At 57.0% G+C, this 56,928-nt stretch carries 56 protein-coding genes and 1 pseudogene (2 of these 57 cut by a window edge); 16 read left to right on the top strand and 41 right to left on the bottom strand.

Annotation, left to right across the window (positions count from 1 at the left end):
• Positions 1–503, bottom strand: the start of a protein-coding gene (locus CU081_RS17560; protein WP_014703524.1) for a ParB/RepB/Spo0J family partition protein. Its footprint begins 1,555 nt before the window's first position; only the first 503 of its 2,058 coding nucleotides appear in the window; the start codon lies at positions 501–503; its stop codon lies off the left edge, out of view.
• 74 nt (positions 504–577) lie between these two features.
• Positions 578–1,408 (bottom strand): DUF932 domain-containing protein, encoded by an 831-nt coding sequence (locus tag CU081_RS17555; RefSeq protein WP_023110659.1) that lies wholly within the window; start codon positions 1,406–1,408, stop codon positions 578–580.
• A gap of 453 nt (positions 1,409–1,861) precedes the next feature.
• Here CU081_RS17555 and CU081_RS17550 point away from each other — a divergent pair, with 453 nt between their 5' ends.
• Complete coding sequence (locus CU081_RS17550; protein WP_104142379.1) at positions 1,862–2,191, top strand: hypothetical protein; 330 nt, start codon at positions 1,862–1,864, stop codon at positions 2,189–2,191.
• A 5-nt stretch (positions 2,192–2,196) separates the two neighbouring features.
• Here CU081_RS17550 and CU081_RS17545 read toward each other — a convergent pair whose 3' ends face one another.
• The 6 genes and pseudogenes from CU081_RS17545 to CU081_RS17520 form a co-directional block, all read right to left on the bottom strand.
• Positions 2,197–2,586, bottom strand: coding sequence for a hypothetical protein (locus CU081_RS17545; protein WP_014703520.1), 390 nt, complete (start codon positions 2,584–2,586; stop codon positions 2,197–2,199).
• A 268-nt stretch (positions 2,587–2,854) separates the two neighbouring features.
• Positions 2,855–3,351 (bottom strand): annotated as a pseudogene (locus CU081_RS17540) (JAB domain-containing protein).
• Between the two features lie 401 nt (positions 3,352–3,752).
• The gene (locus CU081_RS17535) at positions 3,753–4,610 is read right to left on the bottom strand and encodes a DUF6685 family protein (protein WP_045285107.1); all 858 of its coding nucleotides are present in this window, start codon (positions 4,608–4,610) and stop codon (positions 3,753–3,755) included.
• Positions 4,611–4,961: 351 nt separating this feature from the next.
• Entirely contained in the window at positions 4,962–6,032 is a 1,071-nt protein-coding gene (locus CU081_RS17530) for a ComEC/Rec2 family competence protein (RefSeq protein WP_014703517.1), read from the bottom strand.
• A gap of 45 nt (positions 6,033–6,077) precedes the next feature.
• Complete coding sequence (locus CU081_RS17525; protein WP_014703516.1) at positions 6,078–8,333, bottom strand: ThiF family adenylyltransferase; 2,256 nt, start codon at positions 8,331–8,333, stop codon at positions 6,078–6,080.
• Complete coding sequence (locus CU081_RS17520; protein WP_023110661.1) at positions 8,330–9,523, bottom strand: hypothetical protein; 1,194 nt, start codon at positions 9,521–9,523, stop codon at positions 8,330–8,332. The genes CU081_RS17525 and CU081_RS17520 overlap by 4 nt, the downstream gene beginning before the upstream one ends.
• Positions 9,524–9,611: 88 nt before the next feature.
• Here CU081_RS17520 and CU081_RS17515 point away from each other — a divergent pair, with 88 nt between their 5' ends.
• Positions 9,612–10,514 carry a WYL domain-containing protein gene (locus CU081_RS17515; protein WP_014703513.1) on the top strand — a complete coding sequence of 301 codons (903 nt, stop codon included), beginning with the start codon at positions 9,612–9,614 and terminating at the stop codon, positions 10,512–10,514.
• Between the two features lie 6 nt (positions 10,515–10,520).
• Positions 10,521–11,309 (top strand): hypothetical protein, encoded by a 789-nt coding sequence (locus CU081_RS17510; RefSeq protein ID WP_014703512.1) that lies wholly within the window; start codon positions 10,521–10,523, stop codon positions 11,307–11,309.
• A gap of 77 nt (positions 11,310–11,386) precedes the next feature.
• Here the strand turns inward: CU081_RS17510 and CU081_RS17505 are convergent, their stop codons facing one another.
• The 11 genes from CU081_RS17505 to CU081_RS17455 all read right to left on the bottom strand — a co-directional run bounded on the left by CU081_RS17505 (position 11,387) and on the right by CU081_RS17455 (position 22,628).
• The gene (locus tag CU081_RS17505; RefSeq protein WP_014703511.1) at positions 11,387–12,670 is read right to left on the bottom strand and encodes a hypothetical protein; all 1,284 of its coding nucleotides are present in this window, start codon (positions 12,668–12,670) and stop codon (positions 11,387–11,389) included.
• Between the two features lie 13 nt (positions 12,671–12,683).
• Positions 12,684–13,502 (bottom strand): TIGR02391 family protein, encoded by an 819-nt coding sequence (locus tag CU081_RS17500; protein WP_014703510.1) that lies wholly within the window; start codon positions 13,500–13,502, stop codon positions 12,684–12,686.
• 22 nt (positions 13,503–13,524) lie between these two features.
• Positions 13,525–13,827: a helix-turn-helix domain-containing protein gene (locus tag CU081_RS17495; RefSeq protein ID WP_014703509.1), complete on the bottom strand. Its 303-nt coding sequence runs from the start codon at positions 13,825–13,827 to the stop codon at positions 13,525–13,527.
• Complete coding sequence (locus tag CU081_RS17490; protein ID WP_014703508.1) at positions 13,811–14,194, bottom strand: type II toxin-antitoxin system RelE/ParE family toxin; 384 nt, start codon at positions 14,192–14,194, stop codon at positions 13,811–13,813. The genes CU081_RS17495 and CU081_RS17490 overlap by 17 nt, the downstream gene beginning before the upstream one ends.
• A 138-nt stretch (positions 14,195–14,332) precedes the next feature.
• On the bottom strand, positions 14,333–15,535 hold the full coding sequence (locus CU081_RS17485; RefSeq protein WP_023110663.1) for a tyrosine-type recombinase/integrase: 1,203 nt from the start codon (positions 15,533–15,535) through the stop codon (positions 14,333–14,335).
• Positions 15,536–15,752: 217 nt separating this feature from the next.
• Positions 15,753–16,703, bottom strand: coding sequence for a universal stress protein UspE (gene uspE, locus CU081_RS17480; protein WP_003857535.1), 951 nt, complete (start codon positions 16,701–16,703; stop codon positions 15,753–15,755).
• A 137-nt stretch (positions 16,704–16,840) separates the two neighbouring features.
• Positions 16,841–17,593 (bottom strand): fumarate/nitrate reduction transcriptional regulator Fnr, encoded by a 753-nt coding sequence (gene fnr, locus CU081_RS17475; protein WP_000611906.1) that lies wholly within the window; start codon positions 17,591–17,593, stop codon positions 16,841–16,843.
• A gap of 183 nt (positions 17,594–17,776) precedes the next feature.
• Positions 17,777–18,292, bottom strand: a complete 516-nt coding sequence (gene ogt, locus CU081_RS17470; protein WP_003857532.1) for a methylated-DNA--[protein]-cysteine S-methyltransferase — start codon at positions 18,290–18,292, stop codon at positions 17,777–17,779.
• Between the two features lie 9 nt (positions 18,293–18,301).
• Positions 18,302–19,828 carry a p-aminobenzoyl-glutamate transporter gene (gene abgT, locus CU081_RS17465; RefSeq protein WP_022651040.1) on the bottom strand — a complete coding sequence of 509 codons (1,527 nt, stop codon included), beginning with the start codon at positions 19,826–19,828 and terminating at the stop codon, positions 18,302–18,304.
• 44 nt (positions 19,829–19,872) lie between these two features.
• The gene (locus tag CU081_RS17460; RefSeq protein WP_022651041.1) at positions 19,873–21,318 is read right to left on the bottom strand and encodes a M20 family metallopeptidase; all 1,446 of its coding nucleotides are present in this window, start codon (positions 21,316–21,318) and stop codon (positions 19,873–19,875) included.
• Complete coding sequence (locus tag CU081_RS17455; protein WP_003857525.1) at positions 21,318–22,628, bottom strand: M20 family metallo-hydrolase; 1,311 nt, start codon at positions 22,626–22,628, stop codon at positions 21,318–21,320. The genes CU081_RS17460 and CU081_RS17455 overlap by 1 nt, the downstream gene beginning before the upstream one ends.
• A gap of 175 nt (positions 22,629–22,803) precedes the next feature.
• Here CU081_RS17455 and CU081_RS17450 point away from each other — a divergent pair, with 175 nt between their 5' ends.
• Together CU081_RS17450 and smrA are read left to right on the top strand one after the other, a co-directional pair.
• Positions 22,804–23,709 (top strand): LysR family transcriptional regulator, encoded by a 906-nt coding sequence (locus tag CU081_RS17450; RefSeq protein ID WP_003857524.1) that lies wholly within the window; start codon positions 22,804–22,806, stop codon positions 23,707–23,709.
• A gap of 348 nt (positions 23,710–24,057) precedes the next feature.
• Positions 24,058–24,621, top strand: a complete 564-nt coding sequence (smrA, locus tag CU081_RS17445; protein WP_003857522.1) for a DNA endonuclease SmrA — start codon at positions 24,058–24,060, stop codon at positions 24,619–24,621.
• 32 nt (positions 24,622–24,653) lie between these two features.
• Here the strand turns inward: smrA and tcp are convergent, their stop codons facing one another.
• Positions 24,654–26,315, bottom strand: a complete 1,662-nt coding sequence (gene tcp / locus CU081_RS17440) for a methyl-accepting chemotaxis citrate transducer (protein WP_022651042.1) — start codon at positions 26,313–26,315, stop codon at positions 24,654–24,656.
• A gap of 145 nt (positions 26,316–26,460) precedes the next feature.
• Here tcp and CU081_RS17435 point away from each other — a divergent pair, with 145 nt between their 5' ends.
• Positions 26,461–27,327, top strand: coding sequence for an aldo/keto reductase family oxidoreductase (locus tag CU081_RS17435; RefSeq protein WP_022651043.1), 867 nt, complete (start codon positions 26,461–26,463; stop codon positions 27,325–27,327).
• Positions 27,328–27,373: 46 nt separating this feature from the next.
• Here the strand turns inward: CU081_RS17435 and CU081_RS17430 are convergent, their stop codons facing one another.
• Positions 27,374–27,574, bottom strand: coding sequence for a hypothetical protein (locus CU081_RS17430; RefSeq protein WP_003857516.1), 201 nt, complete (start codon positions 27,572–27,574; stop codon positions 27,374–27,376).
• Between the two features lie 333 nt (positions 27,575–27,907).
• Positions 27,908–29,128 (bottom strand): ISL3-like element ISKox3 family transposase, encoded by a 1,221-nt coding sequence (locus CU081_RS17425; protein ID WP_000343760.1) that lies wholly within the window; start codon positions 29,126–29,128, stop codon positions 27,908–27,910.
• Between the two features lie 95 nt (positions 29,129–29,223).
• Between CU081_RS17425 and CU081_RS17420 the strand changes: the two genes are divergently transcribed.
• Both CU081_RS17420 and CU081_RS17415 read left to right on the top strand, forming a co-directional pair.
• Complete coding sequence (locus CU081_RS17420; RefSeq protein ID WP_003857514.1) at positions 29,224–29,643, top strand: translesion error-prone DNA polymerase V autoproteolytic subunit; 420 nt, start codon at positions 29,224–29,226, stop codon at positions 29,641–29,643.
• Between the two features lie 347 nt (positions 29,644–29,990).
• Positions 29,991–32,420, top strand: coding sequence for a glucose/quinate/shikimate family membrane-bound PQQ-dependent dehydrogenase (locus CU081_RS17415; RefSeq protein ID WP_003857512.1), 2,430 nt, complete (start codon positions 29,991–29,993; stop codon positions 32,418–32,420).
• Between the two features lie 86 nt (positions 32,421–32,506).
• On the opposite strand, the gene pqqF is transcribed toward CU081_RS17415, so the two are convergent.
• The 9 genes from pqqF to yajD all read right to left on the bottom strand — a co-directional run bounded on the left by pqqF (position 32,507) and on the right by yajD (position 41,136).
• Positions 32,507–34,783 (bottom strand): pyrroloquinoline quinone biosynthesis protein PqqF, encoded by a 2,277-nt coding sequence (gene pqqF, locus CU081_RS17410; protein WP_022651045.1) that lies wholly within the window; start codon positions 34,781–34,783, stop codon positions 32,507–32,509.
• 5 nt (positions 34,784–34,788) lie between these two features.
• Entirely contained in the window at positions 34,789–35,931 is a 1,143-nt protein-coding gene (pqqE, locus tag CU081_RS17405; protein WP_022651046.1) for a pyrroloquinoline quinone biosynthesis protein PqqE, read from the bottom strand.
• A complete protein-coding gene (gene pqqD / locus CU081_RS17400; RefSeq protein WP_022651047.1) occupies positions 35,918–36,196 on the bottom strand; it encodes a pyrroloquinoline quinone biosynthesis peptide chaperone PqqD in 279 nt (92 codons plus the stop codon). Before pqqD ends, pqqE begins: the two co-directional genes overlap by 14 nt.
• A gap of 2 nt (positions 36,197–36,198) precedes the next feature.
• Positions 36,199–36,954, bottom strand: a complete 756-nt coding sequence (pqqC, locus tag CU081_RS17395) for a pyrroloquinoline-quinone synthase PqqC (RefSeq protein WP_003857506.1) — start codon at positions 36,952–36,954, stop codon at positions 36,199–36,201.
• Between the two features lie 2 nt (positions 36,955–36,956).
• Complete coding sequence (gene pqqB, locus CU081_RS17390; RefSeq protein ID WP_003857504.1) at positions 36,957–37,874, bottom strand: pyrroloquinoline quinone biosynthesis protein PqqB; 918 nt, start codon at positions 37,872–37,874, stop codon at positions 36,957–36,959.
• A gap of 55 nt (positions 37,875–37,929) precedes the next feature.
• Positions 37,930–38,001, bottom strand: a complete 72-nt coding sequence (pqqA, locus tag CU081_RS17385) for a pyrroloquinoline quinone precursor peptide PqqA (protein ID WP_002905689.1) — start codon at positions 37,999–38,001, stop codon at positions 37,930–37,932.
• Between the two features lie 138 nt (positions 38,002–38,139).
• Entirely contained in the window at positions 38,140–39,159 is a 1,020-nt protein-coding gene (locus tag CU081_RS17380; RefSeq protein ID WP_003857474.1) for a dipeptidase, read from the bottom strand.
• Between the two features lie 104 nt (positions 39,160–39,263).
• Positions 39,264–40,529: a Y-family DNA polymerase gene (locus CU081_RS17375; protein WP_003857473.1), complete on the bottom strand. Its 1,266-nt coding sequence runs from the start codon at positions 40,527–40,529 to the stop codon at positions 39,264–39,266.
• A gap of 259 nt (positions 40,530–40,788) precedes the next feature.
• Complete coding sequence (yajD, locus tag CU081_RS17370) at positions 40,789–41,136, bottom strand: HNH nuclease YajD (RefSeq protein WP_003857471.1); 348 nt, start codon at positions 41,134–41,136, stop codon at positions 40,789–40,791.
• 207 nt (positions 41,137–41,343) lie between these two features.
• Here yajD and CU081_RS17365 point away from each other — a divergent pair, with 207 nt between their 5' ends.
• Positions 41,344–42,378 (top strand): LLM class flavin-dependent oxidoreductase, encoded by a 1,035-nt coding sequence (locus CU081_RS17365; RefSeq protein ID WP_003857470.1) that lies wholly within the window; start codon positions 41,344–41,346, stop codon positions 42,376–42,378.
• Positions 42,371–43,318: a zinc-dependent alcohol dehydrogenase family protein gene (locus CU081_RS17360; RefSeq protein ID WP_032645599.1), complete on the top strand. Its 948-nt coding sequence runs from the start codon at positions 42,371–42,373 to the stop codon at positions 43,316–43,318. Before CU081_RS17365 ends, CU081_RS17360 begins: the two co-directional genes overlap by 8 nt.
• Here CU081_RS17360 and CU081_RS17355 read toward each other — a convergent pair.
• Positions 43,315–44,355, bottom strand: a complete 1,041-nt coding sequence (locus CU081_RS17355) for an AI-2E family transporter (protein WP_003857467.1) — start codon at positions 44,353–44,355, stop codon at positions 43,315–43,317. The two genes, CU081_RS17360 and CU081_RS17355, sit on opposite strands and share 4 nt — an antisense overlap.
• Positions 44,356–44,487: 132 nt before the next feature.
• Here CU081_RS17355 and CU081_RS26890 point away from each other — a divergent pair, with 132 nt between their 5' ends.
• The 3 genes from CU081_RS26890 to mdtI all read left to right on the top strand — a co-directional run bounded on the left by CU081_RS26890 (position 44,488) and on the right by mdtI (position 45,455).
• Positions 44,488–44,658: a protein YdgV gene (locus tag CU081_RS26890; protein WP_006808891.1), complete on the top strand. Its 171-nt coding sequence runs from the start codon at positions 44,488–44,490 to the stop codon at positions 44,656–44,658.
• 118 nt (positions 44,659–44,776) lie between these two features.
• Positions 44,777–45,139, top strand: coding sequence for a multidrug/spermidine efflux SMR transporter subunit MdtJ (gene mdtJ, locus CU081_RS17345; RefSeq protein ID WP_003857465.1), 363 nt, complete (start codon positions 44,777–44,779; stop codon positions 45,137–45,139).
• Positions 45,126–45,455, top strand: a complete 330-nt coding sequence (gene mdtI / locus CU081_RS17340) for a multidrug/spermidine efflux SMR transporter subunit MdtI (RefSeq protein ID WP_003857463.1) — start codon at positions 45,126–45,128, stop codon at positions 45,453–45,455. The genes mdtJ and mdtI overlap by 14 nt, the downstream gene beginning before the upstream one ends.
• 5 nt (positions 45,456–45,460) lie before the next feature.
• On the opposite strand, the gene CU081_RS17335 is transcribed toward mdtI, so the two are convergent.
• From CU081_RS17335 to CU081_RS17315, 5 genes are all read right to left on the bottom strand, one after another.
• Complete coding sequence (locus tag CU081_RS17335) at positions 45,461–46,282, bottom strand: trypsin-like serine peptidase (RefSeq protein WP_003857461.1); 822 nt, start codon at positions 46,280–46,282, stop codon at positions 45,461–45,463.
• A gap of 103 nt (positions 46,283–46,385) precedes the next feature.
• The gene (locus tag CU081_RS26885; RefSeq protein WP_057979992.1) at positions 46,386–46,469 is read right to left on the bottom strand and encodes a hypothetical protein; all 84 of its coding nucleotides are present in this window, start codon (positions 46,467–46,469) and stop codon (positions 46,386–46,388) included.
• Between the two features lie 91 nt (positions 46,470–46,560).
• Positions 46,561–46,866: an acid resistance repetitive basic protein Asr gene (asr, locus tag CU081_RS17325; RefSeq protein ID WP_003857459.1), complete on the bottom strand. Its 306-nt coding sequence runs from the start codon at positions 46,864–46,866 to the stop codon at positions 46,561–46,563.
• A 149-nt stretch (positions 46,867–47,015) separates the two neighbouring features.
• On the bottom strand, positions 47,016–48,500 hold the full coding sequence (locus CU081_RS17320; RefSeq protein WP_039268869.1) for a carboxypeptidase M32: 1,485 nt from the start codon (positions 48,498–48,500) through the stop codon (positions 47,016–47,018).
• A 74-nt stretch (positions 48,501–48,574) separates the two neighbouring features.
• A complete protein-coding gene (locus CU081_RS17315; RefSeq protein ID WP_003857455.1) occupies positions 48,575–49,828 on the bottom strand; it encodes an MFS transporter in 1,254 nt (417 codons plus the stop codon).
• Positions 49,829–49,949: 121 nt separating this feature from the next.
• Between CU081_RS17315 and CU081_RS17310 the strand changes: the two genes are divergently transcribed.
• From CU081_RS17310 to bioD, 3 genes are all read left to right on the top strand, one after another.
• Positions 49,950–50,855 (top strand): LysR family transcriptional regulator, encoded by a 906-nt coding sequence (locus tag CU081_RS17310; protein WP_003857454.1) that lies wholly within the window; start codon positions 49,950–49,952, stop codon positions 50,853–50,855.
• Between the two features lie 121 nt (positions 50,856–50,976).
• Positions 50,977–52,197, top strand: a complete 1,221-nt coding sequence (mlc, locus tag CU081_RS17305) for a sugar metabolism global transcriptional regulator Mlc (protein ID WP_003857451.1) — start codon at positions 50,977–50,979, stop codon at positions 52,195–52,197.
• A 129-nt stretch (positions 52,198–52,326) separates the two neighbouring features.
• The gene (gene bioD / locus CU081_RS17300; protein WP_022651051.1) at positions 52,327–53,022 is read left to right on the top strand and encodes a dethiobiotin synthase; all 696 of its coding nucleotides are present in this window, start codon (positions 52,327–52,329) and stop codon (positions 53,020–53,022) included.
• Here bioD and clcB read toward each other — a convergent pair.
• From clcB to osmX, 4 genes are all read right to left on the bottom strand, one after another.
• On the bottom strand, positions 52,957–54,267 hold the full coding sequence (gene clcB / locus CU081_RS17295) for a voltage-gated ClC-type chloride channel ClcB (protein WP_022651052.1): 1,311 nt from the start codon (positions 54,265–54,267) through the stop codon (positions 52,957–52,959). The two genes, bioD and clcB, sit on opposite strands and share 66 nt — an antisense overlap.
• Positions 54,268–54,372: 105 nt before the next feature.
• On the bottom strand, positions 54,373–55,521 hold the full coding sequence (osmV, locus tag CU081_RS17290) for an osmoprotectant ABC transporter ATP-binding protein OsmV (protein ID WP_003857446.1): 1,149 nt from the start codon (positions 55,519–55,521) through the stop codon (positions 54,373–54,375).
• Positions 55,521–56,168: an osmoprotectant ABC transporter permease OsmW gene (osmW, locus tag CU081_RS17285; RefSeq protein WP_006808875.1), complete on the bottom strand. Its 648-nt coding sequence runs from the start codon at positions 56,166–56,168 to the stop codon at positions 55,521–55,523. Before osmW ends, osmV begins: the two co-directional genes overlap by 1 nt.
• Before the next feature lie 8 nt (positions 56,169–56,176).
• Positions 56,177–56,928, bottom strand: partial view of an osmoprotectant ABC transporter substrate-binding protein OsmX gene (gene osmX / locus CU081_RS17280; RefSeq protein WP_003857443.1) — the 3' portion only. It continues 148 nt past the right edge of the window; the window shows 752 of its 900 coding nt (coding positions 149–900); its start codon lies beyond the right edge, outside the window; its stop codon occupies positions 56,177–56,179.

The raw sequence follows: 56,928 nt of genomic DNA, 5'->3' as shown, positions 1-56,928 counted from the left end.
AGCTTCAAGCGGCGTTGCACCACCAGCGGCGTGACGCTGAAATCCGCCGCAATGTCCTCGATGGGCCGGCCTTCGGCCACCAGCGCGGCGAATGCCTCGAACTGGTCGGCGGGGTGCATGGCTTCGCGCTGTACGTTCTCGGTGAGGCTGGCCGTGCGGGCGGTGCCATCGGCTACCAGCAGGCAAGGAACCTCCCATTCCTTGCTGATGCGGTGCTTTTTCGCCAGCAGCTTCAACGCGGCGAGGCGACGGCCACCGGCGACGACTTCGTAATGCTCGCCATCGGCGGATGCAATCACGATCAGGTTTTGCAGCAGGCCGACACGCTGGATGGATGCGGCGAGTTCGGGGATGGACATGCGCGGGGTCTTGCGCACGTTGCGGCCCGTGGGGCGCAACACCAGCCGCGACAGCGGAACCAGAATCAGGTTCTTGGTCGGGTCGGCAGCTTCCAGCGCGGGGGCTTGGATGGCGCGGGCTTCGGTAGTGGTAACGGCGTTCATGGTGTATCTCCAATCAAGTGAAACAAGGGAATGGAGGGGAACCGCCCCTCCGGCGGGTAAAAGATCGGAAGGGTTCAGGCTTTCAACTGGCGCAGGCCATCGGCCAGCATCCAGAGGGCGCGATTGAGGCGCACATCGGAATCAATGCCTTGCACCGGGCGGGTCTGCTGGCGGCGCCCGTTGGCGCTGCGGCCATGCAATCCGCCTTTGGTCAGGTTTTCTTGGGTGCGGTTGAACACGCTCCACAAGTCCGGGCGGCGGTCGTCGAACCGGCGCGGCATCAGGATTTGCGATTCGGTGATGGGCGCTGGCTTGTTGTCGGTGGGGTCGTACTTGAGGGCCAGCGCGGAACGGGCGAACACTTCGGCCTCGCCTTCGTCCAGCGTGATCGCGCGCATGGCATCGCGGGATTCCTTCACCCGCTCGAAGCCGCTCAACACCTCGAAAGCGCCTTCGATGACGGAGCCGGCTACGTCGCCTTTGTGGGGCACGCGCACGTCCGCCACGGTGTCGCCGCAGACAAGACCATTGCTGCACACGAACCGGAACATGCCGGCCAGCATCTGATAGCTGCTGGTGCCGTCATGCGAGTTCAGCAGCACGATTTCGTTAGCCTCCGCGCCGTTGATCTGGCTGGCGTGGCGCAGGCGAATCATGTGTTTCGTGTGCTCGCGCTTGCCTTCATCGCGCACGCGGGTCTGCGTCACCATGAAGGGCTGGAAGCCTTCTTTCCGAAGCTCGGTCAGCACGGCGGCGGTGGGGATGTAGGCGTACCGCTGCGAACGGCTCTCATGCGGGGCGTCCGCGAAGATGGACGGCGCGACACGGTGAATCTGGTCATCGGTCAGCGGGTATTCGCTGCGCAGTGCCGGGGAACGGGAAGCGAAACGGGATGCGAGTTGCATGGTCTTTCTCCTGACAAAAAGAGGTTTGCTGTTCACACCGCACACCGGATTCCTAGATTCGGAGCCCAGCCTTTCAGCTGTTCGGTGCGGTCGGCACGAGGAACCCGGTTAGCCCTGTTGCCACCGTCTTTCCTGAGTTCATCGCCCGCGACGGTCAGGAGCGCGCGAACGGGTGCCGTCAAGGAGGCAAGCGCAGGGTTGGTGCGGCCCGCAGGCGCAGCCGAGGACACGGCCCTGCGTGCCTTGACGGCACACGGGCGCGGGCTACAGTCGCAGACAAGGTGATGAGGTCAGGGAAGACGGCTGGACATGGCAACGGCCATCCCTATGTGCCGAACCGCACGGCAAGCGAAGCGCGCAGGCCCGGATCTAGAAGCCGGGCCGGAGGCGTCAGCCGAGCGGAGCGAGGGAACGATGGAAGCCCGTCAGGGGCGAGACGCCGCAGGCGGCTCGATGCGCAACGCGCACGACAGCGCGACCGGCCATGTCTTCTTGGCCGGGGACGCCCTGACTTCGATGCTCGATGAACATCACGCCCAGGACAGCCCTCATGCACAAGGCATCGAGAAATTGCTTCTGCTGCTGGGACTGCGATTGGCTTCTGGCCGATCCGGCGCAGCCGGTTCGGCGGTCTTCCAGGGGCGCCAAGCATCGCGCGGCGGGGATAGCCCGCAGGGCTTTCCCCTGGAGGCAAGCGAAGCGCCGCGGGCGCGAAGGCATCGGCATCGGGCGCAGCAAAAAGAATGGCGCGTCGCCCGAAAGGACGACGCGCCGGGTTGTTAGCGCGATCAGCTCGTCGCCGGCGACACCATCGCTTCAAGCTGCTCTATGACGCCCGGCTTAACGAAGACGCAAGGCTGGTTGGCCTCGATCGGCACGTTGAACACCTTGGCGAACACATGATGCTTCAGGTGCGCCAGCCGGCCCGTGCGATAAGCCTGCTCGGGCTTCAGGCGGCCACCCGGCGAGCCGCTGCGCTGCGGGTCGCATTCGACTAGCGCGACGAAACCATCGTCGGCCAGCTTCTGGTGCTCGGGGCATAGGCCCCAGCCCGTCTTCGTATGGTGCTCCATGCTTGCACGCAGGCGCTTGTCGAGCAGGATGGTGCCGGTATCGAACGCTTTGCCGCAGACCAGGCAAACGTGCTGTTCGAGGGAAACATGTGATTTATCGTTCATGACGATCTCCGGTTACACAGGCGGAATTGCCCGGAACCGTCACCAGCACGGCGCAGCGCAAGCGGTCAGGGGTCAAGGACGGCCGGGAGGCCGCAAGCGTGCTTGCACGCGCAGCCCTTGACGGCGAGAACGCCGTGATACGGTGAAGGGAACAGCAAGACCGCCTCACACCACCACCTACGCACACCTGTCTTCAGCAAGCGCAGGCCCGCGAGGGCCGTAGCTGCGCCACCGGGCGCAGCAAAAAAGGGGCCGCAGCCCCCCTGTGTCAGATCAGGCCACGCTCAGCGAATGACGTAGTGGCCTCGCCGCCGACGACGATGTGATCCAGCGTGCCAGCGCCAGGGCTTCCTTGAGGCGTTGGGTCAGCAGCTTGTCCGCCTGGCTCGGCTCGGAATTGCCGCTCGGATGATTGTGCGAAAAGATCACGGCCGCTGCGTTGTGTTGCAGTGCCGTTTTCACGACTTCGCGCGGATACACCGATGCCTGGTCGATGGTGCCGCGAAACATCTCCACGTATTCGATCAGACGGTTCTGGCTGTCGAGGAACAGCGTAGCGAAAACCTCATGCTCGAAGTTGGCCAGCTTGGTGCGCAGGTAGTCCTTGACCAGCGCCGGCGAAGTGAACAGCGTCCCGCGCGGAGTTTTCTGGTCGATAACGTACCGCGCAGCTTCCAGAATTTGGTCGGCAGTCGCCGGCAGATAGCGCCCCTGGTCGTCACGCACCAGCAGCGAGGAATCGAGAGACAGAGAAAGTTGCGACATGATCATGCTCCGGTTGCTCGGGCGGAATTGCCCGGAACCGGCCTCAGCACGGCGCAGCGCAAGCGGTCAGGGGTCAGCGACGGCCGCCAGGACGCAAGCGCGCAAGGCGCGCGCAGCCCTTGACGGCGAGAACGCCGTGATACGGTGAAGGGAACAGCAAGACCGCCCACACCCCGCCCGCAGAGACGACGGATGGGCAAGCGCAGCGCGCAGGCCCACAGGGCCGGAGGCGTCAGGGATCAAAGCCGGATGGCCATGACTCGGTACGAGGCATGGGGCGTAGCCCGCGAGCCCGACGGCGGAACGCCGGGACGCTCTTTTGTCGCTAAGTTCCTATGAAATGTGGAGCTTCAACTCGCGATCTATAGGTAACGACGTGACCACACGCATTTAGAGCATCGTCAGCAGGTTGGAGATGAAAATTGCTTTGTCCATAGAGCCGTCGATTCAGTCAAGAACCGCTGTTGCGCAGTCAGCGCTTCCCTCAAATCATTGCCCAAATCGTGGTGCCCCTGACTCAATAGTTCTGCCATCACGGACTCGGCGATTTGCGAACCCCGGGGGAATGCCAAAAGCGTGCCTTCGGCCAGTACAGGCGGGAACTCCATGTTCGAACCAGAACCTACCAAGCTCTTCACAGTCCATAGCATCTGTCCGGCCAAATCCTTGGGGAGCAATACCAGATGAAATCCATCGAGCAGCCATTGCACAGTCAAATGGTTGAGCTGGTAGAGATAGAGTTTCGAGGCGAGGTGAATGCGCGCGCCAATGCGCTTAGCGACATGCACGGCGCCCGCAAGATGGTGAGATCCGCCACTGTTGTCAAGGAACAAACGGCCATCCCAAGCTCGCACGCTAAACGTGTCGGAGCCACGTCCGTGCAGTAGCCGAATTTCGCCATGAGAACAAAGCTCTTTTAAGCTCGCATCATCCAGTCCGAGCGGGGGCTTTCCTTTTCTGGCATATCGATTCTGCTCATCAATATAGTAGGCACCAAAGACATCCACACTTTCGTGTGGCATATCTGCCGACTTGCTTGCGGAGATGCCCTCTATATCGCTTGCGTCGCATTCAAAGTGAGGCACCATCGTCACTTGCACTAGCGATCCATGAGGACTTTGGAAAGCCTCCTTAGCGCCCGAGGCTAAGCCCGAAAATCGGCTCCGCAAAGTAAAGTTGCTGCGATTAAGATTGTCCAGGATGTCCCATCGACGGCGTGAGTCATCAAAAATCTTCGATTTTGCGGTGTTGAGGAGCACATTTTTTCCTGCCGACTCCTTGAGCCCCAATAGCTCACGCCAAGCTTCACACCGCTTCCGTACAAGCGCCGGCGGTCGATTCCAAAATCTTCGCCACCACGGCCATGTGTGGAGTTCAAGCACAGAAATTGGAAACTCAGAGAGCGACATCGCATGCATAGGTTGCAAGTACCTGGTAGTTAGGCAAGCGCAGGCCCGCAAGGCCGGAGGCGTCAGGAATCAAAGCCGGGTGGCCGCGACTCGGCATGAGGCGCGGGGCGCAGCCCGCGAGTCCGACGGCGGAACGCCGGGACGCTCATAACGTAGGCGGCAGAAAGCCAATGAACAGCACGTCACGCTCAAACTGCCCGCTCAACTCTCTTGCTCTTCGGGGTACTCTGCTTGAGGAATTGATACCCAGCCATCGCGGGTAATGCCCGCCCCAATGCGGAGATTCTTGCTTTCGGTTGCCGCCCAGTGCCCACCCCGGTGCAATACAGCGCGAATTACGGACTTCCGCGGGTGATCCTCATCGGCTTTGGCAGAACTGCAAATGGCATTCCAGGTATGCTTGTCCGGCATGCTGTCCAATCGTGGACCAACCAGTTGATCCAGAATTTCAGTCGAGACATTGTGTCGCCCGCCATGATGAGGCACCTGGAAATACCGAATGCCTGGCAACGCGAGTCCGGCAAAAGGCGCGTAGTCAATAACCTCTTGCAGCGCTTCACGCCCGGCATCGCCAGTAAGCATGACACGATGACCGTTCAGAACAGCCGACTGGACCACACTCATTTCATTTTCACGGCTGGTAGGCTCCGGCGGAAAATATTCCTCGCCCCACAGGGACTTGATGTAGGCGGTCGCGGCCTTCACCACCCGGAATATGCTGCTCAGCGCGCTATCCAAAGCACTTTCTTCAACAGCTTCCGGTGTCTTCGCGGAGTCCACGATCAGGTCGAAGTAGCGATCTAGTGTGGGTGCCATCACCATGAAGGGACCGATGTTCTGCCCCTGAAGAGGGGCATGGATTGGAATTCCCTTCTCAACCGCAAGATCCTCAAGAATTGCCGTGGCATCGTAGATGGAGCGCAATTTCCGTCTCAGTGCTTCAACTGATTCATAGGTCTCGAATCGATCAATCAACTGATCTGCATAGATCCACGGCCTGTTGATCCAGAGATTTTTGACTGTGCATTGCTCCAGGACTTTTCGCAGCCCATTGGCGTGATCGCGATCGGGGTGTGTGAGGATCACATGGTCGATGACTGTTGTTCCATAGTACGTCTTCAGGTGCTCGACGAGCTGATCTCCCGTATCCAGATACCCACCGTCAACGACGTGCACGCCCTCTGTGCCATTCACCGAATAGCGTAGCGTGATTGCATCCCCGCTTTTCGCTGTTTCGACGCCAAGAAAATCGATCTCGAAGTAGTCAGCCATACATCCCTTTCGTTTTATGCCAAGAAAGTGCCGGCGGCTTTGCCTTTACCAGCGATCCACCGCACACCTGAGTCCTGTCGGAGTCCATACCAACGACACGGCGGGAAGGCCGCCAGCATCCTCGGCGATGCCGCGCAACGTATTTCGGTCTATGCCCGAATGTGCGCCGCCTTTCGGGTGGCTATGCCAAGTGCCGATGAAGGCCAGATACCCCAAAGAGGTTCCATTCGCTGTGCGCAAATTTTGAACAAGCCCATTCGTCCCAAGGACGAAGCGGGCGGCCTCCCGAATGCTGTCAGGCGGCGCATCCACGAGGCCAGCAATGGTGATGGTTCGATTCTCAAACGAGATACGACCGACCAAGGCTCCACCTGTTTCCAGAGCGCCCCAGCGCAGCGCATCAGCATGGATCGCTTGCACGACAGGGTGCAGAATCCGAATGTTCCAGCCACCATCGTCTGCTACGTTGAGCACAGTGGTCGGGCCGAGGCTGGTGCTGGTCCATGCCATGCCGAGGCCTTCGGTATCCGAGACCCCGGCGCAAAGCGTCGCCTCCTTCGGGAGTCCGCCAACGAGCCAGCGTTCCAGTTGCAGGCCAGCTAATGAAGCAGAACGCGAAACAACGGCATCGGACATTGGCATCGTCAGTGAACGGCAGTTGTCGCCCACAAAAATACGCGTCGGCTCAGACGTATCGCCAGCAATCGACGCCCGCAGTTCCGGCACAAACCGACAGCACTCGAACAAGAATGCCGTAAGATCGTCAACCCGACCGGCGCGACCAGGCCCTTCAAGCAAAACCGCGACACAGCGCCCCTGGCCATACATGACGATCCGTGCCAACCGCGCAGGGGATTGGTTCAGCGCCGTTGATTGCGTTTCTGCGGCCAACACCTGAAGTGAGGCTGTCGCATCCACGATGAGGGCCGCATCCTGCGGAACGGTTGCAGCAAACTGCGCAGCATCGACCAAGAGAGTCACTGCGTCGGTGTCGAACGCTTGCGATTGAAGATGCGACAGCGACTCAAAGGCCGTCTTCATCAGCGCCGACTTCCGAGGTGGGACCAGCACCGATGCCCGCTCAATGAGTGCATGCCGGGCCGCGTTGTGAGGCGACATGGACTCGTTATCGACGAAGGTCATTGAGCCGAAACCCGCTCGCCCCAGTTGCATCGCGATTTTCGACCCCACGCTTCCGCAGCCGAGCAAGACCAGCGGCTGCGATGTGGCCGCAGATGGAATGCCGGACGTTCTTGCCAGCAGTTCGGGAGACAACGCATGTGCGTGAAAAGCCGGGTGAACCGTGGCGTTTCGCTCCAGGAGCGATTGAGCGTTGAGTTCATAGCGCACCACGTAGGGCAATACCTCGATACTTCTCCCCGGTGAGCCCACAAGCGACGCTGGCCTTTGAACAGTCAGAATCACAATCGCATACAAGCCATGCGTCCAGCCACGCGAGTCTTGCTGCATATCCAGAATCGAACGTCCATAGTAGCCGTCCAAGCCTTGAGCCAAAGCGTCACGATCGACGCCGAGTTCCGCTGCTCGATCAAGCAACGTCGCGAGATCGACAACCGTCTCGGGTTGATAGTGGCCGACCACATGCGGGTTGCCGTCGGTTATTGGAGCCCGCGCAATGAAGGCTGCGGTATGGCCATTTCCCCATTTACCCAACTTGTCGTTGTGAACCTCCTGATAGAACACAGGATCGACTTGAGCAGTCAGTTCGGCATTGACGATGGCGTATAGCCCGCCATCAATCGTCACGTAGCCTGCGGGAACCACCAAAATCGTGCCGTCAGCGGGAGCGGCGGCCGCGACATTCTCGGCACTGAATACAAGGGTCGAAGGACAACTGTCTCGACGAGTCGGCTCCCACCCCTGTTCAAGGTCCAGCAACGTCCCGGCTGCGGCCTTGTGCAACCAAACGATCAACTGATCGACGATGGCGTCCAGACCAAACCGATGCAGCAGCTCGTCCAACGATCCCTCGAACAGACAAGGCGAGACCAACTCGCCTTCGCGATGAGGATTGATGTGCGGCAAGTTGAGTGGGAAGTCCGCACGCAAGAAAGGCTTGGGTGCAGACATGGGCCAGTCACTGCCGAATACCAGAACGCATGTCTCGACCGAGCGCACTCCGGTCCCGGATACGCCATTGCGCCGAGACCTGCTCGGCAATTCAACAGCAACATCGACTTCAATCTGCGTCGATTCACCACTTTTCCTTGGCTCGCCAACGCGGACAAGGCCCCTGTGCCGCTGAAGTTGATGCAGTGCGTCCGCGATGGTGCCCGTCATGATGCCCCGTGTGGCATGGGCGCGCGCGCGGAGGTGATCACGGCGGCGGCCTTCGATCCGGCTTCCTTCTTCGAGGGAGGCTGCACACCCTGAGCGGTGACGGTGAAAACGAGGGGCTCCACGGATTTTTCGCTCGGATATTCGCCCGTGCAGTAAAAGTCGCCTTTTACTTCGTCCACGATTGCTACGTATTCACGCTTTGCGCGGATGCAGGGCGGATCGCTGTCGTCGTCTGCGATCGGCTTGCAACTGGCGACGATGACGGCACCGTTGCGGGTCTGCGAAAGCGCCTTGCGAGCGTCGGCATCAAGTTTGGCCTTTTCGCGGTAGTCCGACCAACTGTCATAGGACAGCGAATGCCAGGAACAGTGATGTGGCGCCTGCATGATGTCGTACTCAAGCACATCGGCTTCGGCCTTGTGGCGCTGCCACTGGCGGTTCCAGATAAATACTTCGGCATCGCCACCAGTAAGGAATTTTGCGCCATCCGGCGTCTGAGCATCAGCGGCCAATGTGAAGTTCAAGATCACGCTGGACTGGTTCTTGACCAGGCACTCTTCCTCTTCTTCGTCGTCCTGGGCGTCCAAGGGTGCCAGAAGAATCGCGGAGAAGAATGCGGAACTCTTGCCATTGATCGTCGAGAAGCGCGTGTCCACCTTCCGCACAATCGAGGTGAGATCATCGGTTTTTCCGTCGATGTCCTCGCCCATGATCTGAATGCGGTCGCCGTTCCCGACGACGAAATTCTTGTCGCGGTTCAGCTGTACGCGCCGACGCGCCTCCGTGTTGAATGCCTTGGCGTCGTCACTCAAGGTGTGCGTCTTGCTGGCGCGTCGAAACACGATCGGAGACGACCATATCTCGCGGATCACGATCTTCTTGTCCTTGTCGTCCTTCTTGTCATCCGGATACTTGTCCAGCGGCCCCAGGTGGAAGTGCCGCGTCAGGCCTCGGCAATGGTCCTGGTCCGGGTGGCTCAGCAGGAACGCATCGACATACGGCCTGCCGTTCTCATCTTTCTTCAGTCGGTCGCGCAGATCCTTGGCGACATCGCGCGCCTCACCGTCAGGGTCGTCGGCGTCTTGCCTGATGTTTACGTCGATCAGCAGGGTGGTTGCGTCGAGGTCGCCGAACTTGATGAGGGTCATGTCCCCGTTGTCGACGGGAAAAAACGTGATGGTTGTGGGCATTGGGGCTCCGGGTAGACGACCGAAGGATGATCGCGTATAGTTAATGTACGACTATTTTTTATATCCGTCTACTTTTTAGGCGCAACTGATGCAAGAGCCCTCTGTCACTGCCGCCAATCCTGCTGAGCCCAAAGGGCTAAGTTGGGGGTTGGAAAGCAGACTTCAATTCATCGATTTCCGTTTGCGCTGGGAACGGCACATTAATCGAATGGATCTCACTGAGCACTTCGGCATATCGGTTCCCCAGGCGTCACTGGACATTGCCAAGTACACGGAGTTGGCGCCGAGCAACCTAACTTACGACCGCAGTTCCAAGACCTACACGGCAGCGCCGAGTTTTCACCCGCTTTACCAACGAAGTTCGGCGCAACACTATCTAGCGGAGCTGCTGGCCACCAAGATGGGAGTCATCGAGCCTGCGGCCAGCTTTATCGGCTCAGCACTTGAGGCAGATTGGGCGCCGTCCCCCTGGCGCACGATCAATGAACAGACCGTCGAAGCAGTGGTCCGGGCAATTCGGCAGCAGGAAGCCATTTGGGTGAGCTACCAGTCCATGACGTCCATGGACGAATCGGTTCGTCTGCTGTCTCCCCACGCCCTTGGTAATGACGGTTTTCGCTGGCACATGCGCGCGTTTTGCCACAAACGCCAGCGCTTCAGTGATTTCGTCCTCGCCCGAATCCTGCGCATCGACGGCTTCGAAGCGAGCCAAGTGGACGCCAGCCAAGATTCGCACTGGCAAACTCTCTTGACGCTGGTGCTTGCACCGCACCCCGATTTGCCCGCTGCCAAGAAACGAGTCCTGGAGTTGGACTATGGAATGGAAGACGGACAGGTCAAACTTCCATGCCGCCAAGCGTTTTTGTATTACACGCTGAGGCGTTTGGGCTTGCATACCAAGGAAGCACCCGACCCTCTCGCGCAGCAGATCACTTTAAAGAACCGCGATGAAATTCAACCCTATATTGATGCCTTGTCGGCCCAAAGCTGAACGCCCATGACAACTATTTTTGAACTGGTCAAAGACCCCTATGAGCGCAAGGCGCGCGTAATCCCAGGACTTCTTGTAGCGTTACCGCTGCTCGTTCCTTTGTTGTGCGTCTACGGCGCAAAGCACCCGGTACTTACAGGCGTGATCGGCTTGCTTGGTGGCTGCGGTGCCATTTATGCGCTTGCGAGCGTAGCTCGCGGGCGCGGGAAGAAGCTTGAAGAGATCCTGGTTGCAAGGTGGGGCGGTATGCCGACAACCATCGCGTTACGCCATCGCGACAAGTTTCTCGATGGTGTCAGCAAGCAGCGCTACCACACGGCGATCACGGCCAAGCTGGGCATCGCCATGCCAACGGCAGAAGAAGAATCAGCAAGCCCTGACAAGGCAGACGACATCTACGTTGGCGCCACAAAGCGGCTTCGCGAACTCACGCGTTCCAACAAGCAGCTCTTGCTGAAAGAGAACATCGCCTACGGATTTCACCGCAATATGCTGGCAATGAAGCCTGCCGGCATCGTGTCGTGCCTCCTGGGCATCGTCTACGGATTGCTGATTGCAAAGATTCTGCAGGTAGTACCTCCTCATTTTAACCTAGAGCACCTTGCCGATCCGGGGCTTGCCGCAGGCTTGACACTGCTCATTTCGCTGGCATTACTTGCCGCTTGGCTGCTGTATTTCGATCAGGGCGCGGTCAGACGGATGGGGTTCGTCTATGCAGAACGCTTGTTTGAGTGCTTGCCGTCTTTGCCTTCTTCGGCCCCGCGGAAAAGAGCCTCAAAACCGACTACGGACTGAGATTCAATGCTCTTTGCAAATAGGCGCGTAACTCCGCAGGAATGCTTGCCTATCGGCTGACTTCCGACGGGGGATGGTCACGCCTCTTGGCTGGCAGCCGCGTGATTGCGATGCAGGTCCGAAACCACCGCGATCAATCTGTTGATCGGTTCAGCCAGCCGCTTCGGCAAGACGCGATGCTGGGTATGGGTTTTCAAGTCGGCGATCCAGCGATGCGCAACCCACACGTCTTCTTCAGGGTGGTGGTTGTCTACGCCGTTGCAATACTTGTAGCCAACGAGCGAATCAGTGTGCGACAGCAGGATGCGCGCCATCGTCATGTGGAAGCGATGGGCCTGGAGATCCGCCGGGCCTTTGGGACGCGGCAGGGTCAGTCGTAGGCATCGCTGGCCGTTGAACTCGCTCCAGTCGGGGCCAACGACTTGTCCCGCGCGTTCCAGCATCTTGCGCGACTGTTCGTTCTTGCCATTGACCAAGGCAACGGCGACCGTACCCTTCGGGTACTCCAGCTTTTCGGCGAGCAGGTTCATCCAGCGCACCAACTTGTTCAGGGTCTCATCGTCGGCAAACACAAGGAACTGATGGCGCTGCTCGTCGTCCAGAAACGCCGGCAATTGCGCGTAGAGGGGGTACAGCAGGTCGTGGAGATAGATGTAGGTCTGCCGGCGTCCTTGCTCGTGGCTCCGCGTGGTCGCAGTCAATACCTGCCGTGCCCACTCGGGCGTGAGTTCGTCCAGCGTCATCTCGGTGATGTCGATGGAGATGAGCGGGAATCCGAGCGACTTCCCGATAAGAGCCTTGCGCCCGTCGAAGGCGTGGCCGAGTTCGATTTCAACGCCGCCCAGCACCATCGGTTCAGCCTGGACCGGGGGGCCGAGCACGGCAACGTCGAGCCGGAATTTGCTGCCGAATGGCGTCTCCAGGGGATGCTCGGTTGCCACCTGGTCGGCGCCGAGCAACAAGTTGCCTTCCAGCGGATAGTCCGACGCATCCATATCCTTGAACGCCCACGGCATCGCAAGCCCGGCATTCAAACGTCGTGAGAGTTCGGCCGCGACAAGTTCTTTCGCCCGCCGGTGTTCAGGACTTTCCTGCACGGCGCGCCATCGGCTGGCTTCTTCATCGTCGAAGTGCGCTTTGGGGTTAAAGGTGTGCTGGGCAGGAAGTACGCGGAAATGGGATCGCCGACGCAGCTTCCCGCTTTCAAAGGAGGGGCTGACCCATGTCACCATCTGGCGCTCTGCGCCTGGAGACACCAAGGGCCACAGCTTGCGCGCATGTTCCCGGCTGCGAACGTCGCGCGCGGCAATCGTGGTCTGGAAAATCCCTTTTCGAGAGAAGACAACGATCGCCTCGTCCATTCCTGTCTCTCACTTACGGCGATACGGCCGCTAATTTCGTGGTGCCATCCAGCTTGCGGTGAATCAGCGATACCAGCGTCAGGATGTCCAGTGCGTCCTGTTCGGACATGGGCCAATTCGTCTTGGGCGCATGGGCCAGCGGATTGCGCACGGCGCCAAATAAGCCGATCAGCAGGTTGGCAAAGCCTTTCTGCTCGCTCTTTTCGGACTCGGTGGTGAGCGGTCCCAAGGCGAGAACGGGTTGCTGGCCTGCGAATGCCTTGTTCACCAAGTCCGCGCCGTCGCCGTTCAGGCCCGACAGCAGGCGAATCCGCTCCGCAACACCTTTCGTTGCCTCGAACACGGCATGGAAGTAGTTTTCCTCCAGCAACTCGGCGCGGCAGTAGTTCAGCACTTCCGCATGGACGACGCGGCTTTCCAGTGCGGCCTTGAGTCGTCCCGCGCGGGCGCGGGCGGCATCAAGCGTCGTGGCCTTATCGGCGTGAGCAACCTTGCCGTCATCGCGCACGTAGAAACCGGAGAAGGCAAGGACGACATTGAGTTCGTCGCGCCGCCAAGCGAACGTCGCGGGATCGCGGGCGTAGTTCACCGGGTTCATCGCGCGGTTGATGAACATGATGAGATGGTTGCCGATCTGGTGGTGGTTCTGCGCACCGGCCAGCGCATTGAACAACCGCTTCCACTTTGTCATGCCGGGCGACGTGTCGGCAACCTCGATTTCCTGCAGCAGCCGCTCGATCTGTGTACCGCTCAGACCGCGTTCGGTATCGGCGAGCACGCGGCAGGCGGCTTCAAGATGCTGTGAGTTGAAAGGGGTAATTCGCGTCGCCAATGCCTGTCTCCCTCGTCAGGCATCAGATGATGGCCTGCAGGCCCTTGTCGGCGATGACGTTGAGCAGTTTGAGCGCTGGCCCCGTGGGATGGGTTTCGCCTTGTTCCCACTTGCGCACGGTCGAGGCCGACGTGTGTAGATGAAGAGCGAACACCGGCTGGCTAAACTTCAAGGCTTCACGCAGCCGCTTGATATCGAAAGCACTGAACTCCCGCACCGGCGGCGGGCAGATTGCGTCGAACTCGCGCATCGTTACCTTGCCGATCGCTCCCGCTTCGTGGAGCGCGGCCAGATCGCCACGCAGGGATTCAATGATCTTGCTCACAATGCACCTCCAATAACACGCCTGACTGCAACGCCTTCGACAATGCTTCGGCGGACAGTTCCAGGAACACCTTGCCGGCGAATTGCAGTGCCTTCTTCTCGTCCTGCGTAATGTTCGCCTTGTCGCTCTTGGGGAACCCATGCAGGAACACATAGCGGCTGCCGATCCGGGCCGACAATAACGTGCGGTAGCCGCCACTCTTGCCACCACCAGGGCGGGCAACCCGTTTCTTGTAAAGGAAGCCGCCCAAGTCCGCGTCAATCAGACCGCTTTCCATCTCCTGAACCGCTTTGCACAAGGCGGCATCGGACAGCTTTTCGCCCGCCTGCCACCGCGCAAAATCCTTTCGTTTGAGGATGCGCGTCATCTTGACCTTCAAACTATACCCGAAACGGGCACACTTTTCCAGTGCTTAGTACGATACGCAGGCGGTGATGGCCACTGAGCCAATTGTCGTAGCGGTGATACGACAATTGGGGCGGCAAGGTGGATTGCTGGCCTCTGATCATGCGGTCACCTCTTTCGGTTCTTGATGCATGCTGACGACCGACTTGCGTCGATTCGCCACCAGTTCGGCGGCTTCCCGCACGGGCTTGTCCTCGGTGTGGACGTAGCGCATGAACATCACCACGGTCTTGTGCGCCGTCAGGGCCATGCCGACCTTGACCGGGATACCCGAATTGGCAATGTCGGTCGCCGAGCGGTGGCGGATGCCGTGCGTCCCCACATGCGTTGCCCCCGCCGCTTTGAGCGCACGGCTCCAGCCGCCGTAATACTCGCCCGTGGTCAGGTGTTGCCCTGGATGGCGCGGCGACGGCAGGACGTAAGGATTGCCTTCCTGCCTCGGCGCCGTCGAAAGCAGCCGGTAGGCTTCCTCGCTGATGGGCTTGGACATACCGCCGGTCTTGCTGTCAGGCCAGACGACGCGGCGGTTTTCCAGATCGATCCATTCCCATTCGAGCGAGACGATTTCGCCACGGCGGCCGGCAAACTCGAATTGCAGGCGGATCGCCAACGGGATGACGTAGTTCTCCAGCCCCTCGGCCTCGATCTTGTCGAGCTGCCGGAAAAGTTTTCCCATGTCCTCGTCGCTGATAAGGTGGGTGGACTTGCCGGCAGGGAACATTGGGACATGGCGGCAGGGATTGGTGCCGTCAGGCCGATAGCCCCACACCTCAGCCAAATTGAACATCTTGCGCAGGATGCTGAACGCCTTGTTCGCCTCGGTCTGCTTGTAGGAAAGCTTTTCCATCAGTCCGGCAATGTCAGGCCGCTTCACGTCGTGGACCTTCTTGCGGCCCAACAACGGGATGATGCAGCGGTCGATGACACCTTGATAGCCGACTCGGGTGCTGGGCTTGTTGCGCTTCTTGGAGTGGTCCTCCATGAACTTCTTGCACAACTCTTCGACGGTGGGCGCTTTGCGTGCTTCCGTCTTGGCTGCGCCGGGATCACCACCCCGGCGTACCTGGGCCAGCCATTCTTGCGCGAGCGAACGGGCCTGTTCGACGGTCAGTTCCCCGTACTGACCCAAGGCGGGCTTGCGGCGCTCGCCAGCGTTCGTCCGGTACTGGAGCATGAACACCTTGCGGCCCGACGGGGTAATCTTGCACAAGAAGCCGGGAACCAACGTATCCCGGAGTTCGACGGCCTGCGCCTGGGGGTGTGCCGCATCGACAGCGGACTTGGTGAGTTTGATTTTTGCCATGATGACTCCTTGGAAAGACCCGGTTCCCAGGAGCCTTCTAGGGGCCAGTAGAGGGAAAGTCAGGTCAAGTTTCGGAAAGCACCGGCATATGATGAACTCGCCTAAGTCATTGATAAACCTGCTGTATCAAGCCTTGGCGTAGTCCAGCGCAGTACCGGGCTGGAGTCATGGTGAAATAAAAAAAGCCCGCCGTTACCGGCGGGCTTTCATTTTGGGGTCAATCGTCTTCCTCATCGTCCAGCTCAACCGGCGTCTGATATTGATCCGGTTTGATGACCAGAAGGTCGCAGCGCAGATGGTCGATCACCTGCTCGGCGGTATTTCCCAGGAACGCGGCAGAAATACCGGTCCGGCCGATGGTGCCCAGCACCACAATCCCGGCCTGCAAATGCTCCGCCAGATCCGGAATAACCTCTTCCGGTAACCCTTTTTCTACGTGGGTCATGTTCTCATCGATACTGAATTTCTGGCGCAGCGCTTTCATGGCCAGCAGATGCTGACCGCGAATCGCGTCGTTATACACGCTCGGGTCAAATTCAGGCAGCTCGATGGCGATATTGATTGGCGTAACCGGATAGGCGCCCACCAGATGGACTTCAGTATGGTTAACCTGGTCGGCAAGCTGAAGCGTCTCCTTCACCAGTTTCTCGTTCAGCGAATTGTGATAATCCTCTTCGCTGGCCAGATTGACCGCCACGACGGCTTTCCCGCCCTCAGGCCACGGCTGATCTTTCACCATCCATACCGGACAAGGGCATTTGCGCAGCAGGTGCCAGTCTGTTGGAGTGAAAATCACGGATTCCAGTTTGTCATGCTGGTGCGCCATTTTCAGCAGCAGGTCATGCCCACCGGCCACCACTTCCTGAATAATGGCTTCGAAGGGGCGGTTGTGCCAGACTACTTTAATATCAATCGGTACGCCCGCTTCCAGGTAATACTTCGCCTGCTCGCGGATCCACGCGGTACGCTGGCTGATCACTCCCTGACGCATAGCGGTGCGCTCGTCAGGCGACAGAAGGGTGGTCATCTCGTATGAGAAGTCATAAATCGGCAAAAAGGCTTTAATTTTGCCACCAATCCGTTGATGTAAATACACAGCACGTCGTAATGCCGGCTGATCGTCCTGATTAGGATCGATAGCCACCAGCATGTTTTGATACTTTGCCATACAGGTCTCCTTACTACTGTCACCACAGTCTGTAAGTAAAAGAGTAACCTATATATCTTGAATGAAACAGGGGGGAAGTTTTTGCCAGATCAATAATCATGAAAATTTATCGACCTGGCATAAGATATCCGGGAGAGTTATGCCACGTTACGTGAGTGACCCGCCAGAATGGCCAGCGCTTCACCGTTTTCGATGGTGATATACTTACCTTTAACCGCCAGCATTCCGCTCTTCTGGAAGCGACCCAGCAGACGGCTGATGGTTTCCACGGTCAGGCCCAGATAGTTACCAATATCACCGCGCGTCATGGTCAGACGGAATTCACGCGGGGAGAAGCCACGTTCCGCGAAACGGCGGGAGAGGTTATAGATAAAGGCGGCCAGACGCTCTTCGGCATTCTTCTTAGAAAGCAGCAGGATCATATCCTGATCGCCTTTGATCTCACCGCTCATCAGACGCATCATCTGCTGACGCAGGTTCGGCATCTTACCGGACAGATCGTCCAGCGTCTCAAACGGAATTTCGCAGACCATAGAGGTTTCCAGCGCCTGAGCAAAGCTCGGGTGATGGCCACTGCCGATGGCGTCAAAGCCGACTAAATCGCCTGCCAGATGGAAGCCGGTGATCTGCTCGTCGCCCTGTTCGGTAATGGTGTAGCTTTTGATGGTGCCAGAACGGATAGCATAGAGCGACTTCAGTTCGTCTCCCGCCTTAAACAGCGTCTGCCCTTTCTGAATAGGCTTTTTGCGCTCGATGATATTGTCAAGCTGATCGAGTTCGTGCTCATTCAGAGTAAACGGGATACAGAGCTGGCTGATGCTGCAATCCTGGCAATGGATAGCACAACCGCCAGACTGAATGCGTCGTATAATTCGCTTTTCCGGGATCATAGGTTTGCTCAAGCCTTAATTGATATTGGTCAATTTTAACATCTTTTTGGTAAGGACGTAAGTCTGGCAAACCCCCAATAAAGACAAGAGACGGCAGCGTGTTGCCATCTCCTTGAAATTCCACAGAATGATTAAGGATTATGAACCTAACAGGAAGAAAATTAAGCACAAAAAGCCTGGGAATTACAGCAGAAAATACCCTTCGTGACGCAGCAGCCACTCTTTGCGCTGTACGCCCCCGGCATAGCCGGTGAGGGTGCCGTTGCGCCCAATCACGCGATGGCAAGGCACCACAATGCTGACGGGGTTAGAGCCATTTGCCGCACCGACCGCGCGCGCCGCGCCGGCACGACCAAGCTGTTCTGCCAGCTGACCGTAGTGCATCACCTGCCCGCAGGGAATATTACGCAGCGCCTGCCACACCTCGCGCTGGAAAGGGGTGCCCGCCGTGGCGGTTGGCAGGGTATTAATAATGCTGAGATCGCCCTCGAAGTAGGCCGTCAGTTTATCGCTCAGCCCGCCAGGATTACGGGCAGTAACACGCTCGTATCCCTCGGCGCGATAATGGATGTTGAGCAGCTCAACCATCCGGTCGCTGTGCTCTTCCCATTCAACCGCGCGCAGATTGAACGCTTCATCCGCGATAACCCACAGCGGCCCCAGCGGCGTCGCAATCTTATCTTCGAGTAATCTCAGCATCAGTACTCCTTAGTTCAGCCTCGGGTAAACACCCGGTCCAATCGGCAGGCCGACAAGATACCACGCCACCAGCATCACCAGCCATACCCCTAAGAAGATAAGCGGATAGGGCAGAACCAGCGAATAGTAGGTACCCAGCTTAGCCTCCGGTCTGTAGCGTTGCAGGAAGCCTAAAAACAGCGGAACGAAGGGTGACACGGGCGCCAGCGGGATCACCGAGGAATCGGCGACACGGAACAGGATCTGGGCGAACGCCGGATGGAAGCCGAGCATCATAAACATGGGGACAAAGATGGGCGCCAGAATCGACCAGATGGCCGACCCGCTGGCAATAAACATGCACAGCAGGGACGACAGCAGCGCCAGGCCGACAAACGCCGGAACACCGCTCAACCCCGCCGCCTCCAGCGCGTCCGTCAGGCTCACGGCCATAAACTTGCCCATGTTGCTCCAGTTAAACATGGCGACAAACTGCGCCAGCGGGAACACCATCACGATAAAACCCGCCATCTCCTTCATCGGCTCGATCATCAGGTGCGGCAGATCTCCCTGACGGCGGATTTTGCCGGTGGCGATGCCGTACGCGAGCGAAACGACGAAGAAGAAGAGAATTATCAGCGGCACAATGCCCTGAATAAACGGCGAGGGCAGTACGGTGTGTTTGATCGGATCGCGCAGCACGCCATTTTCCGGTACCACCATCAGCGCCACCACCGCAATGAACGCCAGCGAGACGATCCCGGCTACGCGCAGGCCGAACTGCTGCTCTTTGCTCAGCGTCTCCAGCTTTTCATCGCTCCGGCCTTCCCATTTACCCAGGCGCGGCTCAATGATTTTATCGGTAATCAGACCCCCGACAATCGTCAGGACAATCACTGAACTGGCCATAAAGTACCAGTTGTCGATCACGCTGACGTGCATGGTCGCATCGATGGTGCTGGCTGCCTCTGTGCTGATGCCGGAGAGCAGCACATCGGTGGTCACGATAAGCAGGTTAGCGGTAAACCCACAGCCGACGCCCGCAATCGCCGACAGCAGGCCCGCAACAGGATGACGACCAACGGCGAGGAAAATCAGCGCCCCCATCGGCGGCATGATCACCAGTGCCGCGTCGGACGAGATATGGCTGAAGAAGGCAATAAACAGCACCATATAGCTGGCATAACGCGCGCTGACGTGCGAGGCCATTTTGACCATCAGCGCGGGCAGCAGACCCACGCGCTCGGCCAGTCCCGCGCCTAACACCAGCGCCAGGATGGCGCCCAGCGGCGCAAAACCGCTGAAGTTTTTAATCACGTTCGGCAAAAACCAGTGCAACCCTTCAACGCTGAGCAGGTTTTTCACTGCCACCATGCTGCCGTCGGCCGGGCTGCGCACGCTCACCTCAAAGGCGGACAGCACGGCCGTCGCGACCATCAGGATGACAATTAAATAGATAAAAAGCAGGAAAGGGTGCGGCACTTTATTGCCGATCCTTTCAACCCAGCCATAGAGCTTACCGGATGGGGAATGCGAAGGTATGGAAGACATACTCATGGGCGTTCCTCGGGACTGTTGTTGTGTTGTTGTGTTGTGTTTTTTTATTTTAAAGGTGACGGTGTCACGCCCTGCGGGATCGGACACTCGTACGGTTTTTCTGTTATGTGTTGTTCGAACTCTTCCCGGCATTTTCGCAACAGGTCGGCATCCTGAAGCAGATGCAGCGCGGTCGCGCCCATCACTTTTCCGGCCAGCAACATGCCTTTATGGGCAATAGAGGTACGCCCCTGCGTCACTAATTGCCAGGTATGCAGCGGGGTGCCCACGGTAAAACAAGGGCTAAAGCACTGTGCAACAGGCATCTTCCAGCTGACATCCCCCACATCGGTGGAGCCTGCCAGCACGTTATCGGTGATGGCATATGGGGCAACTTCATCCACCAGCAGCGTCTCCTGATGGCGTCGGGCAAACGCTTTTCCCTCTTCGGCCCCCGTTGCGGCAATGTTTTTCAGGCTGTTTTGCAGGTCGTTTGCCGTGAGCGTAGCGCGGATTTTACGGGCAAATTCGCGTTCCTCTTCCGTCCAGGCCGGCGTGCCGTAATGCTGCAATGCGCGGTACATCGCCGCTTCGAGCGTTCGATTCGACAGATAGCTGGAGCAGGCTTTATCAAAGCGGCACTCGACGGTGGTTTCGGTCATCATCGCCGCGCCCTGGGCGATTTTCTCGATGCGCGCGTAGATCTGCTGCGCATCGGCCATCTCCGGGGCGCGGATCAGGTACAGCACCTCGGCCTGGGCCTGCACCACGTTAGGCGAAATTCCGCCGGTATCGGTGATGGCGTAATGAACGCGCGCTTTTTCAATGATGTGTTCGTTGAGGAAGTTTGTGCCGGTGGTCATCAACGTCACGGCATCCAGCGCGCTGCGTCCCAGATGTGGGGAGTTAGCGGCATGGGCGGCGATCCCCTTAAACCGCCAGGCGGCCTGAATATTGGCCAGCGTGCTGACGTTAAACATCCCGGCAAAGGCTTCCGGGTGCCATGTCACGGCAGCGTCCACGTCGTCAAATAATCCTTCACGCACCATAAAGGTTTTACCGGAGCCGCCTTCCTCGCCGGGACAGCCGTAAAAACGCACCGTTCCGCTGCCGCCGTGCTGTTCCAGCCAGCTTTTCACCGCCACCGCCCCGGCAAAGGCAGCCGTGCCTAAGAGGTTATGCCCGCAGCCGTGGCCGTTCGCCCCCGGGGTGGCGGATTGCGCCGTCGCGCAGTGTGCCTGCTGGCTTAGCCCGGCCAGGGCATCGTATTCGCCCAGAAGGGCGATAACGGGCTTGCCGCTGCCGTAGCTGGCAATAAAGGCGTTGGGAATGCCTCCGGCTTCCCGCGTCAGGGTAAAGCCCTCGGCTTCCAGCGCGCTGGCGAGGCGTTCGGCGGACCAGAACTCTTCAAAGCGCGTTTCGGGATGATCCCAGATGTCGTCGGCAATATCGGTAAACGTCTGACATCGCGTGTCGATGGCATCAGCGATAAAAGCGTAGTTCTCCTGCATTACACACCTCGCGTCCACGGGAAATTAAGCGCAGTTCGCGCCAGCGTTTCGATGGCAACGTTCATCACCTGCTCATCAAAATCGAATTTTTCGTTGTGATGTCCGGCGCTCAGCTGGGTGCCGAAAACCATATACGAGGCCATGCCGCCGTTCTGCTGCACGCGGGCCATCATTAGCGTGGCGTCTTCGGAGCCCGCAGGCGCTTTGACCTTATTAATGGCATGAGTCACACCGGGCACCTGGCTTGCCTGCTCGCGCAGATAATCGACCCAGGCCGGGGAAGGGACGCTGGAGGTCGCCGCCCCCATCAGGTTTATCCCGGCTGTTACGCCATAGAGCGCCGCCGCGCCGGTAATTACCGCCTGCGCGCGCTCAAAGACATACTGATTAATGGCCTCGCTTTCGCCGCGGGTTTCAACCTTAAGTAACGCATCAGCCGGAACCACGTTGCGTCCGCTGCCCGCCTGCATGACCCCGACGTTAACCCGGGACGCGCCTTCGCTGTGTGGCGCGATGCCATGCAGCGCGATAGCGGCCTGGGCAGCAGCAAGCAGGGCGTTACGGCCCTCTTCCGGTTTACCGCCAGCGTGTGCGGCGACTCCGGTAAAGCGCACGTCAAATTTGGTGGTCGCCATGAAGTTATCGCTGCCGCAGATCACTGTCCCTTCCGGAACGCCGGTTCCGATATGAATGGCGGTAAAGTAGTCTACGCCGTCCAGCGCGCCTGCGGCGACCATAGCGCGCGCGCCGCGCGTACCCTCTTCGGCAGGCTGGAAGATCAGTTTGATGGTGCCGTTGAGCTGCGCTTCATGCTGCTTAAGCACCTGCGCGAGCCCCAGACCAATGGTGGTATGCCCGTCGTGGCCACAGGCGTGCATCATTCCCGGATTGCAGGAGGCAAACCCGTCGCGGAACGGGCGATGGCTGTCGTCGAGCGCTTCGCTTAAATCAAGGGCGTCCATGTCCACGCGAAACGCCAGGGTTGGGCCCGGGCGGCCGGTATTCAGGGTCGCGACAATGCCGGTGAACCCGCCCTCAAACGGCGCCAGCCATTTCTCCGGCGCGCCCTGCGCCCGGGCGCGGGCAAACTCTCGCGAAAGGGTGGCGTCATCGGGCAGTCCCATACGGCTTTCGGCGTCGACCACGTCGCGACCCATCGCCAGCTCGTAACCCAGTGAGGCGAGGATCTCCGCCACTTTTGCCGCAGTGCGAAACTCCACCCAACCGGATTCCGCGAAATGGTGGAAATCGCGACGCCATGCGCTCAGTTGTGGGGCTAATGTCTGGATGTACTGCGCCAGTGCGTTCATATCTTTTCCTGTCATCATTAAAATATGTGAACTGCTTCACGCTGTGATAGTTTTTACTTATCACTAATCGTTTTTTCACAGTTTTAACCGTTCAGGAATTACCCTCGCACATCCGTTTCCATTAAAGTAGATGACAGTTTCTTTACTCTGATAAACAACGGTTATCGGTCTCGTTATGTCATTTCAGATTAAATTTCATCAAATCAGGGCGTTTGTCGAGGTGGCGCGTCAGGGCAGCATTCGCGGCGCCAGCCGGACGCTTAATCTTTCGCAGCCCGCGCTGACCAAATCCATTAAAGAGCTGGAGGAGGGTATGGCGGCCCAGCTATTTGTGCGCCGGAGTAAAGGCGTCGCGCTGACCGAGTGCGGGGAAGGGTTTTATCACCGCGCTAATTTGATTCTGGAAGAGCTGCGTGCAGCGCAGGATGACATCCGCCAGCGACAGGGCGAGCTTGCCGGACAGATCAATATTGGGATGGGAGCCAGCATTTCACGCAGCCTGATGCCAGCCGTCATTACGCGTTTTCATGCGCAGCATCCTCAGGTCAACGTCCGGATTATGGAAGGCCAGCTGGTGTCGATGATTAATGAATTACGTCAGGGTGAGCTGGACTTTACCATCAATACCTATTATCAGGGGCCGTACGATCACGAATTTACGTTTGAAAAGCTGTTCGAAAAGCCTTTTGCCGTATTTTGTCGGGCAGGACATCCGGCGACAGGGGCGACCTCAATTAATGAGCTTCTGCAATATAACTGGACGATGCCTACGCCCCGGGGAAGTTATTATAAGCAGTTACAGGATACTTTTAACCATCGCTCTCAAATACCGCGAATTGGCGTTGTCTGTGAGACCTTTTCCTCCTGTATTAGCCTCGTCGCACAAAGCGATTTCATCAGCATTTTACCGCAAGAGCTGGGCTGCGATCCGCTTCTGGCGCACCGTCTGATAATGCTGCCGGTTGTCGAAACCCTGCCTAAAGCGGCATATTATTTAATTCAGCGTCGTGATTCTCGCCAGACACCGCTTGCCGAATCATTAATCACGCAGTTTCGAAGAGAGGCCAGGAAATTAATTTAATAAAAATAACAACAATAAAAAATAGAGTCTGCCCGACATCAGACAGACTCCACAGAACACACAGTCGTGCATCCTTTCGCGGATCCTACATGCATTATCCATTGGGCAGGTTTATTAAGTTATAACAGCTTTTTCTTAAAAGAGAAGGACGTTGAGTGATTGATTTCACGATTTTTTAACGTATTTATTTAATTAATTACGGCTGAAATTTAAGTTAAGGTTAGATTAAATTTATTGCGTCTGCGATTATCTGTTCCTTAAGCCATTATTTGTACCCGTGCCCGGGTGATTGAGACCCGCAACGGGCGCAGGTATAGTACATCACTCAGATGTAGCCGGAGGATTTCCATGAACCCTGACGACAAATCACTTTTTCTTGACGCCATGGAGGATGTCCAGCCGCTCAAACGCTGCGCGGATATTCACTGGCAGCAGAGCCGCAACACGCGGGCGCGTCAGGAAATAGATACTGAGCAGCTCGATAACTTTCTGACGCTGGGGTTTCTGGAACTGTTGCCCCTTGACGAGCCGCTGATGTTCCAGCGTGAAGGGGTACAGCAGGGGGTATTTGATAAGCTGCGTTCCGGCAAATATTCCCGTCAGGCCAGCTTAACGCTGTTACGCCAGCCTGCGGAGCAATGCCGCCAGCTGGTCTATTCCTTTATTCGCCAGGCCGGACGTGACGGGCTACGCAACCTGATCATCGTGCATGGTAAAGGGCGTGAACAGCAGTCGCACCCTAACGTAGTGCGCAGCTATCTTGCGCGCTGGTTGACCGAGTTCGACGAAGTACAGGCCTTTTGCGAAGCGCAGCCGCATCACGGCGGCAGCGGAGCATGCTATGTCTCGTTGCGTAAATCAGAGGATGCGAAGCGAGATAACTGGGAACGCCACGCCAAGCGCAGCCGCTAATCAGGCAGGCGGGCGATATGCCCGCCTGTCACTCAGAAGGTTTCCCAGTTCGCGTCAGCTGTATTCGCGCCTGCCGCTGACGGGCGCAGCAGTACGGGCGTTTTCACGTTTTTAGGGCGAGCCGCCGGCGATGCCTGAGCGTTCAGCCGGAATGCCGCCACGGCCTGACGCAGCTGTTCAGACTGATCTTCCAGCGCCGCCGCCGCCGTTGCCGACTCCTGTACCAGCGCGGCGTTTTGCTGCGTGACGCTGTCCATCTGCGAGACTGCCAGGCTGACCTGCTCTATACCGCGGCTCTGCTCGTCAGACGCCGAGGAAATCTCAGCCATAATATCGGTTACGCGCGTCACGGCCGCGACGATCTCTTTCATGGTCGCACCCGCCTCGCTCACCTGTTCCGAGCCGGTATTCACCCGGCTGACAGAGTTCTCGATAAGCCCTTTGATCTCTTTTGCCGCCTGCGCGCTGCGGCTGGCCAGCGTCCGTACTTCACCTGCCACGACCGCAAAGCCGCGACCTTGTTCCCCGGCACGGGCGGCTTCAACCGCCGCGTTGAGCGCGAGAATATTGGTCTGGAAGGCAATGCTATCGATAACGCCGGTGATATGCGCAATTTGCTGAGAACTGTCGGCAATGTCATTCATGGTACGCACCACGTTATCCACCACCTGACCGCCGCGTGCGGCGGTTTCAGACGCATTCTTCGCCAGCAGCGTCGCCTGGCGGGCGTTATCCGAGTTCTGTTTCACCGTGGCAGTCAGCTCTTCCATGCTGGCGGCGGTCTCTTCCAGCGAGGCTGCCTGCTGCTCGGTTCGGGCGGAAAGGTCGTTACTTCCGGCGGCAATTTCTCCTGCGCCCGTGTAGATAGAATCTGTGCTGCCGCGCACGGCGCTGACGGTGCTCACCAGCGACTGCTGCATCTCGTGCAGACCAGCAGCCAGCTGGCCCATCTCGTTGCGCCCGGCAATCGCGACATTTTGCGTCAGATCGCCGCTCGCGATGGTGCGAATATGGTTCATGATGGCGTTGAGCGGTTTCAGGAGCAGGTGCTGTAAACCCTGCCAGATCACCACCAGCACGGCGATCACGGTCAGGAAGATCGCCGCCAGCGTCCACTGCATCTGGGTAAAGCTGCTCTGGTTCTCTTCGGCGGCGGCTTTCAGCAGAACGTTGTTTTCAGCGCGCCAGCGGGTATAGACCGCCTCCATCTCATCCTGCGCCTGCTGGGCGTCCAGGTCGCCATAGGCCTGATAGTTATCTGCGCGCAGATACTCAATGGACAAGCGCATCACCTCGTGCATTTGCTTCCAGGCTTTCTGCATCTCTTCGGTGAGCGCGGCATTCTGGCCCTTCACCTGCGGAATAACCAGCCAGTTTTTGTAATAGTCTTCGGCTTTGGCCAGCGAACCGTTGGCGGTGCCCAGCAGCGTGTTGATCGCCGCGAGAGAGGCCGGATCGCGCTGGTTTTTCAGGTAGCGGATCGCCACGCGGGTAACGGTAACGCGCGTTTTCACCAGCGTGTTAACGCTGTCGCTCAGGCTTTCCTGTTGGGCATTGAGTAACCCGGAGTTCTGAAAGTTGTGACGATCGTTGTTAACGGCAGAGTAGAACAACCCTCCCGTGACAACTTGCAGCAGACAGAATATGGTGAGGGCAAAGATAATACCGGTAATCACGTGCAGATTTTTCAGCATGGCGGTCATCCGTAAGAGAAGAGGCAGGGTTACATCAATACTATCGTCGTAGCGAATTTAAACTTTAATTTTACTATTGCTTAACTAATGGTTTCGTTGCGGAACCTGTTGTAAATCCGGATCATTTTTTATGAGGAAGGTCAGCATGAGCAGCATAGATAAAAGCGGAACGTTCACGCTCGGAACGCGTACGGTTAAACGATTTGGCTATGGCGCGATGCAGCTTGCCGGGCCTGGCGTTTTTGGTCCGCCAAAAGATAAAAATGCGGCGCTGGCAGTGCTGCGTGAAGCGGTGGCGTTGGGTGTGAATCACATTGATACCAGCGATTTTTACGGACCTCATGTGACCAACCAGCTTATCTGCGAGGCGCTTCATCCGTACCGGGACGACCTTACGATTGTGACCAAGATCGGAGCCCGACGCGGCGAGGATGCCTCCTGGCTGCCGGCGTTTTCCGCGCAGGAGCTGACGCAGGCGGTGCATGATAACCTGCGTAACCTGAAGCGGGATGTGCTGGACGTGGTTAACCTGCGGATCATGTTTAGCGCCCACGGACCGGCGGAAGGCTCGATTGCCGCGCCGCTGAGCACCCTTGCGGAGCTGCAACAGCAGGGGCTGGTTCGTCATATTGGGCTGAGCAACGTCACCGCTTCGCAGGTTGCTGAAGCGCAGAAGATGGTTTCCGTGGTGTGCGTACAGAACATGTACAACGTTGTGAATCGCGGTGACGATGCGCTGGTTGATTCGCTGGCGCAGCAGGGGATTGCCTGGGTGCCGTTCTTCCCGCTGGGTGGTTTCACGCCACTGCAATCTTCCGGACTACAGGCGGTGGCGGATTCACTGGGCGCGACGCCGATGCAGGTGGCGCTGGCATGGCTGCTGCAACGCTCGCCAAATATCCTCTTGATCCCGGGAACCTCATCGGTGGCGCATCTGCGTGAAAACCTGGCGGCAGTCGATCTGGTATTGCCGCCTGAGGCGCTGGAGACGTTAAATTCTCTGGTGGGGTAATCCCGATACCAGCAAAAGCCCGGAGGATTTTTCGGGCTTTTGCTGTTTATGATCCAATCTGACTTCTTTGGCGGTGAAGCGCTAACGCTTCTGCCACGATTTCCTGCTTACTTTTCCGTGTTTCATACGCAGTAATGCGGATGTACTCCATCAGCGCAGGATCGATGCGCGCACTTAACATCCTGAGTTCGGCCTCCTTTGCGACACCGCGAGCAACACGCTTATCGGGATAATCACGGGCGGGCATAGAAAACGTCCTCCAAAAATTGTCTTGTTAATTTGTGCTGTAAAATATGCGCTAGTCTAAATATAAAGTCAACGTATAGTGTATGTGGAGTGATTTGTGGTTACTTTGTTTTGTTTTTATAGTCATGTGAAAGTCATTGCGTAGTGAAGTTTTATGACGCGTTACGCTTGTCTGTGCGTAAAAATTTACAAAACAAATAATCTTCATTGCTATAGGGGGTTATAAGCGAAGCGGTTAAGGCGTAGCCAGCCGCTTACGGTGACATGGCTTGATCGATACCTCAGTTAAAACTACTGTATATAAAAGGGTCTTCCCCGATCATGGTGGGAAGGCTCAGAACGCCATATTCAGCTTTCCGTAGTGGAACATCACCCCCAGTTTAAAGCGCTCCCGGTTTCGGTATCCCCTGGCTTTTATCCTCAGCAGCCTGATCTTGCTGTTAAGTGCCTCCGCATTTCCGTTTGAGACACTGTGTCGCATCGCATTCAGGATCCCGTACAGCCTTTTTCCTATCGTTTTCGCGGCATTTTTCATCATGGGAACGTCACTGTTAGCCGCCAGCGCCAACCATCTCTGCCAGTCACTCCGTCTTTCCTCGCTCCATGGCCTGTTCCAGATATCCTTTGCCAGCTCTTTCAGCGCCCAGCACTGGCTCGTCAGCTTCATCTGTGCACGCAGCCACATCAGCTTTTCCTGCCGGGATTCGGTCATCCACTTATCGCTGTACTGCCACAGGAAGCGGGTTCCTTTTGCCTGGTGTCGGCTTTCAACAGGGAGGTGCGGATGTTCATTCTGACGGGTTTTATCAACTACCTCGCCCAGTTGCTTCGCCACATGGAAGCGGTCAAAGGCGATTTTCTCAACCGCACTGGGTAAGTGGATACGCGCTGCTCTTATATAGCCCGCGTTCATGTCCATTGAGAGCGTTTTGATAGCCAGCAACTGCCCATCAGTGAGCGTGCGAAGATAGCCGGCAAGACTCTCTGTGCCGCGATCATCCGTTAAGGCCAGCGCCCGACCATCGCGATCGGAGATCACCGTTATGTAACGATGTCCTTTTTTAAAGGCGACCTCATCCACATTCATATGACGGGCGGATAATGGCTTTTTTATCCGGGCAAGACCTCGCTTAACTGCCCGGGTCATAATGCCGTCAACCGCATTCCAACTGAGCTTAAGTTGCTTCCTGACAGCATCAACGGTGCTGATTTTCAGCCATGAGAGAACGAACGATTCGAATAGCAACGTATACCGGCTTCCGGGGCCAGCCCACGGAACAGGCAACGTCAGGCAGCCATGCTCCGGACACATAATTCGTGGAACATCGGCTTCAACAATAGTGGTGAACTGGCAGGTATCAAGATGGCGCCATTTACGATGACGGTGATCGTGAACAGAACAGGATTTACCGCAGGTCGGACAGGCTAGCCGGGTGTTTTCAGCGATCTCAATAGTGACAGTAACAGAACCGGCATTTTCATCGAGAGAAAGGGACTTTACCTGCCACGGATCGGACAGGTTGAGAATATGAGCGTAGAGGGACTTTTCGTCCATGGCGGTGACCTCTGGCGATTAAATACACCATTATCATGCCTTCAGCCACCACAACAAGGGAAGACCCATATAAAAACAGTATGGAGGTGTTTATCATGATCTTTTTCAGACCCGCAGAGTTGCGTGAAATCGTTGCTATTCCACTTTTCAGCGACTTAGTACAGTGCGGCTTCCCCAGCCCGGCAGCGGATTATGTAGAGCGGCGTATCGATTTAAACGAGTTATTAGTCGCCCATCCCAGCTCCACTTACTTTGTCAAAGCCGCCGGTGACTCGATGATAGAAGGGGGGATCAATAACGGTGATTTGCTGGTGGTGGACAGTTCCCGCAAGCCTGAGCATGGCGATATCGTGATTGCGGCGGTAGAGGGCGAATTTACCGTGAAGCGCCTCCAGCTGCGTCCCAATATTCAACTCAACCCCATGAACAGCGCCTATTCACCGATTATTGTCGGCAGCGACGATACGCTCGATATCTTTGGTGTAGTGACGTATATCGTGAAATCCGCGAGCTGATCGTGTTTGTGAAGCTTAATTAATAGGCAATAAGTTAATTCTCATCATGCAAAAATCTTACGTCACCTGGGCTGTCTTGTCGGCAAACCTGATATTCATCGCATAAGCCGGAACTTGCTGGTCAAATATTCTGGTATTGGCGAATTACAGAGTGATATCCCATTTTTTTTATTTTGTTATGTTCCTGCACTTTAGTGAGTTTTCTTTTCTTCCGACAGAATACATTTTGTCTACATTATAATTTTAATTTATGATTCGCACACGAACAATTGATGTTACGCAGGGTTTTAGCATCGTGGCAGTCAATAAAACCCTGCTGTTATAAAGTAATCAGGAGATTCATTTTTATGTCAGACAATAATCCCCGCTCATCCGGCTGGTTAGGCCCGTGGTGCCTGCTGGTGGGTGTGATACTTCTTGTAACGGGGCTCTTTTTTGCTATCGGCGGTTTTAAACTGGTTTCCCTGGGGGGGAGTTGGTATTTTCTCATCGCCGGGGTTATCACTCTGCTCTCTGCGATTCAGTTCTTCCGCCGCAAGTCCTCTGCCGTGGGGCTGTTTGCCCTGGTGTTTCTTGGCACCCTGATTTGGGCATTTTTCGATGCCGGGCTCGACTTCTGGCCGCTGGTTTCCCGTTTAATGGTACCCGCCGGGCTGATGGTGCTGGCAGCTGCCACCTGGCCTGCATTGCGTAAACGTGAAGGAAAACCGTCCTGCGCAAAAGGGGCCCTGGGGGTCTGCGCGGTCCTTATTATCGCCATGGGCGTCACCTTTGTTCAGATGTTTCAACCCCATCCGACCGTGCCGTTTAGCGGTGAAAAACGTCCGCTGGTACCGGTAAAAGATGATGCGAAACAGCAGAACTGGGATCACTACGGTAATACGGCCGGCGGTAGTCGCTTTGTGGCGCTGGACCAGATAACCCGTGACAACGTGAAAAACCTGAAACCGGTCTGGACCTACCATACCGGTGACGTACCGGAAAGTCCGGACGGCAATGGCGCAGAAGATCAGCAAACGCCGCTACAGGTTGGCGATCGTGTCTTCCTCTGTACGCCGCATAACAACGTGATCGCCGTGGATGCCGATAGTGGGAAAGAGATCTGGAAAGCGGAAATCAACGCCAAATCTGCAATCTGGATGCGCTGCCGTGGCCTGGCATACTTTGATGCCACCAAACCGCTGGCACAGCCAACGGTAGCGGGCTCCACGCCGGTTCTGCCAGCGCAGGTCGCACCGGGCGCTGCATGCCAGCGCCGTATCCTGATGAATACTATTGACGGTAAGCTGATCGCGTTAGACGCCGATAACGGCAAATTCTGCCCGGACTTCGGTACTAACGGCAGCGTTAACCTGCATGAAGGGATGGGCGACGCGTCAGATCCCACCTACGTGCTGACGTCGGCCCCGACGCTGGCGGGTACGACGGTTGTCGTTGGTGGCCGCGTTGCGGATAACGTCAGCACCGATATGCCGGGAGGCGTTATACGTGGTTATGACGTGATCACCGGCCAGCTGCGCTGGGCGTTCGACCCGCGTAATCCGGATCCGAACTATGTTCTGAAGCCGGGCGAACACTACAAACGTAGCTCTGCAAACTCCTGGGCCCCTATGTCCTGGGATGCGTCGATGAATACCGTGTTTATCCCGATGGGGAGTTCCTCCGTCGACCTGTGGGGCGCTGACCGTATTCCGGAAGATCATAAATACGCCACCTCAATCCTCGCGCTGGATGCGACTACCGGGAAAGAGAAGTGGGTATACCAGACCGTGCATAACGACCTCTGGGATTTCGATATCCCGATGCAGCCGAGCCTGGTTGATTTCCCGACAAAAGAGGGCAACAAGCCCGCGGTGGTGGTGGGCACCAAAGCGGGGCAAATTTATGTTCTTGATCGCCTGACGGGTAAACCGCTCACTGAAGTGAAAGAGGTTCCGGTAAAACCAGCGGATATTCCACGTGAACAGTACCCGGCAACGCAGCCGCGCTCTGTGGGGATGCCGCAGATTGGCGCGGAAACCCTGAAAGAATCGGATATGTGGGGGGCGACGCCGTTTGACCAGCTGGCCTGTCGTATCAGCTTCAAATCAATGCGTTATGACGGTCTGTACACGATGCCGGGAACCGATATTTCCCTGAGCTTCCCGGGCTCGCTGGGGGGAATGAACTGGGGTAGTCTGTCCACGGATCCGAACAACCAGTACATCTTCGTCAACGACATGCGTCTGGGTCTGTGGGTCCAGCTGATTAAACAAGATCCGCAAAGCGCAGTGGCAAACACGGGCGGTGAAGCCGTGAACGCCGGTATGGGCGCTGTTCCGATGAAAGGAACGCCGTATTCGGTCAACAAAAACCGTTTCATGTCACCGCTGGGTATTCCGTGCCAGAAACCACCGTTTGGCTCTCTCTCTGCGATTGACCTGAAAACACAGAAAATCGTCTGGCAGGTGCCGGTCGGTACCGTTCAGGATACCGGTCCGTTTGGGGTAAAAATGCGTATGCAGATGCCTGTCGGTATGCCGACGCTGGGCGGTACGCTGGCCACGCAGGGCGGTCTGGTCTTCATTGCGGGAACCCAGGATTACTACCTGCGCGCCTTTGATTCCTCTACGGGGGAAGAAGTGTGGAAAGCGCGTCTCCCGGTGGGTAGCCAGGGCGGACCTATCAGCTATGTATCACCGAAAACCGGCAAACAGTACATTCTGATCTCTGCTGGCGGTGCACGCCAGTCGCCGGATCGTGGTGACTACGTGATTGCCTACGCGCTGGATAAATAACAGCGAAATAAACAGCCTGGCCCCGTCGTAGTACGGGGCTTTTTTTTGACTGAAAACCACGCACAGGAAGAAAGCTGCGGTTCCGGTCAGCCCGTGAAAAGCACCCGCCAGCGTCGGCGACGGCGAGTCATCTCGCGCCATAGCGCGACTATCTCGTCAGGTTGCAGGGCATCAATAGCCTGCGGCGTTAACACCGGCAAACCATAGCGCTGGCGCAGGGCGGCCACTGCCGTGGCGCTGGCATCCATCGGTGAGCGGATCTGCGTCGCCAGCTGCTGTCGCAATAGGCTGAACTCGGATTCATCGCACAGCGTCAGCTCTCGCAAAAATCGTTTGCAGCAACCCAACAGGTTCACGGGAGAACGATCAGGCGACTGTAACGCCAGCAGCAGGCCATCGCGATCGGCAATACGCTGATAACGACAGCTGACCACGTAGCCAATCTGCTGTTCCACGCGCAGGCGCTGGAAAAATCGCGGTTCGCAGCATAACGCCAGCAGCCGCAGCGCGGCGAGCGACGCACCCGGCGGCAGGGGAATAAACACCAGCAGCGCCGAATCCTCGCTGGCGTGCGGAATGTGTTCGACCCCGCCGGGACAATCGCTTAACGGCAACGGCTTAGCGTTAACCGGCGCCCGGAGCAGGCCAAGCTGCCGGGCTAACCCGTGCGCGTGTCCGGCGCTGCCGCCAGCTAACGCCGCCAGCCAGCCATTCCGTGACGGTTCCGATGCCAGTCGTTCAGGCAATTGCTTAAGCAACTGACGGATCGCAATGCCATCTGGCGCAGGCGTAATAGCCGGTGTGGGGCGGGAGAGGCGATCGATTATCGCCCCGATGATGGGTTCCGCCATCACCACGGCGTCAGGAAGCCGCAGGGTTAGCTGCCAGCTACCGTCAACCGTTTGCCACTCGCCGCTGCCGCCGATATGGCGCATTTCAGCCAGAAGAGGGCGTAATTGTTTGCCGATCGCCACCCCCTGTGACTCGCTTACGCGCGAATAAAAAGGCTTGCGGAGGATCAACGTCGGCGCTTGTGCCTGCGCCGGTAAATGCAGCAGCGGAACGGCTTCTGGCGTCAGGGCTGGGGCAGAATATTGGGCAGCCTGCGGGTAGAAGGAAAACGCGATGGGGCTCTCATCCGCAACCGGCTGGCGACGCCAGTGGCTAAGCGGCAGGGCAAATCCCTGGCTGGAAATTGTCCCGGCGGCTTCCATTTTTTTGCAGGCCAGATATGAGGTGGGCGCCGCCAGTAAGTCGGCACAGAAGGCGGAAAAATCAACCGGCGCCGCGCCGGGCGCAAAACCAAACGCCCGCTGGCGAAGCTGGTCAAGGGCCGACAGGGCGCTAAAGCGCTGCTGTGCCAGCCGATAATAATGCCGCTGTTGCTCTTGCGTCGTTTGCTGTAGGGCCCGCAGCCAGCGCGTGATTTGCGCGTCTATGGCCTCGGGCCGTTCGCCGTCAAGCGTTAGCGCCAGCCAGCCGTAATCGTCATCCTGATAAAGCCAGTCCAGCGATACCTCTTCTGCCAGCCCGCGCGCCCGCAGCCCGTCAATCAGGCTTCCGGGGGCCTCGTCCAGCAAAAATTCCCGAAGCAAGGTGACGTTGTCACTTTTTCGGATCAACGGACAGCGCCACAGCGCGGGTCGCTCCGTCACTGCCAGCTGATAATCTGCTTCAGCGCTAAGGCGTAACGGGGGGGCGGCTTCAGGCACGCCACCTGAAGCAAAACCTGTCGCAAACGTATGGGCAAGCTCGGCTAACGCATCCAGCGTTTGCGGTCCCTGTAGCCACAATTGCAGGTGTCCGGCCACATAATAGCGGCGATGAAAGTCGCGCAACGCGGCGTGCAGCGATCCCGTGTCTTGCCCCAGAGAATCATGGCTACCCACCTGAAAACGGCGAAAAACCTCCGGTTGTTCCATCGCGTGGCGCGCCGCGGCTTCGCGCCGGGCGGCATCATGCTGCTGGATAAGCCGGTTTTCCGCATCAATGACCGCCACTTCGCGCTGGATGTCCAGCCGGGAAAGCAGCGGCGCCTGCAACATATCCCGCAGTCGCGCGACGCCGTCGGACAGGTTTTCGGCGGCAACCTCGAAGAAAAAAGCGCTGTGGCGAGCCAGCGTGGTGGCATTGACGTTGCCGCCCTGGCGCTGGACCCAGGCCATGAGTCGATCATCGCCCCGATAGCGCTCGCTACCGCGGAACAGCAGGTGCTCAAGCAAATGCGCAAGACCGGCGAAGCGTGGTGGCTCGTGATGGCTTCCGGCACTCACGCGCGCCAGCGCCGCCGCGCGTGTCGCCTGCGGCTGATGCACCAGCGTTGCGCGTAAACCGCCTGCCAGTTCCACGATGCGGATGGTCATTATCGTTACAGTTCCCGGGTTTTATAGATAAGCTGAGAACGGGTTCGGTTGCGAAACTGAAGCTGACCGATCTTCATATCACTACAGGCTGCTTCGCGTCGCGCCTCGAGGATTTTATGATGATGCGGCGATTTGCTGCACACCGGATCGGCGTTATCCGCATTCCCGGTGAGCATAAAGGCCTGGCAGCGGCAGCCGCCGAAGTCTTTCTCTTTTTCATCGCAGGAGCGGCACGGCTCCGGCATCCAGTCAAACCCGCGATAGCGGTTGAAGCCGAAAGAGTCATACCAGATGGATTCCAGACTCTGCTCAAGCACCGACGGGAAATCCACCGGCAGCTGGCGCGCGCTGTGGCAGGGCAGCGCCGTGCCTTCCGGGGTCACGCTGAGGAAAATCGACCCCCAGCCGCCCATACAGCCTTTTGGCCGCTCTTCGTAATAATCGGGGGTGACGAACAGCAGGTTGGTCAGATTGCCGCTGGCGGCCATTTTTTGCCGATATTCGGCAACCACGCGTTCCGCGCGGGCAATCTGTTCCCGCGTCGGCAGAAGCCCCTGACGATTAAGGAACGCCCAACCGTAGAACTGGCAGGTGGCAAGTTCGACGTCGTCGGCGTCCAGCTCGATGCACAGTTCGATGATTTTATCGATCTGATCGATATTATGCCGGTGCAGGACGAAATTCAGCACCATCGGGTAATCGCGCGCTTTAACCGCTTTGGCCATCGCCAGCTTCTGCTGGAAGGCTTTTTTATTCCCCGCCAGCGCAGCGTTGAGCACTTCATCGCTGGCCTGGAAGCTAATCTGGATATGGTCCAGACCGGCCTCGCTGAATGCGTCGAGCTTGCTTTCCGTCAGGCCAATTCCCGAGGTGATCAGGTTGGTATAAAAACCGAGATCGCGGGCGGCGCGGATCAGCTCCGGCAGATCTTTACGCGTCAACGGTTCGCCGCCGGAAAAACCTATCTGCACGCTGCCCATCGCCCGCGCCTGGCGGAAAACCTCAATCCACTGTTCAGTGGTCAGCTCCTGATCCTGCCGGGCGAAGTCCAGCGGGTTAGAGCAGTAAGGACACTGTAGCGGACAGCGATAGGTCAGCTCCGCCAGCAGCCACAGCGGTGGATTGACGGCAGGTTTATTCTGGCTCACGGAAAATAACCCACTTCTGTTGATAAGCGATTTGCAGGAATTCTACGACGTCGTCATCCACGCCGCCGGCTTCCGGGAACCGTTCGTTGAGTATGGCAATGATGGCCGCCGCGTCGCGTTGGCCATCGACCAGTTCGAGGATCGCGGCGGCGGTCTCATTGAGTTTAGCCATGCCTTCCGGATAGAGGATGACATGGCTGTCCTGAGCGGCTTCCCATTGCAGGCGATAGCCGCGACGAAAGGCGACGATGGAGTTTTTTTGCATGCTTATACCAGTCGGGTTGTGTGCCAGGCCGCTTTGTCGGTGACCGTGTGATAAGGCGGACGCTGTAGCGCGTAGGCCATGGTCATCGCGTCGAGCATCGACCACAGGATATCGAGTTTGAACTGAAGGATCTCCAGCATCCGATTCTGCTTTTCCGCGCTATCGCAATAACGCTTCGCCAGCTCCAGACCGTGTTCAACGTCACGGCTGGCCTGGCTGAGGCGGCTGCGGAAATAAAAATAGCCTTCCTCTTTGATCCACGGGTAGTGCTGTGGCCAGCTGTCGAGACGCGACTGATGGATTTGCGGGGCGAACAGTTCGGTGAGCGAACTGCATGCAGCCTCCTGCCAGTTGGCGCGGCGGGCGAAGTTAACGTAAGCGTCGACGGCGAAACGGACGCCGGGCAGCACGTGGCGTTCGCTGATTAAGTCCTCGCGGCTGAGCCCCACGGCTTCGCCCAGCTGTAGCCAGGCTTCGATACCGCCGTCATGACCGTTGCTGCCGTCGTGATCGAGGATCCGCTGCACCCATTTGCGACGCGTGTGCGGATCCGGGCAGTTCGCCATAATTGCCGCGTCTTTCAGTGGGATCGTCGTCTGGTAGTAAAACCGGTTCGCCACCCAGCCCTGGATCTGCTCGCGGCTGGCCTCGCCGTTATGCATCGCGATATGGTACGGATGGTGAATATGATAGTAGGCGCCTTTCGCCCGAAGGGCGTGCTCAAACTCTTGCGGCGAGAGCGTTTCGCGAATGTGCATAGTTAGTCCTGAAGCGTGATGTTCATCCCGTCCCAGCTCACTTCTATTCCCTGCTGCGCAAGGGCGTGACGCTGCGGCGACTGCTCGTTAAGGATCGGGTTGGTGTTATTAATGTGGATCAGAATCTTGCGCTTTGCCGGCAGCGAGGCCAGCAGCGCCATCATGCCGTGTTCATCGCCGAGCGCCAGATGGCCCATGTCGCGGCCGGTATTGCGCCCGACGCCGGTGGCCTGGAGTTCATCGTCCTGCCAGACGGTGCCGTCAATCAGCAGACAGTCCGCCTTTTTAAGCCACGGCAGGATAGCGTCATCGGGTTCACCGAGACCCGGTGCGTAGAACAGCGTCTGACCGTTGCGGCGGTTTTCGATAAACAGCGCCACGTTATGCCCCGGCAGCGGGCGGTCGCGCCACGGCGAATAGGGCGGTGCGTTACTGGCGATGGGGACAGCGGTAAACTGCAAATCAGGGCAGGCTTCCACGCTAAAGGCGGTGAGCGGCGCGATCGGGTGGTGAATCAGGCCACCGTTCCAGTGCCGGAGCATGGTAAAAATCGGGAATCCGCTGGAAAGATCTTCATGCACCTCCGGCGTACACCATACCTGATGTGGGCACCCCTCGCGCAGGCTGAGCAGCCCGGTGGTGTGGTCAATCTGGCTATCGGTGAGAATAATGCCGCCAATATGCGTGCCGCGCAGAACCTCTTTCTTATTCAGTTCTGGCGTATGGGCAATCTGCTGGCTGATATCGGGGGAGGCGTTACACAGCACCCACTCTTTGCCGTTATCGCTGACGATGATCGACGACTGGGTGCGAGGGGTCGCCTGAAGGGTACCGTCGCGCAAACCCTGACAGTTGGCGCAGTTACAGTTCCACTGGGGGAAACCACCGCCAGCGGCGGAACCGAGGACTTTTATAAACATGAAGATGGGCCAGGTAGTCAAACAAAAATGCCCGCACGGATGGCGGGCAGAGCGATTAGCGGTTGGAAATGTACAGGGTCACTTCCAGGCCAAGACGTAAATCAATAAAAGCAGGTTTCTTCCACATCGTTTTTTCCTCTTTAAAAATGCAGCACCAACGCCATTGTTTGTGCCAGTTTTGTGATGGTCATCAAATAATGCGTCACAGGAGGGCAAAGCTCAACCCGAAAGATGTAAGGAATTAACTTAATGTTTACAACGTAACCTATTGTTGCCAAACATTTTGCAATACCTTTTGCCAGTTACCCCACAGCAGCTTATTCAGCACAAATTGATCATAGCCGCTGTCACGCAACGCGCTGATTAGCCGTGGTAAACCACTCACATCGTGTAAATCATCAGGCAACGTAATGCCGTCAAAATCGGAGCCCAGCGCGACATGATCGTCACCCATGATGTTAATAAGATAGTCGATATGGCGAACAATCGTGCTCAGCGGGGTATCGCTATCGCGTTTACCGTCGGCGCGCAGAAACGCGTTGCCGAAATTGACGCCAGCCACGCCGCCGCTGTCGCGGATAGCCAGCAGCTGCCGATCGGTCAGATTGCGCGGTTGCGGGCACAGCGTATGGGCGTTGGAGTGGGTGGCGACCAGCGGTGATGAGGAATGACGAGCGGTATCCCAGAACGCCTTTTCATTCATATGCGAAACGTCAATCAGCATGTTCAGGGCGTTAGCGTGCTTAATGAGGGCGATACCCTCTGCGGTAAGCCCTGGGCCGCTGTCCGGGCTGCCGGGAAACGCCCCGTTAACGCCGGTGCCAAAACGGTTAGCAATGTTCCAGAAAGGCCCAATGCTACGCACCCCGGCGGCATAGAAAGCCTGTAGATCGCCTCCCTCGCCGTCAAAACCGCCCGCGCCCTCAATATGCGCTACCATCGCCAGCACCTTATCCTGACGGCAGCGTTCGATATCCGCCGCGCTCAGGCACAATCGCGCCCGGCCGTCGGAGTGGGCGACAAGCTGCTTAAGGATCGTCAGCTGCTGCCAGAGAATGTCGACCGGCTGCCACGGCTCGCAGGCGTATTGTGGCGCCATGCGGGCGATATACTCCTGCGGCGGCACGAACAGCGCGAACAGCCCGCCGGAAAATCCGCCTTGCTGCATGCGCGGATAATCGAGGTGTCCGTTTTCAATGCCGGAGAAGAAGGCCGTTACCGGATCCTGGCGATGGTGAAGCCATAAATTAAGCAACAGGTCATTGTGACCATCAAAAATCGCCATAGCGCATCCCACTGTCTTTTATTGCTGCGAAAGTTGCCTGGCACGATAACCGATTTGTCCGGTCCGGCAAGGGGAAAATTACAACTTAGCAGCAATTGTTAATATCACTTAACAGTGAGGAGATCCGCAAAGCGGGTGGTGTAGCGGGGTGAAAGCATTTCCCGTTTCATCTGCCACGGCTGCTGTATACCCTGTCCCGCGAAGTAAAGCGTGCCACGGCCATTTTCAGCATTCAGATGGTCTAATACATCCATTAACTTTTGGCTGTTTTTCCTGGGGGCGTTGTCGTCAAACAGATTAAGTTGCGCGACGCCCTGGCTATAAAAATCTCCCAGCATCACTCCGGCTTTCTGGTACCGATGGCCGTTCTTCCAGACCGCATCCAGACAACGAACTGATGCGCCGATAATATCCCGGCTATCCTGGGTTGGGGTGAGCAGTTTTACCGACGCGCTATTGCCATAATATGGCTCGTTAAGCGCGAAGGGCGAGGTTTTAACAAATACGGAGATAAAGCGGCAATGCTGATGCTCATTGCGAAGTTTTTCTGCTGCCCGGGCGGCATAACTACAGATGGCCTGGCGTACATCGTCATATTCGGTGATGCGTTCGCCAAACGAGCGCGAACAGACGATTTCTTGCTTTACCGGGGCAAACTCTTCCAGTTCAAGACACGGTTCGCCCCGTAATTCACGCACCGTTCTCTCCAGCACGACATTGAAATGTTTTCTTATGAACCGGATATCGGTGTCTGCCAGTTGCAGGACGGTCTTAATCCCCATCATCTCAAGCTTCTTCGCTATGCGACGTCCTACACCCCAAACGTCTTCGACGGGTAGCGCCGCCATCAGCTTTCTCTGACGATCCACATTGGATAAATCAACAACGCCTCCCGTCTGGCGCTGCCAGCGTTTTGCCGCGTGATTTGCCAGTTTCGCCAGCGTCTTTGTGGGTGCGATGCCCACCCCGACGGTCAGATGGGTGCGTTGCAGTACGGTCGCTCTCATTTCATGCCCAAAATCGGAAAGATCGCGACAATTACGCACCCCGGTAAGATCGCAAAAGATCTCATCAATGGAGTATATTTCGCTACGAGGCGACATCTCTTCAAGCGTGTTCATTACCCGGTTGGACATATCCGCGTAAAGTTCATAATTACTGCTGAAACAAACCACGCCATGATGCCTGAAGCGATCTTTCTGTTTGAAGTACGGTTCACCCATTTTCACAAAGGGTTTGGCTTCAGCGGAGCGAGAGATGACGCACCCATCGTTATTGGACAACACGACCACCGGTCGTCCCTTCAGGTCCGGGCGAAAAACCGTTTCACAGGAAGCATAGAAAGCGTTCACATCACACAGTGCAAACATGGTCAGCTCGCTCTGGTATCGCCAGGTGGGGTGAAAAACTGCATTATGATCACCGTTAATAAATACTGTATTTATATACAGTATTGTATATTGATAGCAAAGATCAAGGGGGAACGAGGAGTGACGTCGTACGGGTGCAGGAGGGCGAGGGTTATGTCCAGAATGGCGGCGAGGCAAATCTGGCGGAAAGGGTATTTAATGAAATGTTTAAGGAATATAAGTGCCCATACGGCAGGTATGGGCAGTGAAGCCGTCGATATTACTTCTTCTTGTCCATCATCGCCTTGAGATCGGCAAAGGGGTTAAACGTGGCGACACCCACGTCTTTTTGCGCATCCTCACCCGCGACAACGGTGGTGCCATACTGATCCGCTTCGGTGTACTTTGAGTGCTCGTGATCGTGACAAAACAGGCACAACAGCTCCCAGTTACTGCCATCTTCCGGGTTATTGGTGTGATCGTGGTCGATATGGTGAACCGTGAGTTCACGAAGATTTGAATAAACAAACTCACGCGAGCAGCGTCCACAAACCCAGGGGTAGATTTTTAGCGCTTTTTCACGGTAGCCGCTTTCCAGCCGTGCGTAGTTTTTGGGGATCAGAGCCATTGCTGATGTTACCTGTTAAAAAGAGAATAGTTCACACTATATCCCATTATGAGATGTCAGGAGAATGCCTCCTCTGCGGGAAGGCAGCCTGCGATTTGCGTATTTCTGTCAGTTTATTTGAAGCATTCCGTTAAATAATCACCATTTATTCTCATCCGTTAATGCGTAGAGTAGGGATAACGCAATGCTTTATCAGGATACTCCACTATGAAAAAGATTGGATTTTTGTCGTTTGGTCACTGGACGCCGTCACCCCAGTCCGGCACGCGAACCGCGGCTGACACGCTGCTACAGTCCATCGATCTGGCGGTCGCAGCCGAAGAGCTAGGCGCGGACGGGGCTTATTTCCGTGTGCACCACTTTGCCCGCCAGCTCAGTTCGCCATTCCCCTTGCTGGCGGCAATAGGTGCGAAAACAAAACGTATCGAAATCGGGACGGGCGTGATCGACATGCGGTATGAAAATCCGCTGTATATGGCGGAAGATGCTGGCGCGGCAGATCTCATCTCCGGCGGGCGATTACAGCTTGGTATCAGCCGGGGTTCCCCGGAGCAGGTGATTGATGGCTGGCGTTATTTTGGTTACGTGCCGCAGGAAGGGGAAACCGAATCTGATATGGCGCGCCGCCACACTGAGGTACTGCTTGATGTATTACGCGGTGAAGGGTTTGCGAAGCCTAACCCACAGCCGATGTTCCCAAACCCGCCGGGATTGTTGCGTCTGGAGCCGCATTCAGAAGGCTTACGCGATCGTATCTGGTGGGGGGCTGGCTCTAATGCAACGGCAGTATGGGCGGCAAAACTGGGGATGAACCTGCAAAGCTCAACGCTGAAAGATGATGAAACCGGCGAGCCGTTCCATATTCAGCAGGCAAAACAGATCCGTGCCTACCGACAGGCCTGGGCTGAGGCAGGGCATACCCGTCAGCCACGCGTTTCGGTCAGCCGCAGTATTTTTGCCCTGATGGACGAACGCGACCGGATGTATTTCGGTTCAAGCCGCAATGAGAGCGACAGCGTGGGTTATCTGGATGAGAAAACGCGGGCCATTTTCGGACGCAGCTATGCCGCAGAGCCAGACAAGCTGATTGAACAGTTGAAAAAGGATGAAGCGATCGCGGAAGCGGATACGCTGTTGCTTACCGTGCCGAATCAGCTGGGCGTGGAATACAACGCACATGTGATCGAGTCCATCCTGAAACATGTCGCACCGGAAATGGGATGGCGCGATCGCAATGCGTAATCTGGCCCTCTGGTATCGCCGGTTTGGTGAGCCTGAATCGGTACTGCAAGCGGAAAACACACCATTGTCCCCGCGACAGCCGGGAGAGATACGTGTGCGCATGCTTTTTTCTCCGGTGAACGCCTCCGATCTCATCCCCATCACCGGGGCATATCGCCATCGCACGCCGCTGCCTGCGATAGCCGGTTATGAAGGGGTCGGAATAGTGACCGAAACGCCCGCCGCTTATCCGGCGCTGCTGGGCAAGCGGGTCCTGCCGTTACGGGGGCAGGGAACCTGGCAGCGCTATGTCGACTGCCCGGCGGCGTATGCGGTTCCCGTCCCGGACGACGTCGACTCGCTTCTTGCCGCGCGGGCGTATATCAATCCGCTTGCCGCACAGATGATGCTGGACCGCTATCCTCCGGTCGGGAAAACGGTGCTGCTCACCGCTGCCGGTTCTGACTGTGCCGTTCTGCTCGGGCAATGGGCACGCCAGGCGGGTGCAGAGGCGGTTTACGGGATCCATCGCTCGCCCGTGCACGCTCAACGTCTGGCTGAAAAGGGGATCGTCCCGATTGCGCAACACGATATGGCCGCCGTCAACGCTGCCGCCGCGCGCGCAGACGTGGTGTACGACGCCACGGGCGGCAGTCTGGCGGAGACGATCCTGAGCGTGATGCCCGAAACCGGCACCTTTGTCTGCTACGGGCTACTCTCCGGGCAGACCTTCCGGCAGCAGCGGCCGTTGCCGCGCGTGGCGTGGTTTCACATTCGTAACTATCTGGACGCGCTGAGCGCTGAGGCGTGGCAGGCGGAGTTTCGGCGCATCTGGCCTAAACTGCGCGCCAGCCAGTGCAGCGATGTCACCCTCTACCCGCTGTCGGAATGGCAGCGGGCAGTGGGCAACTATCGCGAAGCGGGAAGAACGGGTAAGCCCATGCTGTCGATGGACAATTAATCGGCCTTATGGCTCATGTCGCTCAGCAGTACAGCGATACTTTGTCCACCGGCGGTCTGCTCCAGGCCAATTTTGACAATAATTGTCAGCGGAACGGAGAGCAGCATGCCGACAGGCCCGAGCAGCCAGCCCCAGAAAATCAGGGACAGGAACACAACAAGGGTTGAAAGCCCCAGCCCGCGTCCCATTATCCGTGGTTCGAGAATGTTCCCGAAGACAAGGTTAATCACCAGATAGCCTGCCAGCAGAATCAGGGCATCATACAAACCGCTGAAAACCAGCACCTGAAGGATAGGGGGGATCGCCGCCAGCACGGAGCCGATGTTAGGAATATAGTTGAGCGCAAAGGCCAGCAGCCCCCAGACAAAGGCAAAACGCACATCCAGCGCGGCGAGCATCCCCCAGACCACTAATCCCGTCACCAGGCTGATGGCCGTTTTCAGCACCAGATAGCGTGAAACGCTGTCGAGCGCGCGCTGAATGGCGCCCATTCCCTCTACCGGACGCACCATGATGTGCTGGAGCTTTGCAGGCAGCTGTGGAACTTCCAGCAGCATAAACACAACCGTCAGGAACAGCAGGAAAATCGAGGTCATGGCGTTGGAGAGTTGTGCCAGCAGGCTGGTGACAATCGTCATGGCGGCATTCGGATCGATATATTTAAGCAGTTCCTCAACCGAGACTTCGATACCCGCGCGTTGCAGCCAGGGTTCAATTTGCAGCAGCGGGGTCGCCAGGGAAGAGCGGTATGTCGGTAGCGTCCGCGCCAGCTCGTTCAGGGAGGTTCCCAGATAGGCGACTAACAGCACCATCGCAACGATAATAATACTGATAAGCAGGCTTATCGCCAGCACACGCGGGATGCGCAGCCGCACCATTCGCTGCACCAGTGGATTGAGGATCACCGCGATAAAAAGCGCCAGGATAAAAGGCACGATGATATCGGCCGCAAAACGAACGCCGGTCAGAATGATCACCAGCATGCCCAGCATGATGACGATCTTAAGCCCGTTGAGGGTGATAATAGGTTTGGCCATGGACGTTCCTGAACAGTTTTTTATTTATAATAGAGGGGAAAGCGGATTAAAAAAACTAACCAAAATCAAACAGACTGGGTAAAGAAATGAAAAGGCTTTGAGTAAATTCCTGGCTTATGATACAAATCAGGCGTGTTCAACTACCGAGGACAATTTTCATCCGCAAAGACGAGAAGCAACACCGCGGATAATTGTAATTTTATGGACAATTTGTTCAGGACGTATTTTTCAAACAACTCTGCTCTGTTTTCAACCTCCCTCTGCCTGCTTTCTGGTGAGCAACACTGGCGTTCCGCGCTATAGTCACGTCTTCTGCCTGAGCTGGCGCTATGCGCTTAGCTAACTGATTTAATTCCCAATTTTTTGGTTTGCTGTCCGCAGTGAGCCTCGATGGATTATATTCTCAAGCAGGAGAAAAAACATGTTTTACTGGATTTTATTAGCTCTGGCGATCGTCGCTGAAATTACCGGCACCTTGTCGATGAAATGGGCGAGCGTGAGTGATGGCAGCACCGGTTTTATTTTGATGCTGGTCATGATTACGCTTTCCTATATTTTCCTCTCTTTCGCGGTTAAAAAAATCGCGCTGGGCGTGGCATACGCATTGTGGGAAGGTGTTGGTATTTTATTGATTACGCTGTTTAGCGTCATGTTATTTGATGAAACCCTGACGACAATGAAAATTGCCGGGCTGACGACCCTGGTCGCGGGTATCGTGCTGATTAAATCGGGTACACGCAAACCGGCAAAACAGCAGAAGGAGCAGACCCATGCAGCAGTTTGAATGGATCCACGCGGCCTGGCTGGCTTTCGCCATCGTTCTGGAAATTATTGCGAACGTCTTTCTGAAGTTCTCCGACGGTTTTCGTCGCAAAGCCTACGGCCTGTTATCGATTGCCGCGGTTCTGGGGGCGTTTAGCGCCCTGTCGCAGGCGGTGAAAGGCATCGATCTGTCCGTGGCCTATGCGCTGTGGGGTGGCTTCGGTATTGCCGCCACCCTGGCGGCAGGCTGGATTATGTTCGGGCAGCGTTTAAACAATAAAGGCTGGATAGGGCTGGTATTACTGCTCGCCGGCATGATCATGATTAAACTGGCCTGAGTGACCTACTGCTGCGCCAGGGCTTCCAGCCGGTCGCGAAAACCGGTCACCGACAACGCCCGGTTATCGGCGCGCCAGCGGTCTTTCGCCGCTGGCGCAGAACTTTGAACGCCAATCAGCTGCCAGCCGTTATCGGTTTTTAACATCAGCGGCGATCCGCTATCACCCGGTAGCGTATCGCACTGATGCGACAGCACGCTGTTTTGCGCCCAACCCGTCACCACGCAGTCCGTATGGGTGTACAGCGAATCGAGGTGATCAACAGGGTAGCCTGACTGCGTTACTTTTCGATCGGCGGCTTTCAGGGCGGCGGTGAGCGCGGCTTTATCGCCATCAAAGAGCGGCAGCGGGGTGATCCCGGACGGCGGATAACGTAAAACGATCAGCCCGAAATCCCAGGAGGCCGCCCCGGGCGGCACAATCCAGCCATCACCATCCGGTTTCAGGCGTTTGCCAAGCGACGGATCCACCCGCCCCTCAATACCGTGAATTTCGTAGCGCCATATTCCTTTTTGCGACACAAAGCGCAGGGCGATCGCTTTATCCGGTTTGCCTTCAGGCGGCATTAACAGGCAATGACCCGCCGTCAGCGCAAGGCGTGGCGTAATGAGGGTTGCAGTACATAAATTGCCGCTGGCGGTTTCCAGTTGCCCGATGGCATCCCAGGGCGATTCGGTAGGATCGGTGACACGCGTACGATCGTCATGACCAAAAAACAGCGTCTTTACCTCTTTGGCGCTAATGGCGTCATCGTCGCCATCATCCGCATGTGAAAAGCCAGCAAAAAGGCTAAACGTTCCCAGTAACAACACAACAGATTTACGCATATCACACTCTGGTGGGGGGTAATTATGATTATTAAAAGTGATCCCTATAAAAATACTATAGACGCGACGGCGAGAAAGTGGGAGTAAAATCAGCGTGCTACATTCAGGAAAGATAAAAGTGGCTGGCGATGAGCGCGCATAAAATTAGCAGGATAAGAATGAACTCAAACCGATAGCGCCGCAGCATACGCCCTCCGGATAAAAAACGGCGCTGACCGCAAACCCGTTCAGCGCCGGTTTACCAACGTGCCCCGAAGGGCACGGTTAAGCTTGTACTCTTACGCTGCTGGCTGTGCAGCAGGTTTAGCCGCTTCGTGTTTTGCTGCTTTTTTGTGATGCTTTTTAGCCGCCTGTGCTTTCTGCTCTACCGCTGGTTTTGCCGCTTTTTTGTGGTGCTTTTTAGCGGCCTGCGCTTTCTGTTCTGCCGCTGGTTTAGCCGCTTTGTGATGTTTTTTATGGTGAACCGTTTTGGCCGGAGCAGCGGTGGAAGCCGCAGGCGCTGCGGTGGCGGTAGTTTCAGCCGCGAATGCAGCGGAAGACAGACCCATAGCAGCGGCAACAACCAGAGCTAATACTTTTTTCATTTTCATACCCTCGAATTTGGTTTTTCATTTAACCCCACTGCGGGGCCGTTGAAATAACTATATCCCTGTAAATTCGGGGTTTCCGTGAGTGATTGGTATCGGCGTGTAACCGTATGTACAACGCCGGGGCAGATCCCCGACGCATTCGGTTACAGGTAGCGGGATGTCAGGTGTTCGCGGAAGTAGCGGATATTCAGATCTTCACCCGTGGCCTGGGTGATGAGCTGCGATGTGCTGAAACGGCTGCCGTGCTGCCAGATATTCTGACGCAGCCAGTCAAACAGCGCCGAGAAATCGCCCCCGGCGATGGATGCCTGCAACCCGGGCAGCGCAGTTTTGGCGGCATGGAACAGCTGTGCCGCATACATTGCTCCCAGCGTGTAAGACGGGAAGTAGCCAAAACCGCCGTCGGTCCAGTGGATATCCTGCATACAGCCGTTGCGATAGTTATCTTTGGTGGATAACCCAAGCCAGGCCTGCATTTTCTCATCCCATAACGCGGGAATATCATCGACTTCAATTTCGCCATTGATTAGCGCGCGCTCGATCTCATAGCGCAGCACCACATGCGCCGGATAGCTCACTTCATCCGCATCAACGCGGATGTAGCCCGGCTTCACGCGCTGGTTCCAGGCAATGAAATTCTCTTCGCTGAATGCCGCCTGGCTGCCGAAACGGGCATGAACCGCCGGAAGCAGATGCTTCAGGAAAGCGTCGCTGCGGCCTAGCTGCATTTCAAAGAACAAGCTCTGGGATTCATGGATCGCCGTAGAGCGCGCCAGCGCAACGGGCTGACCGGCCCATGCTCGCGGAAGGTTTTGCTCGTAGCGGGCATGTCCGGTTTCGTGGATCACGCCGAAAAGCGCGCTGAGCAGTTCATCTTCATCGTAACGCGTGGTGATACGCACATCTTCCGGCACGCCGCCGCAGAACGGGTGGGCGCTAACGTCCAGACGACCGCCGTTAAAATCGAAGCCAAGCATTTTCATCGCTTCCAGGCCCAGCTCGCGCTGCGTGGCGGTCGGGAAGGGACCCTGTGGCGGAACGAACGATCGTTGAGCCTGTTTTTCCACAACCTTTGCCAGCAACTCCGGTAGCCAGGACTTCAGCTCGCCGAACAGCACATCCAGGCGAGCGCTGGTCATGTCGGGTTCAAAGATATCCAGCAGCGCGTCGTAAGGCGTGCAGCCTTTAGCCTCAGCGCGCAGGCGGGCTTCTTCACGACTGAGTATCACCACCTCTTTCAGGTTGGCTGAAAAGCCCTGCCAGTCGTTGGCCGGACGCTGAGTGCGCCACGCGTGTTCACACCTGCTGCCCGCCAGCGATTTGGCCTCCACCAGCGATTCCGGCAGTAAAGTTGCCTGCTGGTAGTAGCGCGTCATTTCACGCAGGTTGGCCAGCTCAACGTCGTTCAGATCTTCGTCTGCCGCCGCCGCCAGCCATTCACCCACTTTTTTATCGGTCAGGATCTGATGTTGCAGGACGCTCATCTCCGCCAGCGCTTCACCGCGCGCGGCGCTGCCGCCTGGCGGCATCATGGTGAACATGTCCCAGCTGGCGATGGAGGAGAGGTGAGAGAAGCGGGAGAGGCGCTGGAAGGTGCGGGTGAGTTGTTGATAGTTATTGTTTTTCATGAAGTCCTCGTGTCTGAATCAGCCGATGACAAAAATTAGCATCGGCTCGATTTAAACACGAAGAGGGCTGAATGTTAATGCAGTCGTTTATGCAGGCTCGCGCCCACCAGCAGTGCCGCGCACAGCATCAGCGCGATAAATCCGCCCACGCCGTTCCAGCCGTAGTTATGCCAGAACACCCCGCCGAGCGTACCGGCTATGCTGGAACCAAGATAGTAACTGAACAGATACAGTGACGAAGCCTGACCTTTAGCGCGGCGCGCGCGTGGGCCAATCCAGCTGCTGGCAACGGAATGCGCGGCAAAGAAGCCCGCAGAGAAGAGCAGCATTCCGGCAAAAATCAGCCACAGGGAAGAGAAAAGCGTCATCAGCAGTCCGAACAGCATCACGGCGGTGGATACCAGCATCACCGGACCACGGCCGAAGCGCGCGGTCATGGCGCCCGCTTTTGGCGAACTCCATGTCCCGGTGAGATATGCCACAGAGAGCAAACCCACTAATGCCTGGCTAAGATGCCACGGTGAAAGCATCAGACGATAGCCAATGTAGTTGAACAGCGTCACGAACGAGCCCATCAGCAGGAAACCGGTCAGGAACAAACGGGGCAGCCCTTGATCGCGCCAGTGCAGGCGAAAGTTGATAAATAACGTTTTCGGACGCAGGGAGGTCGGGCGGAAATGGCGCGATTCCGGCAGGATTTTCCAGAACATCAGCGCCGAAGCGAGGGCGAAGCAGCCGATAACGGCCAGCGCAATGCGCCAGTTAAAGAAATCAGTAAACACACCGCTAAGCAGGCGTCCGCTCATCCCGCCGATAGAGTTCCCGCTAATGTACAGCCCCATGGAGAAGGCCACGAAGCTCGGGTGGATCTCCTCGCTGAGATAGGTCATCCCGACCGCCGCCACGCCGCTCAGGGATAACCCAATCAGCGCGCGCATGATCAGAATGCCGTGCCAGCTGGTCATCATGGTGGACAACAAGGTACACACGGAGGCCAGCATTAACGCCGTTACCATGACCTGCTTACGCCCGATGGCATCCGAAAGTGGCCCGGTGAACAGCAGACCGATCGCCAGCATCCCGGTTGAAATGGAGAGCGAAATACTGCTGCTGGCTGGCGACACGCCAAATTCATGCGACAGGACCGGCAGGATCGGCTGAACGCAGTAGAGCAGGGCGAAAGTGGCGAGACCCGCTGAGAAGAGCGCCAGCGTGACGCGCATAAACTGGGGGGTACCACGTTTAATAAACTGAACCGGCTGCGGTGCTGCGGGTAAATCATCAATGTCGCTGGCCGGCGCGATATCAACGGTCGTTGTACGGCTCACACATAATCCTTGCTTAAACATCCCCGTGGTTTCTGGTGACGGGTATGACCACAAGATTAGGGTAGGAAAATGTAAATATTCTGTCTAATATATTAATAATCTCAAATGATACTTTAAAAATATGAATATCGAGCTGCGCCATCTACGCTATTTTGTCGCCGTCGCCGAAGAGCTGCATTTTGGTCGTGCGGCGGCAAGGCTGAATATCTCTCAGCCACCGCTAAGCCAGCAGATACAGATCCTGGAGCAGCAGGTCGGGGCGCGTCTGCTGGCGCGAACCAACCGCAGCGTGAGCCTGACGGCGGCGGGAAAACAGTTTCTTGCCGATAGCCGACAAATCCTGAGTATGGTGGAGGACGCCGCCGCCAGAGCGGAACGGCTTTATCTCGGGGAGACGGGAGAGCTGCGCATCGGGTTTACCTCATCGGCCCCCTTTATCAGCGCTGTTTCACAAACGCTATCTTCGTTTCGCCGTAACTTTCCGGATGTGCATATTCAGACGCGCGAAATAAATACTCGCGAGCAGATATCGCCGCTTAACGAAGGATCGCTCGATCTGGGGCTGATGCGTAACACGCAGTTGCCTGATACCCTGGCGTGGCAGGTGATCCTGCGCGAACCGCTGATGGCGATGATCCCCCGGGATCATCCGCTCGCCGCGCAGCACAGCGTCACGCTGGCTGAACTGGCGAAAGAGCCATTTGTCTTTTTTGACCCTCAGGTGGGAACCGGGTTGTATGACGATATTCTTGGTTTGATGCGGCGATATGGCCTTGTCCCGACTATCGCGCAGGAGGTGGGGGAAGCCATGACGATCATTGGTCTCGTTGCCGCAGGGCTTGGCGTGTCGATTCTCCCGGCCTCGTTTAAACGGGTACAATTGCCGGAAATGCGCTGGGTGAAGATAGCCGAGCAGGATGCAGTCTCAGAGATGTGGCTGGTGTGGTCTAAACATCATGAACAGAGCCATGCGGCACAGCGTTTCAAAGAACAATTAATTACCGCTTCTCGCGGGCGTTATTTATAGGGAAAAGTGGGCGAAAATGTGCAGTAAATCACATGGCTAAGTAAAAATTTGACGTCAGCCATTGAAGTGCTTCACCATAGCCCTCAGTTTATTTCGAAGCTCGAAAATAAGGGAGTACGAGGTGGTTGCTGATAGTCAGCCAGGGCATATCGATCAGATCAAGCAGACCAACGCGGGTGCCGTTTATCGCCTGATTGATCAGCTTGGTCCGGTTTCGCGTATCGATCTTTCGCGCCTGGCACAACTGGCACCCGCCAGTATTACCAAGATTGTCCGCGAAATGCTGGAAGCCCATCTGGTTCAGGAGACAGAAATTCAGGAGCCGGGCAGTCGTGGCCGTCCGGCGGTAGGGCTGGTGGTGGAAACGGAAGCCTGGCACTACCTGTCGCTGCGGATTAGCCGCGGGGAAATCTTCCTCGCGCTGCGCGACCTCAGCAGCAAGCTGGTGGTGGAAGACCGGCTGGAACTCCCGCTTAATGCAGAGCAACCACTTCTCGATGCCATTCTGACCCACATCGACCAGTTCTTTATTCGTCACCAGCAGCGTCTTGAACGTTTAACGGCGATTGCGATCACCCTGCCGGGAATTATTGATACCGAAAATGGCATTGTGCACCGCATGCCGTTTTATGAAAACGTCAAAGAGATGCCACTGGGCGACGTGCTGGAAAACCACACCGGTGTACCGGTCTACATTCAGCATGATATCAGCGCCTGGACGATGGCGGAGGCGTTGTTTGGCGCTTCCCGGGGCGCGCGCGACGTGATTCAGGTGGTGATTGATCATAACGTTGGCGCTGGTGTGATTACCGACGGGCGTCTGTTGCATGCTGGCAGCAGTAGCCTGGTGGAGATCGGCCATACGCAGGTCGATCCGTACGGAAAACGCTGCTACTGCGGTAACCATGGCTGTCTGGAGACGATTGCCAGCGTCGAAAGCGTGCTGGAGCTGGCGCAAGTGCGGCTCAGCCAGTCGATGAGCTCCACGCTGCACGGTCAACCGTTAAGCGTCGAGGCACTGTGCGCTGCGGCAAGGCAGGGCGATCTGCTGGCGAAGGACATTATTACCGGCGTGGGCAATAATGTCGGGCGCATTCTGGCCATTATGGTGAACCTGTTTAACCCGCAAAAAATACTGATCGGCTCCCCGCTCAGCCAGGCGGCGGATATCCTCTTTCCGGCGATTTCCGCCTGCATCAATCAGCAGGCGCTTCCCGCGTACAGTAAAAACATCGTGGTCGAAAGTACGCAATTTTCCAACCAGGGCACGATGGCCGGCGCCGCGCTGGTAAAAGATGCGATGTACAACGGCTCGTTACTGATTCGTTTGCTACAGGGCTAACTCTTTTCCAGAGATGTACGAAAAATTGCGCTATCTCAAGCCCGGTAGCGCACGCATCCCGTAGACTTTCCCCACTGAATTATTTACCTGGTTTATATTTTGAAGCATACCCAAGAGGTGGAATGAGTCATGCTTAAGCGTTTCTTTATTACTGGTACGGATACGTCTGTCGGGAAGACAGTCGTATCCCGCGCGTTACTCCAGGCCCTGGCGGCAAGCGGTAAACGCGTTGCAGGATACAAGCCGGTTGCAAAAGGCAGTAAAGAGACGCCAGAAGGGCTGCGCAATAAGGACGCCCTGGTTCTGCAAAGCGTCTCGTCTCTGGAACTGCCTTATGATGCCGTCAATCCTATCGCGTTAAGCGAAGAGGAAAGCAGCGTCGCTCACAGTGGGCTTATCAACTACAGCCTGCTTTCTGATGGCCTGGCAAATCTGAGTGAAAAGGTTGACCACGTTGTCGTTGAAGGGACCGGTGGCTGGCGCAGCCTGATGAACGATTTACGTCCCCTTTCCGAATGGGTGGTACAGGAGCAATTGCCGGTGATTATGGTCGTGGGCATCCAGGAAGGGTGCATCAACCATGCCTTGCTGACGGCGCAGGCTATCGCTAATGACGGCCTGCCGCTGATTGGTTGGGTGGCGAATCGTATTAACCCGGGCCTTGCGCACTACGCTGAAATCATCGACGTGCTGAGCAAAAAGCTGCCTGGCCCGCTGGTAGGCGAACTGCCTTATCTGCCCCGCGCAGAGCAGCGCGAATTAGCGCACTATATCGATCTCTCGGCTTTCGGCGGTATGCTGGCCATAGATCGAGTCGTGGCGTAGCGTTCTCGACAATACCGATGCCACAACACAGGCAACCAGCAAACCGGGAAGTAAAAAATACTGCCCGGTCATCTCACAGACCATCAAGGCCGACATGATTGGCGCATGCGTTGTGGCGGCGAGCAGCGTCGCCATTCCCGCCAGCCCAAGCAGGATCGCCGTCTCAGAGCCAGGAAACCACAGCGCAAAGATCTGCGCAAACAGCATTCCCGTTGCCATACCAACGAACAAGGTTGGCGTGAACACGCCTCCCGGCGCGCCGGACCCGCTGCTTGCCAGTACCGCCAGCAGCTTGCAAATAAAGACGCCAGCAATCACCGACAGCAGCGGCGGCGACTGCAAAAACGCCTGAACCACGCTATAGCCATTCCCCCATACTTTCGGCGTCAGCAGCGACAGCAGCCCGACGATCAGACCACCCAGCGCCAGCTGCCACGGCGGTGAGAGTTTGAGACGCAGAAACAGCCTGTGGCTGGCCGCCATCAGCCACATCAGCAGCGGGCCGCAAACGCCAGCCAGCAGACCCACGCCAACGATCAGGAAATAATCCACCGCCGTAAGCATCTCGCTGAGATGGACATCATATAGCGTATTCGCGCCGGGACTTAACAGGCGCGTGGTCAGCAGGGCCACTACAGCGGCAATCACCACCGGGCCGAGGGAGGCCAGCATCAGCGTGCCAAACAGGATCTCTGCGATAAACAGGCTGCCCGCCAGCGGCGCATGATAGGCGCTGGCCATCCCGGCGGCGGCACCGCAGGCGATCCACAGTTTCCATTCGGATTTTGGCGTACAACGTTGTGCAAAAAAGGAGGCGGCGAGGGCGGCGAGCAGGATCATGGCGCCTTCACGGCCGATGGCGCTGCCGCTGGCGACCACCAGCAACGACGCGAGGGATTTCACCAGGCTGGCGCCGTAGTCAAACTGGCCGTCTCCCGTCTCAAGCGCTTCCATATAATCGGTCGGGGCGTGGGGACGTTGTGCCGTCATGCGCTGCCATCCCCACAGCAGCATCCCCGCGGCCAGACCACCTAGCGCAGGCGTCAGCGCCCGCCGCCAGGGCGATAACGCGGCTGCGGCGTTCACCAGACTTCCGCTTTCGTTGCTGAGAAATAGCCACTCCAGCAGATACATGCTGTGGCGGAACACCGCAACGGCCAGCGCCGCCAGCACGCCGGTGACGGTAGCAATCAGGAGACGGCGAAACATCGCGCGGATGTCGGGGTAAGCGTGAAGACGTTGCATGAAGTCGTGATTTAACGGGGACGATACAATATTGTGGCGGGAAATCGGGAGGTTAGCAAAAGGTATGCGTGCGGAAAAAGGCCGGGCAGTACCCGGCCTGAATGCTTAACTCTCGCTATGAATATTTAATGCCCGGCGCGTACGCCCTGAACTCAAATACTCCGCAATATAATCCTGGGATATCTCGCCGTTATAGCGTCCGTCCTCGTCCACAATCGGCATCCAGCTGGTGTTGCTCTCATACAGGCGAGAAAGCACCACGCGCAGGTTATCCTCGGCCTTACCGGTCATACGGAACGGATGCAGAATATCCCCGCAGCTGCCGCTGGCGTTACGCGCTTCGCGGCGCTTCACAAAGCCGAGCGGTTTGCCGTGCTCATCAACCACGGTAATGGCGCGAATATCGTTGTCATCCATGGTGGCGAAGGCCTCCGGCAGCGGCGTCGATTCGCGTACCGTAATCGTCGGCTGCTGGTCGGTGACGTCGCCCGCCGATACCAGCAGCAGGCGTTTCAACGTCCGGTCCTGACCAACAAACGAGCCAACAAACTCATTCGCGGGTTTCGCCAGCAGCTCGTCCGGGCTGGCGCACTGCACGATACGCCCCTGACGGAAGACGGCAATACGGTCGCCCAGCTTCAGCGCTTCGTCAATATCGTGGCTCACCAGCATCACGGTCTTTTTCAGCTTGCGCTGCATCTCAAGGAATTGGTTCTGGATCACCTCACGGTTGATCGGGTCGACTGCACCGAACGGTTCATCCATCAGCAGGACCGGAGGATCGGCTGCCAGCGCGCGGATGACGCCGATGCGCTGCTGCTGGCCGCCGGACATTTCACGCGGATAGCGGTGAAGGAATTTATGCGGATCCATTGCCACCATATCCATCAGCTCTTCGGCACGGGATTTACAGCGTGCCTTGTCCCAGCCCAGCATGCGCGGCACGACGGTAATGTTCTCTTCGATAGTCATGTTCGGGAACAGGCCAATCTGCTGGATCACGTAGCCAATGTTGCGGCGCAGGGTCACGGTGTCCATTCCGCTGGTGTCTTCGCCGTTAATCAGGATTGTCCCGCTACTTGGCGTAATGAGACGGTTGATCATCTTCAGTGTAGTGGTTTTCCCGCAGCCGGACGGGCCGAGCAGCACGCACATTTCCCCTTCAGGCACGTTCAGGTTGACGTTGTCGACGGCCTTAAACGTCTGGCCGTGTTTCTGTGAAAATTGTTTGGTGAGGTTTTCCAGTTTTATCATTATCGAATCCCCTTCGGAGTCAGTACCACCTGCAAACGGTGCAGCAACCAGTCGAGCACAATCGCTAAAAGACAAATCATCAGCGCGCCCGCAATCAACATACGAATATCACTCCCGCCAATACCGTTAAGCAGCAGCAGGCCCAGCCCGCCCGCACCGATCACGGCGGCAATCGCCATGACGCCGATGTTCATTACCACGGCGGTGCGGATGCCGCCAAAAATCACCGGCAGCGCCATCGGGATTTCCACCCAGCGCAGACGCTGCCAGAAGGTCATGCCGATACCGCGTCCCGCTTCTCGCAGGCCCGGCGGCAGGCTGTCGAGCGCCGTGTGGGTGTTACGCACAATCGGCAGCAGCGAATAGAGGAACACCGCCGTAATCGCGGGCAGGGCGCCAATGCCCTGACCGATCAGCGAAAAGAGCGGGATCATCAGGCCGAAAAGCGCAATTGACGGGATGGTGAGCACAATGGTGGCGATCCCCAGCACCGGCGTTGCCAGCCATTTATGGCGGACAATTAAAATGCCCAGCGGCACGCCAATAATAATCGCCAGGCCGACGGCGAGTGCCACCAGCCACAGGTGTTGCAGCGTCAGGGTTAAGAGATAGTCCCAGTTGTCGAGAATATAGTGAATCGTCTCCATAGCGCCTCCTACAGCAACTGTTTGCTACGCAGGAAATCACGGGCGACCTGCTGCGGTGACTGATGGTCGATATCCACCTTCTTATTCAGGTCGGTGATAACGTCGTTATTGAGCTGGGCTGAGAGGGTGTTCAGCGCCTCCTCCAGCCCCGGGTTAGCCTCCAGCGTGTCTTTTCGAACAACTGGCGTCACGGCATAACTCGGGAAGAAGCCTTTATCGTCTTCCAGCACTTTAAGATCGAAGCCCTTTACGCGCCCGTCGGTGGTGTAGATCAGCCCCGCATCGACAAACCCGTCGCGCACCGCGTTATAGACCAGGCCCGGATCCATCTGGCGGATCTGCGGGCGGTCCAGCTCCATCTTGTAGGCCGCCTGCAACGGCTTCATCCCGTCGCTGCGTCCGGCAAATTCCAGGTCAAGGCCCAGCAGCCAGTTGTTATCCGGATCGGTTTTACGGATCTGCTCAATCTTTGCCACCATCTCAGACATGGTATTGATATGTTCAGCCTCGGCGCGCTTGCGCTGCATGGCAAAGGCATAGGTATTGTTCATATCGGCAGGTTTAAGCCACACCAGACCGTGCTTCGCGTCGAGGCGTTTCACCGTCTCGTACGATTCCTGCGGCGACATGCGTTTATTGATGTGGTTGAAGATGATCAGCGACGTGCCGGTATACTCCCAGGTCATATCAATCTGCTTGTTGATCATCGCGTTACGGGAAATCACCGTTGCAATATTGGTCTGCGGCTGTACCTGAAACC

Source organism: Enterobacter sp. CRENT-193, assembly GCF_002787395.1.
In the GTDB taxonomy this organism is placed as follows: Bacteria; Pseudomonadota; Gammaproteobacteria; order Enterobacterales; family Enterobacteriaceae; genus Enterobacter; species Enterobacter hormaechei_C.
The sequence above is the reverse complement of the archived record's forward strand: the minus strand, read 5'-3'. Positions and strand labels throughout refer to the sequence as shown.

Coding starts and splice junctions, on each gene's coding strand:
- CU081_RS17555 (WP_023110659.1), bottom strand. CDS start 1,408: ATGCAACTCGCATCCCGTTTCGCTTCCCGTTCCCCGGCACTGCGCAGC.
- CU081_RS17550 (WP_104142379.1), top strand. CDS start 1,862: ATGCGCAACGCGCACGACAGCGCGACCGGCCATGTCTTCTTGGCCGGG.
- CU081_RS17545 (WP_014703520.1), bottom strand. CDS start 2,586: ATGAACGATAAATCACATGTTTCCCTCGAACAGCACGTTTGCCTGGTC.
- CU081_RS17530 (WP_014703517.1), bottom strand. CDS start 6,032: ATGGCTGACTACTTCGAGATCGATTTTCTTGGCGTCGAAACAGCGAAA.
- CU081_RS17525 (WP_014703516.1), bottom strand. CDS start 8,333: ATGACGGGCACCATCGCGGACGCACTGCATCAACTTCAGCGGCACAGG.
- CU081_RS17520 (WP_023110661.1), bottom strand. CDS start 9,523: ATGCCCACAACCATCACGTTTTTTCCCGTCGACAACGGGGACATGACC.
- CU081_RS17515 (WP_014703513.1), top strand. CDS start 9,612: ATGCAAGAGCCCTCTGTCACTGCCGCCAATCCTGCTGAGCCCAAAGGG.
- CU081_RS17510 (WP_014703512.1), top strand. CDS start 10,521: ATGACAACTATTTTTGAACTGGTCAAAGACCCCTATGAGCGCAAGGCG.
- CU081_RS17505 (WP_014703511.1), bottom strand. CDS start 12,670: ATGGACGAGGCGATCGTTGTCTTCTCTCGAAAAGGGATTTTCCAGACC.
- CU081_RS17490 (WP_014703508.1), bottom strand. CDS start 14,194: ATGACGCGCATCCTCAAACGAAAGGATTTTGCGCGGTGGCAGGCGGGC.
- CU081_RS17485 (WP_023110663.1), bottom strand. CDS start 15,535: ATGGCAAAAATCAAACTCACCAAGTCCGCTGTCGATGCGGCACACCCC.
- uspE (WP_003857535.1), bottom strand. CDS start 16,703: ATGGCAAAGTATCAAAACATGCTGGTGGCTATCGATCCTAATCAGGAC.
- fnr (WP_000611906.1), bottom strand. CDS start 17,593: ATGATCCCGGAAAAGCGAATTATACGACGCATTCAGTCTGGCGGTTGT.
- ogt (WP_003857532.1), bottom strand. CDS start 18,292: ATGCTGAGATTACTCGAAGATAAGATTGCGACGCCGCTGGGGCCGCTG.
- abgT (WP_022651040.1), bottom strand. CDS start 19,828: ATGAGTATGTCTTCCATACCTTCGCATTCCCCATCCGGTAAGCTCTAT.
- CU081_RS17460 (WP_022651041.1), bottom strand. CDS start 21,318: ATGCAGGAGAACTACGCTTTTATCGCTGATGCCATCGACACGCGATGT.
- CU081_RS17455 (WP_003857525.1), bottom strand. CDS start 22,628: ATGAACGCACTGGCGCAGTACATCCAGACATTAGCCCCACAACTGAGC.
- CU081_RS17450 (WP_003857524.1), top strand. CDS start 22,804: ATGTCATTTCAGATTAAATTTCATCAAATCAGGGCGTTTGTCGAGGTG.
- smrA (WP_003857522.1), top strand. CDS start 24,058: ATGAACCCTGACGACAAATCACTTTTTCTTGACGCCATGGAGGATGTC.
- tcp (WP_022651042.1), bottom strand. CDS start 26,315: ATGCTGAAAAATCTGCACGTGATTACCGGTATTATCTTTGCCCTCACC.
- CU081_RS17435 (WP_022651043.1), top strand. CDS start 26,461: ATGAGCAGCATAGATAAAAGCGGAACGTTCACGCTCGGAACGCGTACG.
- CU081_RS17430 (WP_003857516.1), bottom strand. CDS start 27,574: ATGCCCGCCCGTGATTATCCCGATAAGCGTGTTGCTCGCGGTGTCGCA.
- CU081_RS17425 (WP_000343760.1), bottom strand. CDS start 29,128: ATGGACGAAAAGTCCCTCTACGCTCATATTCTCAACCTGTCCGATCCG.
- CU081_RS17420 (WP_003857514.1), top strand. CDS start 29,224: ATGATCTTTTTCAGACCCGCAGAGTTGCGTGAAATCGTTGCTATTCCA.
- CU081_RS17415 (WP_003857512.1), top strand. CDS start 29,991: ATGTCAGACAATAATCCCCGCTCATCCGGCTGGTTAGGCCCGTGGTGC.
- pqqF (WP_022651045.1), bottom strand. CDS start 34,783: ATGACCATCCGCATCGTGGAACTGGCAGGCGGTTTACGCGCAACGCTG.
- pqqD (WP_022651047.1), bottom strand. CDS start 36,196: ATGCAAAAAAACTCCATCGTCGCCTTTCGTCGCGGCTATCGCCTGCAA.
- pqqC (WP_003857506.1), bottom strand. CDS start 36,954: ATGCACATTCGCGAAACGCTCTCGCCGCAAGAGTTTGAGCACGCCCTT.
- pqqB (WP_003857504.1), bottom strand. CDS start 37,874: ATGTTTATAAAAGTCCTCGGTTCCGCCGCTGGCGGTGGTTTCCCCCAG.
- CU081_RS17380 (WP_003857474.1), bottom strand. CDS start 39,159: ATGGCGATTTTTGATGGTCACAATGACCTGTTGCTTAATTTATGGCTT.
- CU081_RS17375 (WP_003857473.1), bottom strand. CDS start 40,529: ATGTTTGCACTGTGTGATGTGAACGCTTTCTATGCTTCCTGTGAAACG.
- yajD (WP_003857471.1), bottom strand. CDS start 41,136: ATGGCTCTGATCCCCAAAAACTACGCACGGCTGGAAAGCGGCTACCGT.
- CU081_RS17365 (WP_003857470.1), top strand. CDS start 41,344: ATGAAAAAGATTGGATTTTTGTCGTTTGGTCACTGGACGCCGTCACCC.
- CU081_RS17360 (WP_032645599.1), top strand. CDS start 42,371: ATGCGTAATCTGGCCCTCTGGTATCGCCGGTTTGGTGAGCCTGAATCG.
- CU081_RS17355 (WP_003857467.1), bottom strand. CDS start 44,355: ATGGCCAAACCTATTATCACCCTCAACGGGCTTAAGATCGTCATCATG.
- mdtJ (WP_003857465.1), top strand. CDS start 44,777: ATGTTTTACTGGATTTTATTAGCTCTGGCGATCGTCGCTGAAATTACC.
- mdtI (WP_003857463.1), top strand. CDS start 45,126: ATGCAGCAGTTTGAATGGATCCACGCGGCCTGGCTGGCTTTCGCCATC.
- CU081_RS17335 (WP_003857461.1), bottom strand. CDS start 46,282: ATGCGTAAATCTGTTGTGTTGTTACTGGGAACGTTTAGCCTTTTTGCT.
- CU081_RS26885 (WP_057979992.1), bottom strand. CDS start 46,469: ATGCTGCGGCGCTATCGGTTTGAGTTCATTCTTATCCTGCTAATTTTA.
- asr (WP_003857459.1), bottom strand. CDS start 46,866: ATGAAAAAAGTATTAGCTCTGGTTGTTGCCGCTGCTATGGGTCTGTCT.
- CU081_RS17320 (WP_039268869.1), bottom strand. CDS start 48,500: ATGAAAAACAATAACTATCAACAACTCACCCGCACCTTCCAGCGCCTC.
- CU081_RS17310 (WP_003857454.1), top strand. CDS start 49,950: ATGAATATCGAGCTGCGCCATCTACGCTATTTTGTCGCCGTCGCCGAA.
- bioD (WP_022651051.1), top strand. CDS start 52,327: ATGCTTAAGCGTTTCTTTATTACTGGTACGGATACGTCTGTCGGGAAG.
- clcB (WP_022651052.1), bottom strand. CDS start 54,267: ATGCAACGTCTTCACGCTTACCCCGACATCCGCGCGATGTTTCGCCGT.
- osmV (WP_003857446.1), bottom strand. CDS start 55,521: ATGATAAAACTGGAAAACCTCACCAAACAATTTTCACAGAAACACGGC.
- osmW (WP_006808875.1), bottom strand. CDS start 56,168: ATGGAGACGATTCACTATATTCTCGACAACTGGGACTATCTCTTAACC.